Below are 56,247 nucleotides of genomic sequence, written 5' to 3'. Positions count from 1 at the left end.
GGGGCTGTCCACCCCGGCGGCGGCCTTTGCCACCCTGGGAGCTGCGCTGCTGGCCGGGGCGGCCGGCTTTGCCCTGGTCAAGACGGCCCGCACCCGGCCCCGCCTGTCACAGCCTCTGGCGGGACAGGCCTTTCCGTTGGCGATGCTGGCATTGCCCGCCCTCTGCGCCCTGCCCGCAGGCCCCCTGGAGCCAGGGGTGACGGTGCTGGCGGCGGCGGGGCTGTGGCTGGCCTATCGGGGGCGTGTGCGGGACTGCGCCGCCCTGTGCGCGGTGGGGGCGGTGATGCTGGCCGCCGCCGATCCGGACTTGGCCTTTGCCGGACTCGGGGTGACGGCGGGCTGCCTTGCCGCCGCCTTCTTCACCCCCGGCGAGCGGATGGGCAGCGGCGCGGTGTTCCTGGGCACGGCGGTGCTGTGCAGCCTGGCCGCGCCCGCACCCGCGGCGCTGCTGGGCTTTCTGGCCAGCGCGGCCCTGGCCGAGGCGGCCTTCTTCGCCCTGCCCCGCCGCTGGCTGGCGGCGCTGCCCGGCCAGGCCGAGCAGGCGGCGGAGAGCGCGGCGCGGCCCCGGGTGGCGAGCGCCGTGGGGCAGCTGGAGCATGTGGCCCGGGCCCTCACCGGCATCGCCGACACGGTGGACAGCGTTTACAAGACCCTGCCCAAAAAAGGGGAGAGCTACAACTGGGTGATGGATCATGTGGCGGAGGAACTCTGCCGGGGCTGCGGCCAGCGAGAGCGCTGCTGGGTGGAGAATTACTCCGACACGGTGGACGGCTTTCTGCGCCTCAAGCCCATTCTGGAGCAGCAGGGCCGGGCGGCGCTGGAGCAGCTGCCGGGCCAGTTCTGCCGCTGTGTGCATCCGGTGGAACTGTGCAGCGCGGCGGGGCGAGCCTATACCCTTTACCGCAGCCGGCGGGAGAGCCGGGTGAGGGCGCAGGCGATGCGCAGCGCCCTCACCGAGCAGTACACCGCCATGGCGCAGGCCCTGGGGCAGATGGCGGGCCAGCTGGGGCAGACCGTCGCCCCCGACGAGGGCAAGACCGCCCGGCTGTCGGCGCTGTTCGCCTCCCTGGGGCTGGAGCCGCTGGAGGTGCAGCTGGGCTATGATGCATCCGGACGGCTGCGGGGCACGGTGAGCGTCAACCGCACCGCCTTCTCCCACGAGGAACTGGCGGAACTTTCCAAGGAGGCCGCCGGTATCTGTCACCGGGCGCTGGCGCCCTTCGGGGTGGACCACGCCGGCCCGATCACCACCCTTACCCTCACCGAAAAAGCGGTGTATGACCCGGTGTTCGGCCTGGCGGCCTATCCCGCCCGGGAGGAGGCCTGCGGCGACGCGGTGCAGCAGTTCTGCGACGCCTTTGGCAACGCCCACCTGCTGCTCTGCGACGGCATGGGGGTGGGCAAGCCCGCCGCCATCGACGGCACTCTGGCCTGCACCCTGGCCGCAAAGCTGCTGAAAGCGGGCTTTTGCGCCGAGAGCGCCGCGCGGCTGGTGAATGTGGCGCTGTCCCTCAAGAGCGACGAGGAGAGCGCCGCCACCCTGGACCTGGTGAGTGTGGACCTCTACACCGGGCGGGCCAGCCTGTACAAGGCGGGGGCCTGCCCCACCTTCCTGGTGCGGGGCGGCAAGGCGGAACCGGTGGAGGCCGCCGGCCTGCCGGTGGGCATCCTGAGCAGCGTGGTGGGCGCGCAGCACACCCTGACCCTGCATGAGAAGGAACTGGTGGTGCTGGTGAGCGACGGGGCGCTGGTGGACGGCCCCGGCTGGATCTGCCAGCAGCTGGAACTCTGCGCCGCCATGGGCAGCACCCCCGCCGAGATCGCCCGCATTCTGGCGGACATGGCCAAAGGCCGGGCCAGCTGCAGCGCCCGCCCGGACGACATCACCGTGGCGGTGCTGGCGCTGGAAAAGGCGGTGTGACCGCGGCTTTCACAACAAAGCGCCCCTCCGGGACCCTTGCGGGCCCGGAGGGGCGCTTTGCTCTGCCCGGCGAGAGAGACCGGCTTGCCCCGCCGCCCCGTGCCTGCTCCGCCGCGCTGCCTGCCGCCCTGGCCGTGGACCGCCGGGTTGCGGCCAAGGGGCGCGGCGTGCCGTTCGCTCCGCGCCGCGCCCCTTGAAAAAACTGTGAAAAGAGCGGTCCGGGGGTTGCATTTATCTTCTACATGATGTAGTATTAAATCGTCGACAAGATGTAGAAGATGGAGGCGAAGAAAATGAAACTGTCCGACGCGGAACTGGAGATCATGGAAAAAGTCTGGGAGCTGGACGCGCCGGTCACGGCGGCGCGGCTCACCGAGCGGCTGGCGGAGAAGGGCTGGAAGCCCTCCACCCTGCTCACCTTTCTGGCCCGGATGGTGAACAAGGGGGCCCTGGCGGTGGAAAAACGGGGCAAACAGAACGTCTACCGGGCGCTGGTGAGCGCCGACGCCTACCGGGCCGAGGCGGCCCGAGAAGTGCTGGGCCGGTATTACAGCGGCAGCGTCAAAAGCATGGTTGCGGCGCTGTACGACGGCAAGGGCCTCTCTGCCGGGGAACTGGCGGAACTGCGGGCCTGGCTGGACGAGGAGGCGAAGGGCCATGAATGAACTGTTTTACGCATGGGTGCTGCCCCTCTCGGCAGCGGGGGCGCTGGCGGTGCTGGCCTGCCTGGCCCTCTCGCCGCTGCTGAACAAGCTGCGGCCCGCCGCCCGGGCCCGGGCGCTGGCGGCGGCCTTTCCCTTCTTTTTGGTGCCGGTGGGGCCGGTGCTGGCGCTGCTCTTCGCGGCGAGGCCCGCTCCGGTGGCCGCGCCCCTGGCCCCGGTGGGCCGGGCGCTGAACACGGCCGCCCGCGCCGCCCAAAGCGCCGCCCCGGCGGCGCTGAGCCCGATGCACGCGGCGGCTCCCGCGCCGGACCCGGTGGCCCTTGCACTGGCGGCGCTGCCCTGGGTGTGGGCGGCAGGCGCGGTGTTCTGCACCCTCTGGCAGTGGGGGCGGTATCTGCGCTTTGTCCGGGGGCTGGAGCGCCTCTCCACCCCCGCGGGGGAGGAACAGACGGCGCTGTGGGGGGAGGTGTGCGCCCGGTCGGGCGTGCTCCGCGCGCCCCGGCTGCGGGCCTGCCCCGGCCTTGCCGGCCCGGTGATGACCGGCCTTGTGCGTCCGGTGCTCTACCTGCCCGCCGCCATGGAACTGGGGCGGCTGGAACTGGCCCTGCGCCACGAGGCGGCCCATCTGAGCCGGGGCGATCTGTGGGTCAAGGCGCTGGTGCGCTGGTGCTGCCGGCTGCACTGGTTCGATCCTCTGTGTGCTTTCCATGCGGCCCGCTGGAGCCGGGCCTGTGAGTACGCCTGCGACGCGCAGGCCGCCGCCGGCCTGGACGAAGCCGCCCGCCGCGCCTACGGCCTTCTGTTGCTGGACGCGGCCCAAAGTTGCCCTCTACCCGCCGGCGCGGCGGGCCTGGGCGGCAGCAAAAAGGAACTGAAGGCCCGTTTGACTGCCCTGCTGCACCCGGCGACCCCCGGCCGCCGGTTCACCGCCGGGGTGGCGGCGGCGCTGGCCGCCGCCCTCTGCCTCACCGCCTGCGCGGCGGCGGGCCTTTCGGCCTCTGACGCCCCGGTGTCCGCCCCGGTGAGCAGCGCCTCGCCCCAGCCGCTGGCAGGCATGTCCTCCTCACAGGAGCAGGATGCGCCGGACTCGGCTTCGCAGCCGCCCGCCTCCCAGAGCGCGGCCGCAGCGGACAGCGCGCAGCCGCCCGTCTCTCAGAGCACTGCGCAGGCAGACGGCGCGCAGCAAACGGAGGAGTTTATCTGGCCGGTGCCGGACTACACCGGCGTTAGCCGCTGGAAGAGCGACTACCATAAGGGGGCGGATCTGATGGCCCCCAAAGGCAGCGAAGTGCTGGCCATGGCGTCGGGCACCGTGACCATGGCTCAGTTCCATTACAGCTACGGCAACGTGGTGGAGATCGACCACGGGAATGGCCTTTCCACCCTTTACGCCCACCTGGATAGCATTGACGTGGCCGAAGGGGATGTGGTGGAGCAGGGCTGGCAGATCGGCACGGTGGGCACCACCGGAGACACCACCGGCGTGCAGTGTCATACGGAGGTCCGCCAGGACGGCGCGCTGCTGGACCTGCGCGACTACTTCCCCGACGCCTGACCGCCGCCCGGAGGGAAACCGGCAAACGCGGCCCCGGCAGACACGAAAAAAGACCGCCCCGGTGGGGGCGGCCTTTTTCGGTTCAATGGCAAAGGGGAAGGGGCGCTTACGCCTTGTTCACGCTGCCGAACAGTTCCATCTTCTCCTTGACGGTGGCCTTGATGGCCTCAAAGCCGGGCAGCAGCAGCTTGCGGGGGTCGTAGCCCTTGCCCTGCTGGTCCTTGCCGGCCTCGATGTATTCGCGGGTGGCGGCGGCGAAGCTCAGCTGGCACTCGGTGTTCACGTTGATCTTGGACACGCCCAGGCTGATGGCCTTCTTGATCATGTCGGCGGGGATGCCGGTGCCGCCGTGCAGCACCAGGGGGATGCCGCCGGTGGCCTGGTGGATCTTGTCCAGCGCGTCAAAGTCCAGGCCCTTCCAGTTGGCGGGGTACTTGCCGTGGATGTTGCCGATGCCCGCGGCCAGGAAATCGATGCCCAGGTCGGCGATGCGCTTGCACTCGGCGGGGTCGGCCACCTCGCCGGCGCCGATCACGCCGTCCTCCTCGCCGCCGATGGAGCCCACCTCGGCCTCCACCGAAACACCCATGGAGTGCGCCAGCTTCACCAGCTCGGTGGTCTTGGCCACGTTCTCGTCGATGGGGTAGTGGCTGCCGTCGAACATGATGCTGGAGAACCCGGCCTCCAGGCAGGCCTTGGCGCCCTCGTAGCTGCCGTGGTCCAGATGCAGGGCCACCGGCACGGTGATGTTCAGGGTCTCCACCATGGCCTTGACCATGGCGGCCACGGTCTTGTAGCCGGTCATGTATTTGCCCGCGCCCTCGGAAACGCCCAAGATCACAGGGCTGTTCATCTCCTGCGCGGTGAGCAGGACGGCCTTGGTCCATTCCAGATTGTTGATGTTGAACTGACCCACGGCGTAGTGGCCGTCCCGGGCCTTCTGGAGCATTTCAGTGGCATTCACTAACATATTTATGACCTCCGATCGTTTGGATGGGATGAAATTCCTCAAACAGTATACCCCATCGGACGGACAAAATCAATCGTTCCGGCGGGGTTTTGTCGTTTTTTTGTCCGCTGTCTTCCGGGGGAGAACATCCCGAGCGTAGTCGAAGATGAACTGCTGGGCGATGCCCTGGTACGGCCGGCAGCACACCGGCGCGCCCCGGGGGAAAAGGCGCGCCATCGCCCGCTTCATCCACACGTCCATGGGCACCACGCTCCAGCGGGAGAGGCTGTAGAGCAGCACACAGTCCGCCACCTTGGGGCCCACCCCTTTCACGGTCATCAGCAGCGCCCGGGCCTCGGCGTCGGGCAGGCTTGTGAGCGCCGCCTCGCTCACAAGCCCCAAGGCGACCCAGCGGGCCGCGTCGATGAGATATTCCGCCCGCCAGCCCGCCCGCAGAAAGGCAAGATCCTCCGGCCGGAGGGCGGCCAGCACCTCCGGGGCGGGAAAGGCGTGCAGGCCGCCGCCCAGCGGCGCGCCCAGCCCCTCGCACAGTCGGCCGGTGATGGCGGTGATGCGGGGGATGTTGTTGTTCTGGCTGATGATAAAGCAGCACAGCGTCTCAAAAAAGGGCTGGCGCAGCACCCGGATGCCCGGGCTGTGCTCCACGCAGGCCGCCAGGCGCTTGCTGCCGGCGCAAAAGCGCCCCAGCAGGGCGGGGTAGTCCAGGTCCAGGGCGAAGTAGCGCTCCCAGAAGGCCCGGTCCGCCTCATCCGCCCCCTCCAGCACCAGCGCCTTTCCCTCCATGCGGGCGGTCACCGCCCGCCCGGCGGCCGTGCCGGCCCAGCCGCCGCCCTCCAGCGGCCGCCACAAAAAGGTCTGGCCGCAGCGCAGGGTGGCGTCCAGATCCAGCCCGCCGGTCTCTTCAAACAGCAGCATGGCGTCTCCTTTCAAAAGCGAAATCTTCTGTCTGTACAATAGCGGCCCGGGGCGGCAAAGTCAAGAGCCGCGCCGCCGCTGCGGGGCGCGTTTCGACGCAGTAAATTAAGAGAAAAAAGGGGCAAAATCCCTGTAAAAACCGTCGAAATTCCAATATTGACAGGCCGTTTATAACCCCTTGTTTACAGAAAAACTTTCAACAACGCTGTGGAAAACCGGGTTGAAAACCTGCCTCGCTGTGGAAAAAGTGCCCCGGACAGGCCGTTTTTTAACATTTTCCACAGAGTTTTCAACATGTGGAAAGCCCAAGACGCCATTACCAAGTGTATAACCGTCTTTACAAAAGCGGGGCGCGGCCGTCTACTGCCAAAGATTCGGAATAAATTTTTGCCAGAATGCCAAAAATCCCGCCGGGGAACGCCCGCCGGCGCAGGGGCGGGGTCGAAACGGGGCGAAACTTTGTGTCAAACACTGGCAAAAGCCGCGGCAGGGTGGTATACTTTTCTGTGTATATGGATACGGCAAGCAAGGCGGCGCAGGCCGCCGGTTCAAAAAAGGAGACACTATGCGCAACAGCCCCGATAAACACGAGAACGGCGGGCCCGAACAGAGCCTGGTATACGGCAAGAACCCGGTGACGGAACTGCTGAAAAGCGGCGCCGGCGTGGACACCGTGCTGCTCAGCGAGAGCCTGCCGGAGGCGGTGGCGTCCTACTACACCGCCCTGGCCAGGCAGGCGGGCGCGGTGGTCAAGCGGGTGCACCCCAACAAGCTGCGCCTCACCTGCGGCACCGACAGCCATCAGGGGGTGGCGGCCTACGCCTCCTCCATCTCCTACGCGGCCCTGGACGATCTGCTGGCCGCCGCCCGCCAGAAGGGGGAGCCTCCCTTCCTGGTGCTGGCCGACGGCGTGGAAGACCCGCACAACCTGGGGGCGATCATCCGCTCGGCGCTGCTGTGCGGCGCGCATGGGGTGGTCATTCCCAAGCGGGGCGGCGCGGCCGTGACCCCCACGGTGCTCAAAAGCAGCGCCGGCGCTGCGGCCCGCCTGCCGGTGGCCCGGGTGGCCAACATCGGCGAGAGCATCCGCCGCCTGAAGGAACAGGGAGTGTTCGTCTACTGCGCTGACCTGGACGGTCAGCCCCTGGAACAGGCGGACCTCACCGGCCCGGTGGCGCTGGTGCTGGGCAGCGAGGGAAAAGGGGTGAGCCCGCTGGTGCGCAAGCTGTGCGACGGCGCGGTGCGCCTCTCGATGGCCGGGCGCGGCACCGGGGTGGACAGCTTCAACGTCTCGGTGGCGGCGGGCATCATCCTGTACGAGATCGCCCGGCAGCGCCGCTGAACACATACGCCCATATGGCATGGAGGGATCGAAGGTGCCAGACAACAAATTTTCCAGCTCGGTGGACGAGATTTTGGAAACACTCAAGCAGCAGCGGGCGGCGGAGCCGGCCAGCGATCAGGCGGTGGATGAGATCCTGGCCGACCTGGGCCTGGGCGACCGCATCCCCCTGCCGCCCGTGAACAGGGAGGCGGCCCGCGCCAAGCCGACGGAACAGGCAGGGGCCCCCGGGGAACAAACGGCCGCGGCCCCGCCGCCGGCCCGGCAGCCCGCGGCGGGCGCTCCCGTCAACGAGCCTCCCCGCCGCCGGCCCCCCCGGGAACAGGGGGGCGCCCCGCGCCGGAGCCCGGAAAAACAGGCTCCCGCCCCCGCGCAGGAGCCCGCCCGGCAGCAGGCCCCCGAACAACAGGCCGCGCCGCAGCCGGTCCGCAGCGCCCCCGCGCCCGCGGAGAAGCCGGCCGCCGCGGAGCAGGCCCCCGCGAAGGAGGAGCGGCGCGCCCGGCACATCCAGCGCCCGGCGGCGCGGGGCGCCGAGGAGGCGTCCGCTGCCCGCCGGCGGGACGCGGACGGCGCGGACGAGGTGCTGCGGCAGGTGCAGCAGACGGTGGCGGAGCCCGCCGCCGTCACGGCGGACCCGGCCCATTTCACCGGCACCATCAGCGAGACGATGCAGTTCGACGCCGAGTTCCAGAAATTCTTCAGCGAGAGCGTGGCGGTCATCCCCGACGAGGAGCCGGAGCAGCACCCGGGCTTTTTCGCCCGCTTCCTGCGCCACAAGGACGACGCCGGCTTTGAAGAAGAGGACGAGGAGCTGGGGGAGACCGGGGAGGTCCGGGTGGACGAGCCCACCCTGATGATCCCCAACACCCACCCCGCCCCCCGGCCGGAGGAGGAACCGGTGGCGCTGCCGGTGAACGGCGAGCCCACCCGTCCGGTGGAACCTGCCGCCAGGGGCGGCGACACCGGCGTCATCGAACTGGAGGGGCCGGAGGAGCCCACCCGCCCGCTGGACGATCTGGAGGCGGCCGCCGGCAGCATCCGCTTTGAGGAGGAGCCGGAGGAAGCCCCCGCCGAGGAGGAGGAGGAACCCGCCGCCCGCCGCGGCCTGCTGCCCAGGCTGTTCGGGGGCGAAGCGCCCGCCGACGCGGTGTTTGACGAGCCGGAGGAACCGGAATACATCGACGATTACGAGGATCCCGCCGACGCCGGCGCGGTGCAGGCGGACCTGGACGGGATGCGCCGCCGGCTGGCGCTGCGCACGGTGGTCACCGGTCTGGTGACGGCGGTGCTGCTCTATCTGGGCCTGGCGGTGGAGGGCAGTCCGCTGCCCCCCGTGGGGCCCCTTGACCCGGCCACCGCCCCCGCCGCCTGGCTGGCGGTGCAGCTGATCGGTCTGCTGGCGGTGTGCGCCGTCAACTGGCGGGTGTTCGCCGCGGGCATCCCCGGCATCTGGGCGCGGCCCAGCGCCGACACCGTCCCCGCCCTGGCGGCCCTGGGCGCGCTGGTGCAGCTGGTGGTGCTGCTGGCGGGGGCCGACCGGTTTGAATCGGACAAACTCACCCTTTTCGTGGCGCCCGCGGCCCTGCTGCTGTGCCTCAACGCTTTCGGGCGCTTTGTGATGCAGGGCGTGGTGGTGCGCAACTTCCGCATGGCCAGCGCCGGCAGCGAACACACGGCGGCGGTGCCCCTGCAGGACGCCGAGCTCACCGCCCGGCTGGCGCAGGGCCTGGGGGAACCGGAGCCCTGCCTGCTGGTGAACCGGCCCACCTCGCTGGTCAAGGGCTTTTTGCGCCAGAGCTTTTCCCGGCGCGCCAGCGACGGCCTGGCCCAGAAGCTGAGCTGGCTTTTGCTGGGCGCGGCGCTGCTGAGCGCCCTGGTGAGCCTCTTCGCCGGCCACGGCGGCCTGGCCGCCGTCAACGCCCTGGCGGGGGCGCTGTGCCTGGGCGCGCCGCTGGCGGCCACCCTGCTGAGCGCGCTGCCCAGCCTGCTGGCGCAGAAGAGCGCCGTCCAGGTGGGGGCGGTCATCCCCGGCGCGTCCGCCATGGAGCAGCTGGGCCGCGCCAACATGGTGGTGGTGGGCGCCCGGGACCTGCTGCCCAGCGCCAGCGTGCGGCTGCACGGCATCAAGACCTTCGACAAGCAGCGCATCGACCTGGCCATCCTCTACGCCGCCTCGGTGCTCATCGAAGGGTGCGACACCCTGCGGGATGTGTTCATGACCATCATCCAAGGCAAGACCGAGATGCTGTTCAAGGTGGAGAACCTGGAGAACCTGCCCGGCTACGGCTTCACCGCCTGGGTGAACAACAACCGGGTCATCGTGGGCAACCGGGCCTTCATGCAGCAGCAGGGGCTGGAGATCCCCAGCCTGGACTATGAAAACCGCTACACCAAGGGCAAGCGCCTGCCCATCTATCTGGCGGTGAGCGGGCGGCTGTTCGCCATGTTCCTGGTGAGCTACAAGGCCAACGCCCAGGTGGCGGCCACCCTGGCCGACCTGCGGCGCCAGGGCGTCTCGCTGCTGGTGCAGAGCGACGACTTCAACCTCACGGGCGAGGGGCTGGCGGTGCTCTACGGCCTGCCGGCCGACAGCGTCAAGGTGCTCACCGGCGCCGAGCGCCGGCTGCTGGCCCCCCACACCGCCTACGCCGAGACCACCGAGGGCTGCATGACCCACATGGGCAGTTTTGCCTCCTTCGTGGGCGGCCTGCGGGCCGCCGCGGGCGCGGCCTGGGGCGAGCGGGTGGCAAGCCTGGTGCAGGCGGCGGGGGTGGCCATCAGCTGCCTGCTGGCGCTGCTGCTGGCCTTCACCGGCGGCATCGGCGCGCTGGGCCTGCCGGCGCTGGTGCTCTACCAGGCCGCCTGGGCGGTGCTGACGCTGGCCATGCCGCTGCTGAAAAAATATTGATTTCTTGTTCCCCCGCCGGGCAGCCCCCGGCGGGGATTTTTGTCGCTTTTGCGGCGCGTTTACCGCCCGTCAATAGGCAAAATAGACAAAGCTTTCGGCGGATTTTGTGCGGCGCTTCCCCCGCTTTTACAGGGAATTGTTCTTTAAAAAATGTATAAACTATGCTAAAATTTTGTATAGGTTGCTACCGCCGCATTACCTTTGCAAAACACGCGGTAGAAGAGAGGGTTATTTAGAATGAAGAACTACGCCAACACGAACATCCGAAACATTCTGGTGGCCGGCCACGCCGGCTGCGGCAAGACCACTCTGGTGGAAGCGCTGCTGTACACCACCGGCGCGCTGGAGCGCATGGGCCGCGTGGAAGACGGCAACACCGTGAGCGACTTTGACCCCGAAGAGGCAAAGCGCCACGCGTCGCTGAACCTGGCGGTCGTCCCCGTGGAGTACGAGGACGTCAAGCTGAATTTCCTGGACGCCCCCGGCCTGTTCGACTTTGAACTGGGCCAGTACGAGGGCATCCGGGCCGCCGGCAGCGTGCTCATCACCGTTTCGGCCCGTTCGGGTGTGACCGTTGGCGCCGAAAAGGCTTACCGCCTGGCCGAGAAGATGGGCCGCAGCAGGGTGGTGTTCGTCAGCAAGACGGACCTGGAGAACGCCAACTTCTACAAGATCCTGGAGGAACTCAAGACCAAGTTCGGCCCCTCGGTGTGCCCCTGCGTGGTGCCCACCCGCCAGGAGGACGGCACGGTGATCTATGTGAACCTGTTCAGCCAGAAAGCCTTCAAGTATGAGGGCGGCAAGCAGGTCCAGGTGCCCCTGCCCGACATGGGTCACCGGCTGGACGGCCTGGTGGAGGCCATGAGCGAGGCCGTGGCCGAGACCGACGACGCCCTGATGGAGAAGTTCTTCTCCGGCGAGGCGTTCACCACCGAGGAGATCGTGGAGGGCCTGGCCAAGGGCTGCAAGAGCGGCATGATCACCCCCGTGTTCTGTGGCAGCGCCGTCAACCTGCAGGCGCTGGACATGTTGCTGTATAACCTCAAGGTGCTGCTGCCCAGCCCCGCCGAGGTGCCCGCCCCCGTGGCCCGCACCGCCGCCGGCGACGAGGTGGAACTGGCATGCGACCCCGCGGCCCCGGTGGCGGCCTACGTCTTCCGCACGGTGGCCGACCCCTTCGTGGGCAAGCTGAGTTATGTGAAGGTGCTCTCCGGCACCCTCACCGGCACGTCCAGCCTGGTGAACGCCCGCACCGGCGAGGCCGAGCGCTTCGGCAAGCTGCTGAACATGCGGGGCAAAAAACAGACCGATGTGGATTCCATCACCGCCGGCGATATCGGCGCGGTGACCAAGCTCTCCGCCGCCCAGACCGGCGACACCCTGTGCGATCCCGCCCGGGTGGCGGCGCTGCCCGACCCCGTCTTCCCCAACCCCACCCTGTCCATGGCGGTTCGGGTGACCAAGAAGGGCGACGAGGGCAAGATCGGCGCGGCGCTGGCCCGCCTGATGGAGGAGGACCGCACCCTGGCCTACCGTGTGGACGCCGAGACCGGCCAGCAGATCATCTCCGGCCTGGGCGAGCAGCATCTGGACGCCGTGGTGGCCAAGCTGAAGGCCAAGTTCGGCGTGGATGTGGAGCTCACGCCGCCCCGGGTGGCCTACCGGGAGTCGGTGCGCAAGAAGTGCAAGGCCCAGGGCCGCCACAAGAAGCAGACCGGCGGCCACGGCCAGTTCGGCGACGTGTGGATCGAGTTTGAACCCTGCGACAGCGAGGAACTGGTGTTCGAGGAGAAGGTGTTCGGCGGCAGCGTGCCCAAAAACTACTTCCCCGCGGTGGAAAAGGGCCTGCGCCAGGCCGCCAAGCACGGCGTGCTGGCCGGCTATCCGGTGGTGGGCCTGAAGGCCACCCTGCTGGACGGCAGCTATCACCCGGTGGACTCCAGTGAGATGGCCTTCATCATGGCCGCGAAACTGGCCTACAAGGCCGCCCTGCCCGAGGCCGGCCCGGTGATTTTGGAGCCCTTCGGCACCCTGCGCGCCCATGTGCCCGGCGACAACACCGGCGACATCATGGGCGAGGTGACCAAGCGCCGGGGCCGCGTGCTGGGCATGACCCCCGACGAGGATGGCCTGCAGGTGGTGGAGGCGGAGGTGCCGCTGGCCGAGATGCAGGATTTCACCACCTTCATGCGGCAGCTCACCCAGGGCCGGGGCCACTTCACCCTGGATTTCGTGCGCTATGAGCCGCTGCCCTCCAACCTGGAGGACAAGGTCATCGAGGAGGCGAAGAAGCTGGGCAATGGCGCCGAGGACGAGGAGTGACCTTCCGCTTTCGCCCGGCCGCAAACAAAAGCAAAGCGAGCACACGGCCCTGCCGGCGGCGGGGCCGTGTGCCTTTGTGCCGCGGGCGGCATAAAACGCCCGGCAGCCGCATACACTGAACAAAGCAGGCGCCAAAGGGCCCATCGACGGCCGGCGGGGCGTTTTCGCGGCACAAAAAAGAAGCGCCCTTTTTGGCGAAATAGCTGAAAACAATCGCCCAATCTTGACAGTCGCGGTGAAATCAGCTATACTTTCAAAATTAGGATGCGCGCATTGCAGCGCCCTTTTTTTTGGGCCTGCGGCGTGGTGGCGCGCTGCCATCCTGAGACTCAAAACGCACGTCGGTGCGAAAACATTATCGTTAGGGAGCAATCAAAGCCATGAGCATGAAGGAAATTGTGATGACCCGCGCCGGTCTGGAGGCGCTGGAAAGCGAGCTGGAGGAACTGAAGACGGTCCGCCGCAAGGACGTTGCCGAGAAGATCAAGGTGGCCCGCGGCTTCGGCGATCTGTCGGAAAACAGCGAGTACGACGAGGCGAAGAACGAGCAGGGCTTCATCGAGAGCCGCATCGCCCAGCTGGAGGCGATGCTCAAACACGCCCGGGTCATCGACAACGACGAGCTCTCGCTGGAGCAGGTGTCGGTGGGCACCCATGTGAAGATCGAGGACGAGGACGGCGAGGTGGAGGAGTACGACATCACCGGCTCCACCGAGGCGGACCCGCTGAACGGCAAGATCAGCGACGAGAGCCCGGTGGGCGCGGGCCTGCTGGGCAAAAAGGCGGGCGAGACCGCCGAGATCACCCTGCCCAATGGGGCCACGGTGGCCTTCAAGGTGGTGGAGATCACCCGCTCCGCCCTGTAAACGTGGTTTTTGGCCGCAAAACACAAGGAAATTCTGCAAAAACAGGTGCCACGGCACCTGTTTTTGTGTTATAATAAGCCTTACTGTAGACAAGGGCCGCACCGGCGGCCGTTTTATACCGCAAAGGAGAGAATAGAATGGCACAGACGAACCAGACCCCCGCGGACGCCGGGGAGATGACCCAGCAGGAGTACAGCGAACTGGTGGCGATCCGCCGGCAGAAGCTGGCGGAACTGCAGCAGGCGGGCAAGGACCCCTTCCAGATCACCAAGTGGCCCCAGGCGGACTTTGCCGCCGAGGTGAAGGCCAGCTTCCAGGACCTGCCGGAGGACGCCGCGCCGGAGCAGCACCGCCAGGTGTGCATGGCGGGCCGCATCATGAGCAAGCGGGTGATGGGCAAGGCCAGCTTTGCCGATCTGCGGGACACCACCGGCAACATCCAGATGTATGTCAAGCGGGACGACGTGGGCGCCGATGCCTACCAGGAGTTCAAAAAGTATGACATCGGTGACATCGTGGGCGTGCGGGGCTATGTGTTCCGCACCAAGATGGGGGAGATCAGCGTCCATGCTACCCAGGTGGTGCTGCTCTCCAAGAGCCTTCTGCCCCTGCCGGAGAAGTTCCACGGCCTGAAGGACCAGGAGACCCGCTATCGCCAGCGGTATGTGGACTTGATCGTCAACCCCGAGGTGCGCCGTACCTTTGAGGTGCGCAGCCGGTTCATCCGCTTCATGCGCAGCTATCTGGACCAGCGGGATTATATGGAAGTGGAGACCCCGGTGCTGAACACCATCGCCGGCGGCGCGGCGGCCCGCCCCTTCATCACCCATCACAACACCCTGGACATCGACATGTACATGCGCATTGCCACCGAGCTGCCCCTCAAGCGGCTCATCATCGGCGGCATCGACCGGGTGTACGAGATCGGGCGCATCTTCCGCAACGAGGGCATGGACCCCAAGCACAACCCCGAGTTCACCACCGTGGAACTCTACCAGGCCTACGCCGACTTCCACACCATGATGGACATCGCCGAGGACATCCTCTCCGGCGCGGCCAAGGAGATCCTGGGCACCTACCAGGTGGAATGGCTGGGCGAGAAGGTGGACCTGACCCCCGGCTGGCGCCGCCTGACCATGGTGGACGCGGTGCGGGAGTACGCCGGTGTGGACTTTGGCGCCATCACCAACGACGCCGAGGCGGTGGCCGCCGCGAAGGCCATCGGCGTGGAACTGGCGGACGCCGCCGAAAAGACCTGGGGCAACGCGCTGTACGCCTGCTTCGATCAGAAGGTGGAAGGCCAGCTGGTGCAGCCCACCTTTATCACCATGTATCCGGTGGAGGTCTCGCCGCTCACCAAGCGCAGCCCGGCGGACCCCCGCCTCACCGAGCGGTTCGAGCTGTTCATCTGCCGCAGCGAGCTGGCAAACGCCTACTCCGAGCTCAACGATCCCATCGACCAGCGCCAGCGCTTCGAAAAGCAGGTGGAGCAGCGGGAGCGGGGCGACGAGGAGACCGAGATGATGGATGAGGATTTCCTCACCGCCATGGAGTACGGCATGCCTCCCACGGGCGGCATGGGCATGGGCATCGACCGGTGCGTCATGCTGCTCACCGGCAGCGCCTCGGTGCGGGACGTCATCCTCTTCCCCACCATGAAGCCGCTGGACAAGCCCCAGAGCGCCCCGAAGGCGGACGCGCCTGCCGCAGCGGCCCCCGCCGCGGCGCCCGCTGCCGAGAGCGCGCCCATCGACTTCTCCAAGGTGGAGATCGAGCCGCTGTTCACCGAGTTCGTGGATTTTGAAACCTTCTCCAAGTCCGACTTCCGGGCGGTGAAGATCAAGGAGTGCACCGCGGTGCCTAAGAGCAAGAAGCTGCTCAAGTTCGTGCTGGACGACGGCACCGGCACCGACCGGGTCATCCTCAGCGGCATCCATGAGTACTACGAGCCGGAGGAACTGGTGGGCAAGACGGCCATCGCCATCGTCAACCTGTCCCCCCGCAAGATGATGGGCATCGACTCCTGTGGCATGCTGATCAGCGCCGTCCACCAGGAGGAAGGGGAGGAGAAGCTCCACCTGTTGATGGTGGATCCCCACATCCCCGCGGGCGCGAAGCTCTACTAAAACACAAAGGGCGCCTCACGGGGCGCCCTTTTCACGCGGGCCGCGGCACCGGGCCGCGGCCAAAGGAGGAGGAGAGCCATGAAGACCGGCCTTGTGCTGGAGGGCGGCGCCATGCGCGGCATGTTCACCGCCGGCGTGCTGGACGTGTTCCTGGCTGCCGGCGTGCACGCCGACGGGGTGGTGGGCGTCTCCGCCGGGGCGCTGTTCGGGGTGAACTATCTCTCCGGCCAGGCGGGGCGGGCGATCCGCTACAACAAGCGCTATAACCGGGACAAAAACTACATGGGCCTGCGGCCGCTGCTGAGGGAGGGCAACCTGTTCAGCACCCGCTACGCCTACGACCTGGTGCCCCGCAAGCTGGACCCCTTCGACGACGACGCTTTTCAAAAAAGCGGCGTGCCCTTTTACGCGGTGGTCACCGACGTGGACACCGGCCTGCCGCGGTACATCCGGGTGACAAGCGTTTTTGAGCAGATGGACGCGCTGCGGGCCTCCGGTTCCATGCCCTTCGTCTCCCGGCCGGTGCTGCTGGACGGGCGGCGATACCTGGACGGCGGCGTCTCCGACAGCATTCCCTTCCGATGGATGTCCGCCCAGGGGTACGACAAACTCATCGTGGTGCTCACCCGGGAAGAGGGCTACCGGAAAACGCCCATGAACCCGGCGCTGCTGCGGCTGCTGGGGATGCGCAGCCCCGCCCTGGCCCGGCGGCTGGCCCGCCGCCACGACGATTACAACCGGGCGCTGGAGGAACTGGAGCGCTGGCAGGCTGAAGGGCGTGCCTTTGTGGTGCGCCCCTCCCGCAAAACGCCCATCAGCCGCATCGAGACCGACCCGGACAAATTGCAGCAGGTCTACGACCTGGGCCTTGCGGACGGAAAGGCCTGCCTGCCGGCGCTGCGGGCGTATCTCGCCCGGCGGTGAGCGCCCTCCCGCAGGAGGCGGGCCAACGGGCCGCGATGGGATCAGGCGGCAGATCTGCCGCGGAAAAGAGAGGAATGGACCGAGCATGAAAATCATGGCAGTGGACTACGGCGACGCCCGCACCGGCCTCGCGGTGTGCGACCGCACGGAATTTTTGTCCAGCCCCATTGGGCAGATCGAGGAGAAGAGCATGGCCAAGGTGGCGGAAAAGATCATCTATGCCAGCCGGGAATACGACGTGGGGATGATCGTCATCGGCCTGCCCAAAAATATGGACGGCACCGAGGGCGCCCGGGCGGAAAAGACCCGCAAGATGGCGGCCCTGGTGGAGCTGGGGGCGAAGGTGCCCATCGTCTTTTGGGACGAGCGCCGCACCACCGTCACCGCCGCGGCCCAGCTTTCCGAGGCGGGCACCTTTGGCAAAAAGCGCAAGGGCAAGCTGGACGCGGTGAGCGCCGCCGTCATCCTGGACAGTTTCCTTGCCTGGCGAAAGAACCACCCGGACAGCGCCGCGGGCGCGCCGACCGCGGAGAGGTGACACGGTGCAAAAACAGAGCCTTTGGGGCCGGCTGCTGAAGCTGCGGGTCTCGGAAAAAACAGCCTGCATCCTGCTGGGCGCGGCGCTGGCGGTACTGGTGGCGCCGTTGCTCTGGCTGGGCCGTTACGATGTGCCCTGTTACGATGACTTCAACTTCGCCCTGGATATCACCGCCGCCTGGAAGGACACCCACTCGCTGCTGGCGGTGCTGGGCGCGGCGTTCGCCCAGGTCGCCCGCCTGTACCGCGTGGCCCAGGGCACCTTTTCCGGGCTGTTGCTCATGAGCCTGGGCCCCTTGACCTTTGGCGAGGGCTGGTATGCCCTTGTGCCCTGGATCATGCTGTCCGCCCTGTGCGCCGGCACCGCCTTTTTTTTCTGTACCCTGTTTGAAAAGGTGTTCGGTGTGAGCCGGCCCGCCGCCCTGATCGCGGCCTTTCTCACGCTGATGCTCCAGATCGAACTGGTCCCCGACGCGGCCCAGTCCTTTTACTGGTACAACGGTTCGGTGTATTACACATTTATGTACGCGTTGAGCCTGGCGCTGTACGGCCTGCTCATCCGGCTGGTGCTGGCGCGCACGTCCGCCCGCCGCGGGGCGCTGACGGCCGTCTGCACGTTGCTGGCCGTGGTGCAGGGCGGCGGCAATTTCGTGTCCGGGCTGGTGAGCGCGCTGGTGCTGGCCGGGCTGCTGGCGGGGCTCGCGCTCAAAAAGCATCCCGCCCTGCGGTGGATGCTGCTGCCCGCGGCGGCGTTTGCCGCAAGCTTCGCCGCCTGCCTGCTGGCGCCGGGCAACAACGCGCGGCTGGACAATTACGCCTGGCAGCCGGACGCGCTGCTGGCGCTGCGGCTGGCCCTTCGGTTTATGTTCTCCGAGGCGAGCCGCTGGCTGGGGCTTCCGGTACTGCTGGTGATGGCGCTGCTGGCCCCCGTGTGCTGGCACGCGGCGCGCAGGAGCCGCTTTTCCTTTCCGCTGCCCGGCCTCGTCTGGATCGGCTCGGCGGCGCTGTATGGCGCGATGTATTGCCCCAGCGCGTACACCGAGCTGTCCTTCGGGCCCAAGCGGATGTACGACATCATCTTTTACGGTTTTATCCTGCTGTGGATGGTGGACTGGTGCTACCTTGTGGGCTGGCTGGCGGCCCGGGACCGCCGTTCCCGGACAGAGCAAGACGTCGGCGTGCCGACCAAAACGGTGCCGGTACTGTACTCGGTCTGCATTGCGGGCGTGTTCGCCCTGATGGCGTTGATGGTCGGCAACACCCACCTGAGCGACCAGGAACCGGTCTACTCCTTCACCAGCCTGGAGGCGGTGTTCTCGCTGCGCAGCGGCGAGGCCGCGGCTTATCACGCCGCGTTCCAGCGCAGGCTGGAACTGTTGAAGGACCCCGCGGTGGAGCAGGTCCGGCTGGAAGAGTATCCCACCAGGCCCGCCCTTTTGTATGTGGATGACCGCCAGCAGGAGATGGCGCGGTACTACGGAAAAGAACTGATCCAGGATTAAGACCCGGAGAAAATCGGAGAAAAACACGGGGACCGGTACCGGCCCCCGTGTTTTTGCGCATCTGCGCGCAAAAAACGGCGGAATTTGATCTTTGACTTACCCAAAGCCCTCCAAACGTGCTATAATAATAGCATAGTATTCACGGTGAGACCTCGAGCGGATCGGGTCAGCGAAAGAAGTTCGGTTTGACGGATACAGACGGCAGCGGCGCGGCGGCGCCTGGGCGAAAGATGGAGGACAGAGATGTTTGAAACGGGAAGTCTGATCGTGTACGGAAATTCCGGCATCTGCCGGGTGGAGGGGGTCTCCATGAAACCCCAGCTGGAGGGCGGCGGGCAGGCCATGTACTATACGCTGACGCCGGTGTTCGGCAGTGGCACGGTGTACACCCCTGTGGACACCAAGGTGTTCATGCGCCCTGTCATCAGCGGAGAAGAGGCGCGGGACCTGATCCGCCGCATGCCTGAGATCGAACCGGGCTGCTGCGACGGCACCGACCAGCGCACCCTGGCGGAACACTACCGGGGCCTTTTGCACACCTATCAGTGCGAATCGCTGGTGAAGATCATCAAGGCCGTCTACCAGAAGGGCAGACAGGCCGCCGCCCGGGGCAAAAAACTGGGCAAGACCGACCAGCAGTTTATGAAGCGGGCGGAGGAACTGCTCTACGAGGAACTTTCCCTGGCGCTGGAAATGCCCAAGGATAAGGTAAAGGATCACATCCTGCAAACGCTGGAGCCCGCCGCGCAATAAGAAAGGGGAAACGATGGGTCTGAAAAAAGCAATGCAGGTCCTGTGGGCCTGCGCGGCCGTGACGCTGTTGCTGCTGGTGCTGTTCCTGCGCTTTGAAAACACCGTGCTGCTGGCCCTGCTTTTGGGGGCTGGCTGTGTGACCGCGGTCATCTGGGTCGTGTTCATCCGCTGCCCCCACTGCGGGGCGCACCTGGGCCGGGACGTGGGCAAGTATTGCCCCCACTGCGGCAAGGAGACCGGCCTGTGAAGCAGGCAAAAAAAGAGCCTTCCCTGTGCGGGGAAGGCTCTTTTCGATTTCAGTGGCAGAAGGATTCCACCGGCATTTCCGGCGGGGGATTGGTGAGTTTGGAACCCAGGGTCATCTGGCTGGAGTAGAGGCTGTAGTTGCCGCTGAGCAGGTAACTCACCGCGCACACCAGCAGATAAAGCAGCAGCGGTTCGGCGCCGAACAGCTCCACCCCCAGCAGGATGCTGGCGATGGGGCAGTTGGTCACCGCGCAGAAGGTGGCCACCAGCGCCAGCGCCGCGGCAAGGCCCGGGTCCAGCCCCAGCAGCGGGCCCACCAGGCACCCGAAGGTGGAACCCACAAAGAAGGTGGGCACGATCTCGCCGCCCCGGAAGCCGCAGCCCAGGGTGATGGCGGTGAGGATCAGTTTGAACAGGAAGGCCGCCGGATGCACCAGCTGCCCCTCGGTGATGGCGGCCTCCACCACGTCCATGCCCGCGCCGTTGTAGGCCCGGCTGCCCACCGCCAGGGTGAACAGGATGATGAGGGCGCTGCCCACCAGGATGCGCAGATACTGGTTCTTCAGCTTTGTCTGATAGAGATGGCTGGCGGTGTGCATGGCCACGCAGAACAGGATGCCCAGCGCCCCGCAGCCCACCCCCAGCAGCAGCGCCCGCCAGGAATTGTCAAAGCTCAAGGCCGCCGCGCCGCGCACCGCAAAATGCTCGGGCACCGTGCCCAGCGCCACGGCGGTGCCGTAGGAGACGAGGCTGGCCAGGGCGCAGGGCAGCAGCGCCGAGTGGTACACCACCCCCACGCAGATCACCTCGATGCTGAACACCGCCGCCGTGAGCGGGGTGCCAAACAGGGCGCTGAACACCGCGCTCATGCCCGCCAGCACCATCACCCGCTGGCTGCGGCTGTCCAGCCGCAGCTTTTCGCCCAGCCAGCCGCCCATGCTGCCGCCGATCTGCAGCGCCGCGCCCTCACGGCCCGCGCTGCCGCCCAAAAGATGGGTGATGAAGGTGGCCATGATGATGAGCGGCGTCAGCCGCAGCGGCGCGCGCCTGCCCTGCTGGGCGCTCTCCAGCACCGCGTTGGTGCCCCGCTCGGTGCCCATGCGGCAGGCCCGGTAGACGAACACGATCACAAGGCCGCCCACCGGCAGCAGGTACAAAAGCCAGGGGTTCGCCTGGCGCATGCCGGTGGCCCAGCGCACCAGGTGGAAAAAGGCCGCGCCCACCGCGCCGCAGGCCACGCCGGCGATGCCCGCGCACACCAGCCACATCAAAAATGTTTTTGAATAGGGCTCGAGCCCCAGTTCCCACTGCCGCAGCAGCCGTTCTTTTACACGCATAAATCCCTCTCCTCCATAAAAAAGACCTTTCTTATCATAACACAGCCCGTCAAGCCGTCAAGCCCGGCCTTTCAAAACCGGGAAAATGTGCTATAATGTAGACGTCGTATAAAAAACCAACAGGAGAGGAACTGACACGATGAAACAGGGCTTTCAAAACAGCGAGCAGGCGGCGCAGATGATGCAGTTCCGCTGCCCCCGGTGGGAGCAGCTGCCCGGTATCGCGCTGTATATGGACCAGGTCACCGGGTATCTGAATGAGGTGTTTGCCCCGCTGTGCCCGCCGGGGGAGGAAAAGGTGCTCACCAAGGCCATGGTGAACAACTATGTCAAGCAGAAGGTGATGGCTCCGCCGGCCAACAAAAAGTACGGCCGCACCCATGTGGCGCAGCTGCTGGTGATCTGCGCCCTCAAACAGGTGCTGAGCATTCAGGAGGTGGCCCGGATGATCCGGATGCAGGCCGAGGTGTGCGAGATGCAGCGGGCCTACGATTATTTCTGCGACCAGCTGGAGACCGCGCTGCAGCAGGCGGCCGCCGGCGAGGCCCCCGCGCCGGTGAACGATGACGACCGGCTGGTGGTGATCCATGCGGCCCGGGCCTTTGCCAGCAAGGTGTACCTGCAAAAGCGGCTGGTGTTCGAAGACCGGGCGGAGTGAGGCGGCGTCCCGCGGCGGAGGAAAAAGGAATGCTGGAATACAGAGTGGACGACAAAGCGCTTTGCGCGCAGCGGTTCATCGAACTTGCACAGCAGGTCTGGCCAGGGGAGTACGATGTGGAAAAGACCCGCCGCGCCCTCGAACGCACCATCAACATCACTGCCTGGGACGGCACGAAACTGGTGGGCTGCCTGCGCATCCTCACAGACGGCTGCTTTTTCGGCACCATCCCCGAGGTACTGGTGCTGCCCCGGTATCAGGGGCAGGGCATCGGCTCGGCGTTGCTCCGGCTTGCTAAGCGGACCACGCCCACCCTGCTCTACTTTGGGGCGCAGCCGCAGGCGGAGAAGTTCTATGAAAAGAACGGATGCACCGCAAGCCTGCGCGCTTTTGAGATACGCCCTGAAGGATGAGACAAAGCGAAAAAGAAGGCCCCCGGCCGCGCTTAAACGCACGGCCGGGGGCCTTTTGCTATGGAGAGAACGTTTTCAGGCCAGTTCGCTGCGCACCAGTTCGGCCAGCTCCGTGGCGATGGCCTGGATGAGGGCCTCGTCCTGGCCCTCCACCATCACCCGGATCAGCGGCTCGGTGCCGCTCACCCGCACCAGCACTCGGCCGGTATCGCCCAGCTGCTCCTTCTTTGCGCGGATGGCGGCCTTGATGGCGTCGTTGTTGTAGAATTCCAGCTTGCCGGCAGCGCTCACCTTCACGTTTTCCATCACCTGCGGCAGCCGGGTCATCACCTGTGCCAGTTCCGACAGGGGCTTTTGGCAGCGCTTGAGCAGGCACAGCAGCTGCAGCGCCGTGAGCTGGCCGTCGCCGGTGGTGGCGTAGTCCCGGAAGATGATGTGGCCGCTCTGCTCGCCGCCCAGGGTGTAGCCCTCCTGTTCCATCTCCTCCAGCACATACCGGTCGCCCACCTTGGTGGCGGCGAAGTGCATGCCGTTCGCCTCGCAGAAGCGGGCAAAGCCCAGGTTGGTGAGCACGGTGCCCACGATGGTGTTCCGCCGCAGTTTGCCCCGCTCCAGCATATCCAGCCCGCAGATGGCCATGATGAAGTCGCCGTCCACCACTTCGCCCTTTTCGTCCACGAACAGGCAGCGGTCGGCGTCGCCGTCAAAGGCCACGCCCGCCACAGCGCCGGGGGTGGCGCGCACCTTTTCGCACAGCGCCTCCATGTGGGTGGAGCCGCAGTTCTCGTTGATGTTCACCCCGTCCGGCGCGGCGGACAGGATCTCGGCGTCCGCCCCCAGCTGGGCGAACAGCTGCCCGGCGGTGGCCGAGGCGGAGCCGTTGGCGCAGTCCACCAGGATCTTCATCCCCTCCAGCGAGGTGGGGATGCTGCTCTTCAGGTGCTCCACATAGTCCCGCACGGCGGTGGTGCAGTGGCTGATCTGACCCAGGCTGTCGCCGGTGGCCAGGGAAAAGCGGTTCTTCTCGATCAGGGTCTCGATCTGGTCCTCCAGATCGTCCGGCAGCTTGAAGCCCTCGCCGCCGAAGATTTTGATGCCGTTGAAGGGGAAGGGGTTGTGGCTGGCGCTGATCATCACGCCCGCATCCGCCTTGTACTTCATCACAAGGTAGGCCACGGCGGGGGTGGGCACCACCCCCAGGTCGATCACGTCCGCCCCCACGCTGCACAGGCCGGCGGCCAGCGCGGCGCCCAGCATATCGCTGGAGATGCGGGTGTCCTTGCCCAGCACCACCAGCGGGCGGCGCCGTCGCCCGTAGGTGAGCACGGTGGCCGCCGCGCGGCCGATGTTCATGGCGAGCTCGCAGGTCATGTCCTCGCCGGCAATGCCCCGCACGCCGTCGGTGCCAAATAATCTGCCCATGTGAAATGTCTCCTTTCAGCGGGTCAAACCCGTTTGGCCAGCTTGCCCGGCCCTTTGTAGATATACCCGGCGGGCACGGTGCCCCGCACGCAGCTGGTGGGATACACCTGGCAGCCGCGCCCCAGCACCGCGCCCGGGCACAGCACGCTGTTGCAGCCCACCTCGGCGCCGTCGCCCACCAGGGCCCCCAGCTTTTTGCGGCCGGTGGCCACCTGTTCGTCGCCGTTCTTCACCACCACCAGGCTCTTGTCGCTCTTCAGGTTGCTGGTCACCGCGCCGGCCCCCAGATGGGCCTTGCAGCCCAGGATGGAGTCGCCCACATAGTTGAAATGGGGCACCTGCGCCCCGTCGAACAGGATGCAGTTTTTCAGCTCCACGCTGTTGCCCACCACGGCGCCCGCGCCCACCAGCGCGCTGCCCCGGATAAAGGCGCAGTGGCGCACCTCCGCCCCGGGGCCGATGATGCAGGGCGCGCCCAGCAGGGCGGTGGGGGCCACCTTGGCGGTCTTTGCCACCCACACCCCCGGCTGGGGCTGGTCGTATTCAGCGGCGGGCAGGCTCTCGCCCAGCCTGGTGATAAAATCCTTCAGCTCGTCCAGCACCTGCCAGGGCCACTCCTTGCCCTCAAACAGGGGGGCGGCCAGGGTGCGGGAGAGATCGAACAGTTCTTCGGTGCGGCAAAATTGCATAGCGCACGCTCCCTTCCAATGATTCTGCTATCCATCATTATATGAGACCGGCGGCAAAATAACAACCCAAAAATACAAAAACTGCGGACGAAATGGCAATATATGGCGGTATTCACGAAATTCATCCGCAAAAACCGCGAAGCGGTTGTGGTGTTTTTGGGAGAATTTGCACGATCGGTGCGCACAAAAGGTCTCACAGGGAGGAAAAAGAGCGACAAAAAAGGCGGGCCGCCCGTTCGGGACGGCCCGCCTTGCGGAAGTTATGGGTTCCGGTCCGGCTGTTTGAGCCCCACCACATAGCGGATGCGCCGCCAGTAGACCAGCGAGGAGACCACCGGGGCCACAAAGTCGGAGATGGGCTCGGCCACGAAGGCGGCCATGGCGCCGAACCAGATGGGCAGCAGGAACAGGGGCAGAAAATAGATGCCCTTGCGGAAGAAGGAGAGGGGCAGGGAATACTGCATCATGCCCATGCCGGTGAAGCCGTCCACAATGGTGTACTGCACCGCCAGCGGGATGATGCCCAGGGTGTAGATGCGGATGGCCTGCACCGCCAGCCGGGCCACCTGTCCGTCGCCGGAGAAGATGGACACAAAGAGGCCGGGCGCCCCCTGCCCGATGAGGAACAAGAGGGCAGTGTAGCCAAGGCAGAGCAGAAGGATGAATTTCTGGGCCTGAAGGATGCGCCCGGGCTGGCCCGCACCGTAGTTGTAGCCCAGGATGGCCCCGGTGCCGCCGGTGATGCCGCCCAGGGGCATGGTGACCACCAGCATGAAACTCTGGGCGATGGTGGCCGCCGCCACCAGCAGGTCGCCCTGGGCCGCGCCGCCGTATTTTTGCAGCAGGGAGTTGAGGGCGATGATCATCACGTTGTCGAAGGCGATGATGACGAAGGGGGTGAAGCCGGTGGCCAGCACCCGGCCCATGATGCGGGCGCTGTAACCGCCGAAGGTGATGCGGATGGGCGGCCGGCGGCTGAACAGGAACAGCAGCACGAAAACGCAGCTGGCCAGCTGGCTGAGCACGGTGGCCAGCGCCGCGCCGGCCACACCCATCTTCAGCAGAAAGATGAACACCGGGTCCAGCAAAATGTTCAGCACCGCGCCCAGCAGCACCGAGAGCATGCCCTTTTTGGCAAAGCCCTGGCAGATGATGAACTGGTTCATGCCGGTGGAGAGCAGCGCGAACAGAGTGCCCGTCAGGTACACCGTGTAATAGCTTTCGGCGTAGGGCAGGCTGGCCTCGCTGGCGCCGAAGAGCAGCAGCACCGGCCTGCGGGTGGCCAGGGCCAGCGCCATCAGCCCCGCCGCCAGGCCCGTCAGCAGCACAAAACAGTTGGCCAGGATGCGCGCCGCGCCCCCGTTGTCGCCCGCGCCCATGCGGATGCTCACCAGGGGCGAGCCGCCCACCCCCACCAGAAAGGCCACCGAGCCGATCATGGTCACGATGGGACCGCACACCCCCGCCCCCGCCAGGGCCAGGTTCCCCACCTCGGGGATGTTGCCGATGTACATCCGGTCCACCACGCTGTACAAAACGCTCACGAACTGCGCCAGCATGCTGGGCAGTGCGATGCGCAGCACCAGCCGCCGGATGGGGTCGCGCCCCAGATCGTTTTCCATTCTCACACAAAACACCGCCTTGCGGGCGCAGAGAGCGCCGGACGCGTTTCCCCGCCCGGCGCGGCGCCGCTTATTTGTAGATCTTCTGGAGGGTGAAGCCCCGGCCGTGCACCTCGTTCACCGAACTGATGACGATGAAGGCCTGGGGGTCGGTCTCCAGCACCAGATGGTTCAGCTTGGCCAGTTCCCGGTTGGTCACCACCGTCAGCAGCATATCCCGCTCGGTGCCGGTGTAGCCGGTCTGGGCGTGCAGCACGGTGCAGCCCCGGTCCAGCACCCGCAGGATGATGCGGCGGATCTCGTCGTTCTTTTCGCTGAGGATCTTCACCTGGATCTTGGAGTGGCCCAGCACCGCCACCTTCTCCAGGATGACGGTGTACAGCAGCACCAGCAGGATGCCGTAGAGGATCTGCTCCTTGTCGGCAAAGACCATCTGGCCGATGAGGATGACAAAATCCAGCAGATACATCACCACGCCCACCGGCAGGCCGAAGTACTTGTTCAGCACGATGGGGGGGATGTCCATGCCGCCGCTGGACGCCCCCGCGCCGATCACCAGGCCGATGGCCACCCCGATCAGCACCCCGGCGAACACGGTGCCCAGCATGGGGTCCCGGGTGAAGCCGTCGATGCCGGGGATGCGAGCGAACAGGTCCAGAAACAGCGGGTAGCAGAAGGTGGACAGCGCCGTGTTGAAGGCGAACCACCGCCCCATGGCCAGCGCCCCCACCGCGAACATGATGACGTTGGAGACCAGCACGAAGCCGGCCACCGGCACGTCCAGCCAGTAGCGGGCGGCCAGCGCGAGGCCGGTGGTCCCGCCGGTGATCAGCCCGCAGGGCAGCACGAACATATCCACCGCCAGGGCGTACAGGGCGTTGCCCAGCAGCACCATCAACAGATTTTTGACCCGTGTGGGCACCAGCGGACCCTTCACAGGCGATCCCTCCCCTCGACGCACTGCACAACAGTGCTATAATAAAGCGAAGAGCGGCAGGCGTTTCGCCTGCCGCTCTGTCTGTTCGATTTCGTTTGGCCGCAGCCCATCCGTCCCACCTGCCCCGGGGCCGCGAAAAGCGGCCCGCTTTTGTTACTCAGTATTGCACAGCGGCGCGGCGATTGCAAGCCCCGGCAAAAAAAGTTCGGCGTTTTGCCCCGAAACCCCGCGGGGCACAACACCGAACTTTGGCAAATCGCATACGCCGTCAGCGCAGCATGGCGCTCTGGTTTACAATATAAGTGCTGTACAAAAACAGCACGTCCTGGTCGGCGAACTCCAGATACTGCGGCACCAGGCCGCTGACCATATAGCGGATGTCCACCAGCGTCACCCGGCAGTACTGCCCCAGCAGCAGCGGCACAAGGCTGCTGGCGTAGGAGTCCCGGAACACCACCAGCTCCCGGTCGGTGGCGGCCAGCGGGCTTTCGATGGTGATCAGGGGGCTGGCCCCGCTGAGAAACACGTCGTAGGGCACATCGGTGGAAAGGCGCGCGGTGTCGTAGACGGCGGTGAAGTCCGGGTACTGATAGTTGTCGCACACGGCCGCGTCGGTGACGCCGCTCACCAGATAGGTGAGGGATTCCGGTTCGTTTGCGCCGTACTTGCCGTAGGCGCCGATGAAGCCTTCCACCGTCACCGGGTCGAAGTCGTCCAGGTCCACCGAAAAGCCCATCGCCCCGCCCAGCGCCTCCAGCACGGCGGAAAGGCGCTCCTGCCGCCAGTGGCTGTCGGTGCGATAATAGTCCTCCAGGGCGAGGGCCCCGGTCAGGTCGATCTTTTCGATGCCGCTGCCCGCCAGCCCCCCGTCCGCCGCGGCAAAGAGCGCGGCGTAGTCGGTGGCGGGCTTCACCTCGCCGGGCAGGTAATAGCCCTTGTCCGGCACGATGGCGTAAAAGGCGCGGTTTTGCCCGGTGAGCAGGTCGGCCTTCAGCGCCTTCAGCTTTTCGGCAAAGCGGGAGGCGCTGTCCGTGTCGGCCCGGCCCAGCGCCTCCACCCAGTGCCCTTTGGCGGTGTAGATGCCGTTTTCATCCGGGCGCACGCCGGGCGCGAACAGTCCCCCCGCCGCCGCCAGGCCCAGCAGCGCGGCGGCCGCGAGGCAGAGCCCCGCAGCCGCGAGCCCAACTTTGCGGTTCACGGCTTACTGCGCCAGGGCGGTGAAGGCCGCGTGCAGCTGGTTTGCCAGATCGGTGCTGGCCATGATCAGGATGACCTTGTCGCCCGACCGGTCCACGATCTTGCTCTCGGCCTCCACACAGACCCACTTGCGGGGGTTGGCGTTGGCCTCGATGTCGGCGGCCAGCTGCTCGGCTTCGTCGGCGCTGTTTGCCTGCACCAGGCAGACGGAGAAGGGCACCGAGCTCATGGCCGCCTCGGCGTCGATGCCGTCGGCGTAGCGGTCGCGGGCCACGCCCAGGTTGTACTCGGAGTTCTCCTCGGTGAGCGGGGCGTACTTCTCGCCGCCGTTCAGGTCGGCGGGCAGCAGCATGGGCAGCTGGTCGGCGGGCGCGCCGGCCAGCACCGCGTCCATGATCTCGGTCAGGCTGCTGGCCATGGTCACGCCGGCGGCGGTGGAGCCGGAGGCGGCCTGCGAGGCGGGCGCGGAAGAGGGCGCGGAGGAAGAGGGAACGGAGGAGGGCGCCGACGAAGAGGAGGGCGCGGAGGTGCAGCCGGCGAGGGCGGCCGCGGCCAGGATAGCGGTGATGGTCAAAGCAAACTTTTTCATCTGTATAACTCCTTGTTTTTGAAAATATGCGGCCTGCTTGGGGGTAGTGTTCCCGGGCCGGCTTAGAATAAACAGCCCAAGGGGCCGGATTATTGCACCGCATATAAAAATTATCCAGCTTTTCTTAAAAATCTCCCCTTGATTCTCCGGGCTTTTTATCGTTATAATAATAACGAATAGGGCGATCTGCCCGCAGATCTCTTTGTTTGACCGGAAAAGGAGAGGATACCAATGGCCAATCGCATCGTGTTGAACACCATTTCCTACCATGGAAAGGGCGCCATCCAGAACATTCTGCCGGAGCTCACCGGCCGGGGCTACAAAAAGGCTTTCGTCTGCTCCGACCCGGACCTCTTGAAGTTCGGCGTGACCAAAAAGGTCACCGACCTGCTGGACGCCGCGGGCTTTGCCTACGAGGTGTACAGCGACATCAAACCCAACCCCACCATCGAGAACGTGCAGACCGGCGTGAAGGCCTTTAAGGCCAGCGGGGCGGACTGCATCGTGGCCATCGGCGGCGGCTCCTCCATGGACACCGCCAAGGCCATCGGCATCATCGCCAACAACCCCGAGTTCGCCGACGTGCGCAGCCTGGAGGGGGTGGCCCCCACCAAGAAACACGCGGCGTTCACCATCGCGGTGCCCACCACCGCCGGCACCGCCGCGGAGGTGACCATCAACTACGTCATCACCGACGTGGAGAAGAAGCGCAAGTTCGTCTGCGTGGACACCAACGACATCCCCGAGGTGGCCGTGGTGGATCCGGACATGATGTCCACCATGCCCAAGGGGCTCACCGCCGCCACCGGCATGGACGCGCTGACCCACGCCATCGAGGGCTACATCACCAGGGCCGCCTGGGAGATGACCGACATGTTCCATCTGGAGGCCATCCGGCTGATCTCCAAATACCTGCGGGCCGCCGTGGCCGGCACCCCCGAGGGCCGGGAGGGAATGGCGCTGGCCCAGTACATCGCCGGCCAGGGCTTCTCCAACGTGGGCCTGGGCATCGTGCACTCCATGGCGCACAGCCTGGGCGCCGTCTACGACACTCCTCACGGTGTGGCCAACGCCATCCTGCTGCCCACCGTGATGGAGTACAACGCCCCCGCCACCGGTGAGAAATACCGGGACATCGCCAAGGCCATGGGCGTGGAGGGCGTGGACGCCATGACCCTGGACCAGGCCCGCAAGGCCGCCTGCGCCGCGGTGAAGCAGCTGAGTCAGGACGTGGGCATCCCCGCCGACCTGAAGGCCATCGTGAAGGAGGAGGACGTGCCCTTCCTCGCCGAGTCGGCCTATGCCGACGCCTGCCGCCCCGGCAATCCCCGGGACACCAGCGTGGAGGAGATCGCCGCGCTCTACCGCAGCCTGATGTGAACCGGCATTCACAACGCGAACAAGCGCCCGGAGGCATTGCCTCCGGGCGCTTCTCTGTAAAAAAGTTCAGTGCTTGTCCAGATACTCCGCGGCGGAAAGGCCCGCGATGAGCCCCTCGCCCACCGCCTTGGCCACCTGCAGCGGCGCGCCGGTGACGTCTCCGGCGGCAAAGGCGCCCTCGATGTTGGTGGCCATGCGCCGGTCCACCTTCACAAAGCCGTCCTCGATGGCAAGACCCGGCAGCAGGGTGTCGGGGGCGATGGCGCTGCGCAGGATGAACACCCCCTGCACCGGCAGCCGCCGGCCGGCCACCTGCACCCACTCCACCGTGTCGCCGCCGCCCACCGCCTGCACCGCGCCGGCCAGATGCTCCACGGCGTCGCTCAGCTCCGCGGGGCGCCTGCCGGAGACGAAGCGCACCTTGCAGCCGATGGAGGAGAGGAAGTTCGCCTCGCCGGCGGCCTCGGGGGAGAGGCCCCACACCACCACCTCGCGGCCCCGGTAGAGCATGCCGTCGCAGGTGGCGCAGTAGGACACGCCCCGGCCCAAAAATTCGCTCTCGCCCTCCACGGGCTTGGCTTTGGCCACGCCCCCGGCCAGGATCACCGTGCGGGCCTCCAGGATGTTGCCGTCAAAATTCAAAAGGAAGCGGTCGCCCATGGCCAGCACGTTTGCCACCCGGCCCGGCTCGGCCTCGATGCCCATGGCCTTCGCGTGGTCGGCAAAGGCGGCCAGCATCTCCTCGCCCGAAAGCCCCGGCAGGCCCAGGTAGTTGTCCACCCGCTCGGCCTTGGCCAGCAGGCCCGCCCCCGCGCCCAGCACCCGGACGCCCTTGCCCCGCTGGTGCAGGTTGATGGCCGCCGAAAGCCCGGCGGGCCCGCCGCCCACCACCGCGCAGTCCAGCATCTTTTCGCTCATAAAAAACGCGCCTCCTTTGCCCGTTGCCTTTTGTTTCAGTATAGGGCGCCGCGGCGCCGTTCACCGTAATTTTATCACAAAGGGGGGCGCATTGCCAACAGGTACAACTGCAGGTATAATAAAGATAACAAAGAAAAAAGGGGGAGTGCCGTGTGTTTGGCGCACCGGACAAAAAACTTGGCTTTGGGTTCATGCGGCTGCCCATGCGGGGGGATCAGGTGGACGTCGAGACCACCTGCCGCATGGTGGACGAATTTCTGGCGGCGGGCTTTTGCTACTTCGACACCGCCCATGGCTACCACGACGGGCAGAGCGAGGCGGCGCTGAAGGAGGCGCTGACCAGCCGCTACCCCCGGGAGAAGTACATCCTGGCGGACAAACTCTCGCCGCCTTTTTTTAAGACGGAGGCGGATATCCTGCCCCTGTTCGAGAGCCAGCTGGCTGCCTGCGGGGTGGAGTATTTCGACATGTACCTGATGCACGCCCAGAGCGCCGGGCGCTTTGAGTTCTACAAGAGCTGCCGCGCCTATGAGACCGCCTTCCGTTTGAAGGAGGAGGGACGGGTGCGCCATGTGGGCATCTCCTTCCACGACACCGCCGAGGTGCTGGAGCGCATCCTCACCGAATACCCCCAGCTGGACTTTGTGCAGCTGCAGTTCAACTATCTGGACTACGAGGACCCCCAGGTGCAGAGCCGCGCCTGCTACGAGGTCTGCCGCCGCCACGGCAAGCCGGTGATCGTGATGGAGCCGGTGAAGGGCGGGCGGCTGGCGCAGCTGCCCGACGAGGCCCGGGCGCTGCTGGCCGGTGTGAGCGACAGCAGCCCGGCAGCCTTCGCCCTGCGCTTCGCTGCCGATTTTGAAGGGGTGAAGATGGTGCTCTCCGGCATGAGCAGCCCCGAACAGATGGAGGAGAACCTGCGGGTGATGGGCAGCCTCGCGCCCCTCACCGACCGGGAGCGGGCGGCGGTGGAGCCGCTGCGGCGCATCCTGACCGCGGAGCAGCTGGTGCAGTGCACCGGCTGCGGCTACTGCGTCTCCGGCTGCCCGGCCTCCATCCGCATCCCGGATCGCCTGGCCGCCTACAACGCCCGCCTGCGGGGCGCGCCGGACGCCGCCGCCCGCAACGCGGCGGTGCAGGGCGGCGAGCCGTCGGCCTGCGTGGGGTGCGGCGAGTGTGAGAAAAGCTGCCCCCAGAAACTGCCCATCCGCCGGCTGCTGGCCCTGGCCGCCCGGGAATTTGCGTGAGCGGCCCCGCAAACGGCAAAACGCGCCGGCCCGGTCAGATCCACCGGGCCGGCGCGTTTCCATGATGCCGCCTCACTTGCGGGAATACTTCAGCCGGGTGGCGGCCCCGCCCCGCAGGTGCCGCTCGGCCTTGTTGGCCCCCAGCACCTGCTGCACCTGCCGGTACAGCTGGGGATTCAGCCGCTTGAGCCGGGTGGTCACATCCTTGTGCACCGTGGATTTGCTGACGCCGAAGGCGCCGGCGGCGCTGCGCACGGTGGCACGGTGTTCGGTGATGTACAGCGCCAGCTGCAAGGCTCGCTCGTCGATGTTCCCTTTCACACAGCGTCACTCCCCGTGATGATTCTCACGGGGAATATATATGCGCTTTTTGGCCGGGATATGAAGGGGCGGCCGGAGGGTGGGGCAAGGGCAAAACGATGAAAAAAAGCAAAACCGGTTGACAGCCGCCGCCCGGGGTGGTATCCTAAGCATGTGAAAAAGGGCATACAGCAGTGCCGGATCTCACGATCCGCACTGCTGTATCTTTTTTTGTGTAAAAACTAATAAGCGTCGAAAAGGGGAAACAGTCATGTTGACAGCGATCACTGGCGTAAACTGGGGCGACGAGGGCAAGGGCCGCATGGTGGACCTGCTCAGCCGCGACTATGACATCGTGGCCCGGTATCAGGGCGGCAACAACGCGGGGCACACCGTGAAGAACGAGCGGGGCAAGTTCGTGCTGAACCTGCTGCCCTCCGGCATCCTGCGGCCCAACGTGGTCTGTGTGATGGGCGGCGGCATGGTCATCGACCCGGCCCATCTGGAAAAGGAGATCGCCGCTCTGCGGGAAAAGGGCGTGCAGATCAGCCCGGCCAACCTGAAGATCAGCGACCGGGCCACCGTGTGCATGCCCTGGCATGTGGCCGAGGACGGCCTGGAAGAGGATCGCCTGTCCGCCACCGGCAGCCAGTTCGGCTCCACCCGGCGGGGCATCGCCTACGCCTACGGCGACAAGTACATGAAAAAGACCCTGCGCATGGGCGACCTTGTGCACCTGGACGAGGGCCGCAAACGCCACCTGGCCACCATCGTGGAGTGGAAGAACCTGACGCTGGAGCGGGTGTATGGCGCGAAGCCCATCGACCTGGAGGAGGCCTGGGCCTGGTGCCAGAAGTACGGCGAGTTCTTCCGGGAGTACATCTGCGACGCGGGCGCCTACCTGGCCGAGGCGGACGACGCGGGCAAGAAGATCATGTTCGAGGCCCAGCTGGGCGCGCTGCGGGACATCGACTTCGGCATCTACCCCTACACCAGTTCCTCCAATGTGATCGGCGCCTACGCCCCCATCGGCGCGGGGCTGCCCGGGCACAAGCTGGACAAGAGCATCGGCATCATGAAGGCCTATTCCTCCTGCGTGGGCGAGGGCCCCTTCACCGCCGAGCGGGCCATGACCGAGGAGGACAAGCACCTGTTGCGGGAGGCGGGCCACGAGTACGGCGCGGCCACCGGCCGGCCCCGGCGGGTGGGCCCCTTCGACGTGGTGGCCAGCCGCTACGGCGCAAACTGCCAGGGCGCGGACGAGCTGGCCCTGACCCTGCTGGACGTGCTGGACTACATGGAGCAGGTGCCGGTGGTGGAAAAGTACCTGGTGGACGGCGTGGAGACCGACCGCTTCCCCATGGGCACCGCCCTGGATAACGCGCAGCCGGTGGTGAAAATACTGCCCGGCTGGCACTGCGACATCAGCGGCTGCCGCCGCTGGGAGGAACTGCCCGAGGCGGCGAAGGACTATGTGCGCTACATCGAGAAGGCGGTGGGCCGGCCCATCCGCTACATCTCGGTGGGCCCCGACCGGGACGCCTGCATCCTCAAGGACGGCGAATAAAACAAAAGGAACGCCCCGCAGGGCGTTCCTTTTTTTGTGTGCTCAGGGCTGCGGGCCGTACTGGGGCGGCTGTTTTGCCTCGCCGGGGCCGGCGGGCACCGCGGCATCTTCCGGCACGTCCAGGGGCAGGCAGGGCAGGGGCCGCTTCCAGACGCGGCTGGCCAGGCTGGGCAGGTAGAGGGCGGCCATCAGCACGCAGCTCACGATCACATCCGTCCAGCCGATGACCTGGTTCTCGATCACGTTGGCGCTGCCGGCAAACACCGCGATGAGGTTGTTGTTCAGAAAATGCACCACCACCGGCACCCACACGGTGCGGGTCTTGTGCTGGGCATAGCCCAAAAAGGAGGCCAGGCAGACGCACAGCAGCACCTGGTTCACCAGGCTCTGCACCCAGGTGGCGGGGCTGTAATAAAACACGTTCAGCGGCAGGTGCCAAAAGCCCCACAAAACGCCCAGCAGCAGCACGCCCCGCCGGGGGCCGAAGCGCTTTTGCAGCAGCGGCTGCAAAAAGGCACGCCAGCCGTATTCCTCACCAAAGAAGGGCGTGAAGGCCAGCACAAAACTCAGCGGCAGCGACGCGAACAGCAGCAGGCTGTACACCCAGTTGGAGGAAAAACCCATTTCCTCCATGGTGGCGGTGGGGTCCACCAGCTTTGTGAACAGGATGAGGATGACAAAGCGCCCCAGATACAGCGCCAGGAACAGCAGCACCGTGGTCACGAGACCCTTGCCGCCGGTGCCGGTCAGACGCAGGCCGCCGGCGGTGCGGCGGGCTTTGCCGTCCACAAAATAGAGCACCCAGCACACCAGGCTGCCGACGACCATGATCCAGGTGGAGACTGTCACCGCCAGAGCCGGCACCGTCACAGTGCCCAAGGCGGTGACGCCCATCAGCGCGGTGAGGACGAGAAAGCCGAAGTAGAACCGGCGGGGCAGGGTCTGGTCGCCCCGGCGGGTGACAAGCAGCGCCAGCATCGCGCCGGCGGCGGGGTAAAACATCTGGGCGTTGGCAAACGCCGAGGTGTCGGCCCCCGCCCGCTGCGCGAAGGCCATGGCGATGCCCATCAGGTAGGGCACGCCGAAGGCAATGGCAAAGAAGATGGCAAGCTGCCGTTTTTCCGTTTTGGTCCATTCCATCGTTGGTTCCTCCATTCATTCCGGCCTGCGGCCGTGTTCCAGTTTGTAGGCGCGCAGCAGATAGGTCAGGGTCTGGACGAGCCACAGCCCGCCCAGCACCACCGCCCACAGCACGCTGGTTCCGCCGCTCATTGCCGCCAGCAGCGCCGCCAGCATGGCAAAGGGATAGATCTTGTTCATGGTGAGGTAGACGTGGTAGCCGCATTCGCCGATGCGCTGGCGCTCGGCTTCGTCGCAGCTGGCGTACCAGTCCTTTTGAAAGCGGAGGTCGAACACATTGCCCCGCTTTTCCGGCGCCAGGCGCTGCATCGCGCGCACCACCGCCGCCTGCAGCCCGTAGCTCCAGGCGATCTCTGTCAGCATCAGCGGGACGATGCCCACCACAAAGAAATTGCTTTTCAGCACGCTTACCGCGGGCAGCGCCAGGCAGACGGTGAGCATCATCCAGGGCATCACCACCGCCGAAAAGGTCATGGAAAGGCTCAGCCGCCGGTTGGCCGCCTCAAAGGCGTCGTCGTCCTTGTCCGCCCGGGCGGCGGCCTTTTTGCCGGTGAGGTACAGCCAATGGGCCACGGCGCAGGGCACAAGGCCTGCCGCCAGCAGCCAGGGCCCGGCCAGGATAAGGCAGTCGCTCACCTGCTGGAGCAGCTGCCGAAGCCCGTCTTCGCGGCCGAACAACAAAGCGCCGATGGCCGCCCCCGCCAGGGCGCTGGCCACCATCAGGATGGCAAATTTCACATAAATGCCCGTATTTCTTTTGGGCCCTTGGGGTTGCTTGTTCATTCCAGTTCCTCCCCGGTCAGATAAAAGACCTCGTCCACAGATTTGCCGAACACCCGGGCGATGCGCAGGGCCAGCGTCACCGAGGGGTTGTAGTCTCCCCGCTCGATCAGGCTTACCGTCTGGCGGGACGCCCCCACCATCTGCCCCAGCTCCTGCTGATTCAGCCCCTTGGCGGCCCGCAGTTCCTTCACGCGGTTTACCAGTGGCATAGGCGGCCTCCCTTCTGTACTTGCAAAATATTTTTGTCAAATTGACAATGATCGTTGTCAATATCAGTATAGCATGACAATAATCTTTGTCAATAGGGTTTGACAACTTTTTTTGTCAAACGGCCGGGGCTGCCCGGATGAGCGGCAGGCGACGGAAAAGACGCAGGAGGAAGGGGCGGAGGCGCGGAAACAAAAAAGCGCCGGTCAGCGGGGCGGCCGGGCACAAAAAATCCCCCGCCAAAGGGCGGGGGAAGGGTGGTGTGGATGGGGCGCGGCGAACGGCGGCTCAGGTGATGTGCAGCGCCCGCTGGGCGCGGTAGAGAAAGTAGCGGAAGGTGTCCGCCGTCAGCCACAGCTGGATGAGGACGTAGTGGGGCAGGTTTTTCAAGCGGAACCTGGGTTTTTCCAGTTTGCCCATCACCTTGAGCGCCTCTTTGAAGCCCTGGAAGTAGGCCGGGCCGTAGCCCCGCAGACGGAACATCACCGCCTTCATCAGGTAGCCCAGCGCCAGGAAGGGAAGGTTGAGCAGAAACATCAGGATGGGCATGTTTTTGTAGGGCAGCAGGATGCTGTTGCGCCCGCTCTGCACGCTTTTGAAGGGGTTGTAGCGCACCGCCCCGGTGGTGGCGCCGCAGATGTGGTAGCAGCGGGCGGTGGGACAGTAGACGTTTTTGTAGCCCAGGCTGTTGGCCCGCCAGCTGATGTCCACATCCTCGAAATAGGCGAAAAAGTGCTCGTCGAACAGGCCGATCTCGTCCAGGATGCGCTTGCGGTAGAGCGCCGCGCCGCCGCAGGCGGAGAACACCCGGCCCGGCTTCTGGTAGCGGCCGACCTTCATGCCGTCGCCCCGCTTGCAGGCGAAGCCCAGCAGGGTGACATAATCCCCGGCGTCGTCGGCCAGGTCCCGCTCAAAGTGGCGGATCATCAAACTGCTCACCGCGAAGATGCGCTGGTCGGTTTGGGCGGCGGCCAGCAGGTTTTCCAGCCACTCCGGCTCGGCGAAGGCGTCGTTGTTGAACAGGGCCACGAACTCGCCTTTGGCGATGCGGATGCCCTGGTTCACGGCGTGGGAGAAGCCGGTGTTGCGGTCGTTTTCAATGAGGGTGTAGTTCGGCCGGCCCACATAGCTGCGGGCGATGGCAAGGCTCTCGTCGGTGGAGGCGTTGTCCACCACGATCAGCTCAAAATCCTGCTCGGTCTGGGCCCAGACGGACTCGATGGAATCCCGCAGCCAGCCGGCGCCGTTCAGGTTGGGGATCACAACGGTGGCTTTCATGGCGCGCCGCCTTTCCTCGTTGGATTGTGGCCGGGGCGACCCGGCCACGCTATTATACCATAAATCGGCCGTGAAAGGGCATGGCCCGCCCTCTTTTCCGGCCGCCCCGTAAAGGGCGGGGAAAAGGGCGTTTGCAAAAGGCATCACAGCCGCGCTGCGGCTATTATACCAAAAAACGCCGCCCGGGGCAACGCCCGGGCGGCGGCGGAAGCGGATCAGGCCAGCGCGTCCTTGATGGAGGAGAAGACGGTATCCTGCTCGGGGCACATCACCAGCACCACCTCGCCGGACTTCACCGTCTCCAGTTTCGCGGCCTTGGCGATGGCGTACTGGTCCGCCAGATAGTTCTCCTGGGCGGCCTTCTGGCCGTCGATGAAGGTCTGGAGGCCGTCGGTCACGGCGGCTTCTTTGCCGTCGGCGGGCTTGACGATGGCAAGCCCGTAGGACTGCACGTTCATCAGGCTCACGCTGAACACCGCCTCCTGCACGTCCTCGGCGGCAAGGCCCAGCATCTGCAGGCACATGGCGCCCTGGCTGGCCACGTCCTCGTCGGTCAGATCGCCGGCGTAACCGCCGCTGGCGGTGTAGGCGCCGTCCTTCAGGTGGAAGATCACATAGTTCTCGTTGTCCTCGGCCGGGCGGGCGGCGGCGAGGATGGCGGCATAGTCCTTCGGCTCGCCCGAGGAGGCGGGGGAGGAGCCGCAGGCCGCGAGGCCCAGGGCCAGCACACAGGCGGCCAGCAGACTGAAAATGCGTTTCATGGGAAAAGACTCCTTTTTTGATTACTGTGCCCCGCACAAGGGGCGTCGATACCTATACGCGCCGCAAGGCGAAATTATTGCGCCGCCGGGTCCATCGGGTCAAGCTGGCGGTCCACCGGAGTGGACAGGATGATCTGGGTGCTGGTGGGCCCCGAGCGCTGGCAGCGGGTGATGAGGTGCTCCAGCGCGCGCATACTCTCGCAGGCCACCTTGACGATGTAGCTGTGGCTGCCGGTGACGTGGAAGCACTGGGTCACCTGCCGCTCGGCGTGCACCGCCGCCAGAAAGTCGTCCCGGTCGGCGGGGGCCACCGACACGCTGATGAGCGCGTTCACCGTCTGCTGGTTCTCAGGCGCCTTCAGCACCACCGTGTACCCGTCGATGATGCCCTCCCGCTCCATCCGGTGGATCCGGCTGGACACCGCCGGGCTGGTGAGGGACACCTGCTCCGCGATGTCCTTCACTGACATCCTTGCGTTTTGCGCTAAAAGGCCCAGGATTTTTTTGTCCAGTTTGTCCATTGTGTATTTCCTCCGACGACAGATGGCAATTGTGATAAAAAACTGATAATTTAAAGGGATTTGGCTGTAAAAATTTACAAAACAAAAAATGACTCGCAGATTTTGTGGACAACTTAATTATATAAATAAAATATCAAATTGTAAAGAAATTCCAAAAAGAAAATCCGCGATTTTTTATTTGACATATAAAGCAAAACCCGTATAATAATAACCGTAGCACCCCGCAGGGTGCCTCATGAATTGCTTTCTCACCTTATTTATACTTTCCCACCCCTCTATGCAGCAAGACCCGCCGCAAGGCGGGTCTTGCTGCGTTGTGGGGGCGTTGGCGCAAAAGGGCGCGGCCGCCGGCCGCGCCCTTTTGTTTATTTTACAAGATAAGGCAGATAGAGGTGCAGATCGGTGCTCTTGACAAATCCCTCGAAGTACACCCCGTCCTCCCGGTAGTCCTCCGACGTGACGCTGCCCCGGCTGCGCATGGCCTCCGCCAGGGACAGCTTGTCGTAGGGCAGCAGCAGCTTCACCGCCCGCACCCGGTCGGCCAGGGCCTCGTCCAGCTTTTGCAGCAAAGCGTCCAGCCCGCGGCCGGTGCGGGCGCTGGTGAGCAGCACCCCCGGCTGGAAGGCCACCGCCCCCGCCTTGTCGCACTTGTTGTAGACGGTGATCTGGGGGATGTCGCCGCAGCCCAGCTCCGCCAGCACCTGATCGGTCACCTCCAGCTGGGCCTCCCGCTCGTCGTCGGCGGCGTCCGCCACCTTGACGATCACGTCGGAATAGGCGGCCTCCTCCAGGGTGCTCTTGAAGGCCTCCACCAGCTTGTGGGGCAGCCGGCTCACAAAACCCACCGTGTCCACCGCGATGACGTTGAGCCCGCTGGGCAGGGTCAGCTTGCGGGCGGTGGGGTCCAGGGTGGCAAAGAGCATGTCCGCCTCCAGGGCGTCCGCGCCGCACAGGGCGTTCAGCAGGCTGGATTTGCCCACGTTGGTGTAGCCCACCAGGCTCACCACCGGGGTGCCGGCCCGCTGGCGGGCCCGGCGGTTTTCGTCCCGGCGCTTTTCCAGTTCGGCCAGCTTCTGCTCCAGCGCCTCGATGCGCCGGCGCACATGGCGGCGGTCATATTCCAGCTTGCTCTCGCCGGCGCCGCGCCGGGCGCCGCCGCCGCCCCCGCCGCCGCCGCCCTGGCGGCTCAAACTTTCGCCCAGGCCCGCCAGCCGGGGCAGCCGGTAGCGCAGCAGGGCCAGTTCGGTCTGCACCTTGCCCTCGTTCGTGACCGCCCGGCTACGGAAGATCTCCAGGATCAGCATGGTGCGGTCGATGACCTCCACCCCCAGCGCGTCGGAGATGTTGCGCAGCTGGCTGCCGGTGAGTTCGCCGTCGAACACGGCGGTCTCCACCGCCAGGTTTTCACAATAGAGCCGCGCCTCCGCCAGCTTGCCCTCGCCCAGCACGGTGCCCGCCTCGGGGGCGCCCTTTTTCTGCACCAGGCTGGCCACCGCCTCCATGTTGTTGGCCTCGCACAGGGCCGTCAGTTCGTCCATGCTGCGGTCGGCGTCAAATTCGCCCATGTCCAGCCCCAGCAGCAGCACCTTCACCGGCGGCGTGTTTTGCGTGATCTGTTCGCTCATGTGTCTTTTTCAAAGGCCCCGGGGCCTTTCCTCCTTTTTGAGAACGTATGCCCGGCTGGGCACCGGCGTGCCGTCCCATCTGTGGTAAACGGCGTCGTGGTCAAAACGCCAGCCGGCCTTTTCCATCACCCGGCCGCTGGCGGGGTTGGCCGCGGCATGACAGCAGCCCAGCCAGGCGCCGTCCACCCGGTCGAACCAGAAGTCCCGCACGGCCGCCAGCGCCTCGGTGGCGTAGCCCTGGCCCCAGAAGGCCCGGCCCAGGCAGTAGCCCGGTTCCCACACCCCGGCGGAAAAGTCGAGGCCCGGCGCGCGCCAGCTTTCCGGCGCCTGCTCCTCGCCCAGCACCAGGCCGATGGTGCCCAGCAGCGCGCCGTCCGATGCGCGGCGCACCGCCCAGTTGTAGTAGTCCGCGTTTTGGTACAGGCATTCCCAGCCGGCCAGCAACTCGAGGGTCTCCAGGCTGTTTTTGTGGGTGGGCCAGCGCATGAAGCGGGTCACGGCGTCGTCCCCCGCCCAGGTGGAGAACATCGCCTGGGCGTCCGCGGGATGCAGCCGGTCCAGCACAAGGCGGGAGGTGGAAAGGGTCACGGTGCCCTGGTGACGCATGGCGCGGCCTCCTTTTCAAAAGTTTTCCTTCATTATAGTGGCGGCAAAAGGGCTTGTCAATTCCGCGGGCGGTGAAGAAAGGGCAGGCGCTGCCTCGTTACAATGGGCAAGACGTCAAATTCAAACGATGCGCGCATTCCCAAGGAGAGACCCTCATGCCCTGCGTTTACATCCTGCTCACCCGCACCGACACCCTGTTTGCCCGGATGCTCCACGGCATCAGCGGCAGCCGCTACACCCACGCCAGCCTGGCGCTGGACCGGGACCTGGAACATCTTTACAGTTTTGCCCGCCGCTACGAGCCTTTTATGCTGCCCGGCGGCTTTATCCGGGAGGACATCCACGCCGGGGTGTTCGGCCGCTGCGGCGGGGCGGACAGCCTGCTGCTGGAGCTGCCGGTGAGCGAGCGGGCCTATGCGTTCATCCGGCTGCAGCTGACCTGGATGGAGCGGGCCGGCGGCCGCTGGCACTACGACGTGCTGGGGCTGGTGCTGGCGGGCCTGGGCATTCCCCACGACCGGCGGGGCAAGTGTTTTTGCAGTCAGTTTGTGGCGCGGGTGCTGGAGGAGGCGGGGGCGCTCACCCTGCCCCGCCATCCGAGCCTCATCCGCCCGGAGGATTTTGCCTCGCTGCCCGGCCTGCGCCCGGTGTACCAGGGGCCGCTGGCCTGGGCGGACGCGCCCCGGGTTGCCCCCGCGCCGGCGGCGTGAGACAAAAGGGAAAGGAGCCTGTGCCAAAGGGCACAGGCTCCTTTTTTGCGCGTTACTTGTTGAACACGTCCAGGCTGGTGGTCTTGCCCGGGTAGAGACCCATGGGCTCGTAGTGCACCACGCCCACGCTGACGATGTGGGTGCCGTTCTCGGCGTTGAAGTCATCCAGATACGGCTGATGCTGGAAGTAGTTGGCGTCCAGACTGCCGTCCTCCACGCCGGTGTTGGGCATCACATAGTCGTCAAACTCCACGATGTCCAGCGTGACGTTGTGCTCGGCCAGGATGGGGGCCACATGCTCCAGGATCTCCGCGTGGGGGCTGGGGGAGGCGCCCACCTTCAGGGTGACCGGCTCGGCGATCTCGGGATAGGGCAGGTCCTGGGCGCCCATGGGCATCACCACGCCGTTGTAGCTGTCGGCGATCCAGTTCTGGGTGTCCTCGCTCATCAGGGCGGCCAGCAGCGCCTGCACGGCGGGCTCGTTCTCCCGGCCTTCCTTGACGCACAGCACGTTGCCGTAGGTCTGGGCGGCCACACTCTCGGCGTCCTCGGTCACCAGAACGGTGTCGCCGATGCCCGCGCCGGAGGCGTAGTTGCCGTTGATGACCGCGAAGTCCAGGTCAGGCAGGCTGCTGGGCAGGTTGGCGGCCTCCATGGCCACGATCTTCACGTTGTAGGGGTTGTCCTTCACGTCCCGCTCGGTGGCCGCGAGGCCCACCCCGTCGTTCAGGGTGATGATGCCCAGGTCCTGCAAAAGCAGCAGGGCGCGGGCGCCGTTGGTGGCGTCGGCGGGGATGCCGATCTGCAGCTGCTTGCTGGAGCCGCAGGCGGCGAGGCCCAGCGCCAGGCACAGGGTCAAAGCCAGTGCGATGATCTTTTTCATGGTCGTTTCTCTCCTTATCTTCTGTTGCGATTTATCTCTTAAAGCCGCCGGCCCATTCCCTCCGTGGCGGGCGGCCTTAATGCGAACGGTTCAGCGGTTGCGCTTGTCGGACTTGCGGGCCAGAAAGCTGCACACGCTCTGGATGATGCACACCAGGATGACCACCAGCACCACGGTGGCGTACATCACGTCGGTCTGGTAGCGCTGGTAGCCGAAGCGGAAGGCGATGTTGCCCAGGCCCCCCGCGCCCACCGCGCCGGTGACGGCGGTGTAGCCGAAGATGGTGATGATGGTGATGGAAAGCCCCCGCAGCAGGCTGGGCACGCTCTCCACCAGCAGCACCCGGGTGATGATCTGCCAGTTGGTAGCGCCCATGCAGCGGGCGGCCTCCACAACGCCCTGGTCGATCTCCTCCAGGCTCTGCTCCACCATCCGGGCCACAAAGGGAGCCGCGGCGATGGCCAGGGGCACATTGGCCGCCGTGGCGCCGATGGAGGTGCCCACGATCAGGCGGGTGAGGGGCAGCACGAAGAAGATCAAGATCATGAAGGGGATGCTGCGGAAGAGGTTCACCAGCCAGCCGAACACCGCGTTGAAGGTGGGGGCGGCCATGATGCCGCCGGGCTTGGTGGTGGTGAGCAGCACGCCCAGGGGCAGGCCGATGACGTAGGCCGCCAGGGTGGGGACAAAGGTCATGTACAAGGTTTCCAGCGTGCCCTCCCAGAGCAAGTCGCCGTACTGCGCGAAAAACTGTGCCATCTCCCTCACACCTCCTCTTTGCCCAGCAGCAGCCGGGCCACTTCGCTTTGCGGGTTTTCAAAGATCTCCGCCGTCGCGCCCTGTTCCACGAACAGGCCGTTGTCGATGACCACCATCCGGTTGCAGATGGACCGCACCACCGCGAGTTCGTGGGTGATGATGATGATGGTGACCCCCAGCTTTTTGTTGATGTCCTTCAGCAGTTCCAGCACGCTCTTGGTGGTGAGGGGGTCCAGGGCGCTGGTGGGCTCGTCGCACAGCAGCACCTGGGGCTCGCTGGCCAGGGCCCGGGCCAGGGCCACCCGCTGCTTCTGCCCGCCGGACAGCTGGCTGGGGTAGCTGTGTACCCGGTCGGCCAGGCCCACCAGCTCCAAAAGCTCCTTCACCCGGGCGGCCACCGCCGCCTTGTCGTACCGGCCCAGCTTCAAAGGAAAGGCCACATTCTCGGCCACCGTCTTCTGCATCAGCAGGTTGTAGCCCTGGAACACCACCCCCATCTGCCGGCGGGCGCTGCGCAGGTCCGCGCCGGAGAGGGCCGCCAGGTCCCGCCCGTTCAGCAGGATCTGCCCCTCCGAGGGCTTTTCCAAAAGGCACAGGCAGCGCAAAAGGGTGCTCTTGCCCGCGCCGCTCATGCCGATGACGCCGAAGATGTCGCCGTCCTGGATGGTAGCGGAGGCGTTTTGCAGCGCCACCACCTTGCCGCTCTTTTCGGTGAATACTTTGCTCAGGTTTTTGATCTCGATCATGATGCTGTGTTCTCAACTCCAAACCGGTCTTGGCCCCGAAGGGCAAACAAAAAAGCCCCCGTCCTTGCACGCATGCAAGGACGAGAGCTTATAAAAAGCTTCGTGGTACCACCTTGGTTCGCCCATCCCCTCGCGGGAAAGAGCCTTTGGGGCTGCGGCGGCAAAAGCCGGTTACAGCCTGGCGCTTTAACGGGCGCGCCCGTCGCGGGTTTAAGGCTCCTGCCTCTCGCCCGCGCGACTCAGAGTCCATGTTCAGTCTCCTGTGCCTTGCCCGCTTCCACCTGCCCGGGCTCTCTGGAAAAGGCCGATGCCGAAAACCTACTCTTCTCGTCAACGTCTTTGGGAATATGCCATTATCATACCCGCGGCGGCGGGGTTTGTCAACCCCTTTTTCAGAAAAGGGCCGGCACCACGTTCCCCAGCCAGAGGCCGAGGGCATAGGAGACGGCGTTGGCGGCAAAGGCGTAGAGCACCGGATGGCCCTTGCCCGCCGCCTTTTTGAAGGCGAGGCGGAACACCACCGCCTCCACCGCGAACACCGCCAGTTCCAGCAGGGGATAGAGCAGCCACATGGCAAGGGAGCCAGAACAGTAGGCGGTGAGGTTGAGGGCCAGGTTCAGCGCCAGCTGGGTGGCCAGGTTCGCGGCCAGCAGCGCCCGCAGGTACGGCCGCTTCAGGTAGCCGAAGGGCAGGGCGATGAGCAGTTCCACCGCCAGGGTCAGCGCGAAGCGGGCGGCAAGGCCCAGCGCTTCGCCGCCGTAGTCATAGTTTCTTTGGGCGGTGACCGTCTGCACCCCGCCCGCCGCCGGGTCAACGCCGGAAAAATCCACCCGGTAGACGGCGGCGTAGGCGTAGCGGTCCAGCGCTTCGGTCACGGCGTAGCCGCCGCTCTGGGGGAACCAGAACAAGATCTTGAAGTGCTTCGGCGCCATGTAACTCCAGGTGGCGGGCGAAGCGTCGGCCACCCGAGCCTGCCATTGCAAAAAGTGGTAGCCGTCCGGGTCCCCATAGGCGGCAAAGGCCTCCCAGGCGGGCTGCTCCTCCGGCTCGAACCAGTCCGGCATGGCGGCGCCGGGCAGGTTCCAGGGACCGATGACGGTCTGCTCGGCCAGCAGGGTGACCCAGCAATCCTGGTCAAGGCCGGCGGTCTGCACCTCCACACTGGGCTTGGGGCCCATGTCCGCGAAGGCGGCAAAGGGCAGCGCCAGCGCCAGCCCAAGGCAGGCCAGCAGGGCGAGAACTCTCTTTTTCACCATGGTCACGCGCCTCCTTTTCCTGCTTTCATCATAGCAGAAACAGGGGGCAAAAGCAGCCTGCGGCGCGGTTTTGTAAGCCTTTTGTCACGGCCCGGCGCGCCGGGCGGGCAGCGCGGGGCACGGGGGAGCGGGAGGCAAAAAGATGGCGCGCGAAGGGGGAAAGGCGGGCCGGTGCAAAGGGCGCACCCCGCGGGCGGCGCAGGATGCGAGGGAGCGGGGGCGAAAAGACGGTGCGCGGCGCTAAAGGATGGCGGACTTTGACGGGTCCGCAGCGCGCTGTGCGGGCGGCAACGGGCAAAAACGGTGCCGGCGGGCGCGGCAAAGCAGTCTCCCGGCCAAACCAGCCCCCGCCGCCGTCAAAAAAAGGCGCCCCCGCAAAGGGGCGCCCGCGAAGCGCTTATTTCTCTTCCCAGATGGGTTCCTTCAGCATCCAGCGGCCGAACTCGTCCTTGTAGAAGATGTCCCGGTTGTAGAACTTGTCGATGACGGCCCAGAATTCCGCCTCGCTGTAGCCGCAGAACTCGCAGAAGTCCCGCACGCACAGGGGGTCCAGCGCGCCGTCCCGCGCCTTGATGACGGGAATGGCCTCCTCACGGGTCATCATGCCGTAGCGGATGTAGCGGGCGGTGTAGTCGGTGGCGGCGGCGTGGCCGAACTTGGGGTACTTCAGCCAGCTGTGCACAAGATACGCCCGGCTGTCGATCTGGTCGAAGTTCTCGGCGTGGTGGGTGCGGTCCCACTCGTGGGTCAGGTCGTGGAAGCCCCGGCTCTTGGCCAGCTGGTAATTCTTGTAGCTGTTCCAGGGCAGGAAGTAACTCAGGTAGAAGGGGTCGAGTTTGGCCAGCTCCTCGGCGGTGGGGGCGTTGGTCAGCGCCAGGTCGTTCTCGCTCACGCCGTAGCTGAGCAGCTCCTCGGTGGGGAAGCCCACCGCCACGCCGTTCTCGATCTGGCCCCGGGCGGAATAGGTCTCCTCGTCCGCCGCGCCGCCGTACTCAAAGCTCACGTTCTCGCCGTAGCACAGCAGAGGCGTGTTGAACTTGAGGGCCATGTGCAGCGGGAAGGTATAGATCAGCCGGTCCACATACCAGGTGGGCTTGCCGTACTTCTCAAAGAAGGCCCGCATCAGGGTCTTCTGGGCCTTGATGTTGGGCTTGCAGCTGATGATGGTGCAGCCGAAGGTCTCGGAGATGTTCTTCAGGTTGTGCTTGCCCGCCTCGGTCATGGGGAAGTTGTCCTCCACGCTGAAGAGGATGGGGTTCATCTTCATGACCTCTTTCAGGATGTACACCTGGAAGTGGCTGTCCTTGCCGCCGCTCACCGCCACGGCGCAGTCGTAGCCGCCGGGGCCGTTCATGCCGCGGTACTTGTCGCACAGGGCCTCAAACTCCTTCCAGCGGGCGTCCCAGTCCACCTTGGAGCGGCTCTCGTAGTGGCGGCAGGCGCTGCAGACACCCTCGGAATCGAAGGTGATGCCGGGGCGGGTATCGGGCATGGTGCACTTTTTGCAGTATTTCACGGGTAGGTACCTCCCTGTAAAAAAGTCGAATGGTTCCAACGGCGTTATTATACCACGGCGGCCGCGGGGATACCAGCCTTTTTGTAAAAACGGCACAGCCCTGTCCCGGGGGGGGAACGACGGCGCCCACGAGGTCCCGGCGAGGAGGCGGACAGGGGAGCGCCGCGGGCGCATATCCGCAAAAAAGGATGAAACCGGACGAAAATGCCCGGAATGGGTGTTACATGGAGCGCGCGGGCATGATACAATGGTCATGAACAAGGGGCGGGCGCGATGCGGGCGGCGACCAAAGCCGCCGCGGAACCTCAGGCGCCCGGCCGGGCCCCGGCTGGAGGAAAACGAATGATTGTATTGTACGGATGCCTTTTCTGCATCGCACTGGGAACGGCGGTGCTGATACTCTTTTTAAAACCGCGTTTTTCCCCGCGGCGGGTCTGGGGACTGGTGGCGGCGCTGGCCGGGGTGCTGGCGCTCCTCAACACGGTGGTGTTCCGGCTGGCGGGGGATACGCTCTATGTGAAACTGTTCCCGCTGCTCAATCATCCGCCCCTGTTGGCGTTGACGTTTTATATCAGCTGCCAGCGCCAGTGGCGGGTGTTCTTTCAGTTTCTGTCCGGCGTTCTGCTCTGTTTTTTTGTGCAGCACGCAAGCAACCAGTTCTATCTGGCCTCCGGGCTGCGGCCCTGGGGCCTGATCCTGGGCTACGCCCTGGTCACGCCGGGGGTGCTCTGGTTCTTCGTAAAGCGGCTGCGCCCGCTGTATTTCGAAGTGGTGGAACAGGTGGGCGGCTGGCCGCTGCTGTGCCTGCCGCTGGTGATGTATTACATCGCCATGTTCGTGCTGCTGCCCGACTTTGTGGGCCAAACGCCCGCCGCCACGGTGCTCAAGCCCTTTCTGACCTTTTTGATGGTAAGCGTTTACGGGGTGCTGATGGCGCTGTTCGACTTGGTGCGCCGCCAGGCCGGCGAACGTCAGGACAGGGAGATGGCGGCCCTGCAGCGGGACGCCTTGCGGTCACGGCTGGAGACGGCCCACGCCGCCGAGGAGCGGGCGCGCATCGAGCGCCATGATATGCGCCACCGGCTGAACACGCTGGCCGCCCTGGTGGAAGACGGGCAGACCGAAGCCGCCCTCAACTTTATAGGGGAGGCCCGGCGACGGCTGGAAAAGACAGAACAGCGGCGCTGGTGTGCCGACACGGTGCTGAACGCGGTGCTGGATTTCTACTTTTCCCAGGCGCAGGAGCGGGACGTGCGGGTGGAGTGCCGGATGGCTTTTCCCGCCGAACTCCCGGCGCCGTCGGCGGAACTCGCGATGTTGCTTGCCAACGGGCTGGAAAACGCCATAAAGGCCTGCGGGGAACTGCCCCGCGAACAGCGGGTGCTCCGCTGCCGTTCCATCGCCTCGCCCCGGTTGATGATCGAGGTGGAAAACCCCTGCGTCCGGCCGCCCCTGTGGGACGGGGAGGGCTTCCCCGTCGCCACGCAGCCGGGGCACGGGGTGGGCATGCGCTCCATCCGCAGCATTTGCCGGCAGTACGGCGCCGAGTGTCTGTGCAGTTGGGAGAAGGGATGGTTCCGGCTGCGGGTGGTGTTTTGAACGCTCCGCAAAACGCAAAAGCCCCGCGAGGGATCTTCCTTCGCGGGGCTTTTTGCGTTTTTGAAAACTCAGGCGAACTGCCTGCGGCATTTTGCCAGCAGGAAGGCCAGCAGGCACACCGCCTGCACCCCGATGCCGGCGATGGTGGCGTAGGCCGCGCCGTACACGTCGAAAGCGGCCAGCAGCGGCACGCTCACCGCCGCCGCGGCGGCGAGGCCCGCCAGGTTGCCCAGGATCAGTTCCTTCATGCCCCGGGCGATGGTGAGCAGGTGGCACAGCACCGTGGCGGCCACGGTGCAGACGGTGGCCAGCACCAGCGGCTGCAAGAGGGGCGCGTAGTCCAGAATTTCCGGGCTGGTGGGGTAGAGGATGGAGAGGCCCCACCGCCCCAGCAGCGCCACCCCGGCAGCCCCGGCGGCCCACATGGCGGCGAGGGCCGCCCCCAACAGGGCAAGGCCCCGGAAAAAGCCCGCTTTGTCTTTTTGGTTCCACAGCCGGGCGAAGGTGGTGATGAAGGGCACGAAAAGGTAAATCACCGCCACCTGCAGGATGAGCACCGGCAGGAACACGTTGTTGAAATAGCTCATCTTCACCGTGCCCAGCACCCGCTCGCAGAAGTAGCGGGGCACCGAGGGGATGGAGGTGTTCAGCGCGGCGTACACCGCCAGCGGTGCGCACTCGGCCAGCAGGGCCCACACGCTGCCGCCGCCTTTCTTGGCAAGGTCGGCCTGCCGCCGGGCCAGGGGGATGTCCACCGCCAGCACATAGACGGCGTTCAGAGCAAAGAGCGCCGCCAGGGTGAGCACAAGATCATGGGTGAGCACGAGACCCAGGGTCACGGTGCCGGCGGTGACCAGGCCCCGCACCCCGAAGCTGACGCCCACCACGTCCAGCCGCTCTCCCCTTTGCAGGTAGCCGTGCCACACGTCCGACCAGCTTTCCACCAGGCGGTAGGCGGTGTAGAGGGCGATGACCCACCGCTGGGCGGCGGAGTAGCTGTTGACAAAGGCGAACACCAGGCAGCCCGCCCCCGCCGCCGCCAGGGTGACGTAGCGACTGCGCAGATAGGTGCGGTCGGCGTATTTGCCGGAAAGGTCGGACACCTGAAAGGTGCGCATGCCGAAGCTTGCCACCGACAGGCAGACGTTTGCGATGGTCATGGCGGTGGCCAGCATGCCGTTGGCGGCAACGCCCGCCAGGGCGGTGACCAGCAGGTTCAGCGCCGCCTGGCACAGATAGAACAGCAGGCTGCCCGCCGTATTGAAAACAAGATTTTTGCGCAGCTGTGCGTTCAACGGCCCGCCTCCTTTACTTCACAAAGGGCGCGATGCGCGCCTCCATGGCTTTGGCCTGGGCCTTGGGCACATAGGCTTTTTCCACATAGCCGTAGATGCGCTGGGCGAAATCCGCCAGACCCTTGTGGAAGAAGAACACTTTTTTGGGGGACAGGCGCAGCGCGAACAGGATGTGCACCCCCCACAAAGCAAAGAACTTGAGCCAGTTGAAATGGGGGGTAAAGCCCTCGCCCATGGGATGATCCCGGGGCGGCTCCTGATACACCTGCTCCAAAAGGTCGGCCATGCGCTTGTAGGCGGGGATGGGGCTGGGGTCAAAGTAGCCCTCGATGACCTCTTTTTCAATGGGGAAGGGGGGCTCGTCCTCGTCCATGGCGGCGGAGAAATCCTCGTAATTGGTGATGTACTTCGCCCCGGCGTAGATCACCGGGTCGTACTCGTGTTCGATGGGCGCCGGGCGCAGGATGTGGCAGCTCTTGCCCGCCATGTACACCTCGGCGATGGCGGTGCTCATCCAGATGGAGATGGAGTCCGCCGCGACGATCCACTGCTTGACGCTGTCCGAGAAGATGACGTGGAAGTTCGGCCGCTTGTTCGCCAGGGCCGTCAGCGTCGGGCTGTTCCACTCGCTGGGGTGGCGGCGGTAGACCAGTTCCACCTCCGGGTGGCCGGCCAGATACCGGTCGAACCAGTCCAGCGTCTCGGCCATGCTCACCCGGTTGGTGGCGGCAAAGCCGGAAAAATCGGTGCCCGCCATCTCGCTGAGTTCCTTCACCTCCGCGTCGGTCATGCTGGCGTAGCCGAAGCTGGAGATGTACAGGTGCAGCTTTTTGGCCGGATCCAGCCCGTGCTCGGCGCACAGGGCCTCCTTGGATTTGAAATACCCCGCGAACTCCGGGCGCAGAAAGTCCATCATCACCGCCCCGGTGACGGGGGTGTTCTTCTCCTTCATGCCGTGGGCGATGAGCCGGTCTGCCGTGCGGCGGCCCCAGCAGGTCTGCACACACTTTTTGGCGTTGCCGTTCATGTTGAACCAGTCGGCGGCCTCCTGGGTGTCGCTGAGCATCTGCTCCCAGTGCAGGTTCACGATCTTGTCGCACCGGCCGATGTTGTTGTAGACGTGGCTGTTGATGGCCTCGTTGTCGTACATGCAGCTGGAAACGAGCACCTTTGGCTTTTTCCAGGTGAAGTATTTCAGCTTTTTGCGGTCCAGCAGCTGGCGGATCTCGGCGGTGTAGCCCCGGCGCTCCAGTTCCAGCTTGAGCAAAAGGTCGCTCTCATACTCCCGCACCGTGTGCTCGTACAAAATCAAAAAGTCAAGCCCCATCCCGGGCGCCTCCCTTTGGCAAAGTTATCCGATGTCGGAAAAAAGCTGGTCCACCCACAGGGGCAGGCCGTAGCGGGTGTCCAGATGAAAGCCGTCAAAAAACTGCTTGTCGTCGTCAAAGTCCGGGCGGTCAGCCCACTCATAATCCAGCACGGCAAAGCCGTATTCCTCGGCCCATTCCGCCAGCTGGGGCAAAAATTCCGTGGCCATGGCCTCGTCGATGCCAAAGGGCATGCAGGCGTCGGTGAGCACGATGTCCGCCATGGGGGGCAGCACCACCGTCAGTTTCACACCCTTCTCCCGGCAGGTTTCGGCCATCTGGCAAAAGCGGGCCAGCTGCTCGGCGTTGAGCGTCCAGCCCCTGCACCGGGGCAAAAGGGCCTCGGGGTAGGTGGCAAGGCGGGTGTGCAGGGGGTACACTGTGCCGTCGGGGCCGGTGTAGTCCTCGGGGTAGACCCAGTCGCCGGTCTCCTCCGCGCTGCCGCCCGGGATGCCCCGCAGCCGCTCGGAGAGGGCGGTGAGCATGTTCACGTTGTATTCCAGGTTGAACATGTAGGCCAGGGGGTTCGTCAGGGTGGCCTCCAGCGTGCTCATCCGGTCGGCGTCGTAGGTCTCGGTGACGGTGTAGAAGGAGAGACCGAACACCACTTCCTCAAGGTTCGGGTTTTGCTCCAGCGCCCAGTTCACCACGTCCACCCCCTCCCGCAGGGAGGCCCCGCCGAAGGCCAGGTTCTGCCAGGGCCGGCCGCTGACCTGTTCCACCTGCTCCATGTCGAAGTGGGCAAGGCGCGAATCCCCCACGATGATGCGCGCGCCGGGGTCGGCGGCGTAGGCTTTGAGGCGCGCCACCGGCGCCTCGCTGGAGGTGGAGACCTTGAGGCCGAAGTAGTTGTTGGGCTCGAAGGCGGCAAAGACGCAGAAATACGCCGCCACCGGCACTGCCAGCAGCGCCAGCTTTTTTAAGATGCCGCGCATTCCCGCGCCTCCTTTCGCTGTGTTTATGCTGCATGGCCCGATGCCATGCAGCGCCGGTCAAAAGCCGCCGTAGGCAAAGCTTGCGCCGCCAAAGCCGCCGCTGGCCATCAAAAGACCGCCGAAGATGGCCAGCACCAGCGCGTAGTAGAGCGCCCAGCGCGTCGTGCCTTTTTGCGCTTGCAGCACCAGTTCGGCGCTCTTGTTTTTAAAGCGGAAGGCCCGCTGCCAGTCAAACCACACCGCCAGCGCCAGGGTGCAGACCAGAAAGGCGCACCAGGCCGCCGCCATCAGGTTTTGGGCGTAGAAGCCGTCCAGCACCGCCTGCCAGCTCTCGGCGGCAAAGCGGGCGGGGCTCCAATCCCGGAAAAAGCCGGCCAGCACGGCAAAGGCCTGGCCCATCCCGCTGCCGCCCACCTCGGAGCCGGCGGCGAAGAACACCATGCCGAAGGCCCACAGGGCGAACACCGCCGCCCGCTTGGCCCACAGCACCCGGGCGGGGGCCTTCTTTTTTGGCTTGCCGAACTTCTGGTGGATGAGCTCCTCCCCGGCGCGGTAAACGCCCTGCAAAAAGCCCCAGACCACAAAGGGCAGGGTGCTGCCGTGCCAGAAGCCGGAGACGAAAAACACGATGAAGACGCACAGCACCGGCGAAAGGCGGCTCACCCGCCGCCCGATGAGGGGCAGTTTGGAGGCGTCTGCCCAGACGAGAGGGGTGAAGAGGTAGTCCTGCAGCCAGCCGGAAAGACTGATGTGCCAGCGGCTCCAGAAGCCGGAGAAGTTGGCGGCGAAAAAGGGCGTTTTGAAGTTTTCGGGAATTTCCAGGCCCAGCAGCAGGGCGCTGGCCCGGGCCATCTCGGAGTAGCCCGCGAAATCAAAATAGAGATAGAGGGTGTAGCCCACGGTGGCGGCCACGAGCGCCGGCCCGCCGTGGCCGGCGGCGTCGGAAAAGACGGGCCGGACATACATCATGAGAACGTCCGCCACCGCCACCTTTTTAAAGAGGCCCAACGCGAACAGCTGCAGCGCCCGCACGGTGGGGCCCTCGTCAAAGCGGTGCTCCTGCCGCAGCTGGGGCAGCACCAGCCGCGCGCGGCAGATGGGCCCGGCGGTGATGGTGCCGAAAAAGCAGAGGAAGGCCGCCAGGTTCACAAAATTTTGCTCCGGCTCCATGTCGCCCCGGGCCACGTCCACCAGATAGCTCACCGCGGCGAAGGTGTAAAAGCTGATGCCCAGGGGAAAGGGCAGGGCGTGGAGAAGGCCGGGGGCCAGGGGCAGCACCGGCACAAGGAAGTTGAAGTACTTGAACACCGCCAGCACCGCCAGCAGGGCGACGACGGCGGCGGCCAGCAGCCGGCCCTTGCTCTCTTTGCGGGCAAGGGCAAGCCCCATCCGCCAGACGAACAGGCACACCGCCGCCAGCACCGCCAGCGGCACCAGCGGCCAGGCGCCGGGCCAGGCATCCCCCGCGGGGCGGTTCGCCCAGTAGAACACGGCGCTCGCCGCCAGCAGCAGGCCGCTCTGAAAGCGGGCCGGGCACACCTTCAGGTACAGAAAAGCCACCACGGGCAGGAACGCAAAGTAGGAAAAACTCTGAAAACTCACCCCGGCGGCCTCCTTCCAAACCCGTGAAAAGGGCAGTATCTAAGTTATTATATCTGTTTTGTACTGCGGTGTAAAGGGCGCAGGCGGTTGAAATCCGGCCGTAAATAGGGTATACTGTTTTCGAATAATTTTTCGAAAAACCGGGCCCGCCGCCCGTTGTCAAAAGGAGCGCAAGTATGGCACACACCGTCATGGTCACCGGCGCCGACGGCTTTATCGGCAGCCATCTCACCGAGGAACTGGTCAAAAAGGGCGAAAAGGTCAAGGCATTCTGCCTGTACAACTCCTTCGGCACCTGGGGCTGGCTGGACACCCTGCCCCCTGAGATCAAAAACGAGATCGAGGTGTTCATGGGCGATATCCGCGACCCCAACGGCGTGCGCTGCGCCATGGAGGGCCAGGAGATCGTCTATCATCTGGCGGCCCTCATTGCCATCCCCTTCAGCTACCACAGCCCCGACAGCTATGTGGACACCAACATCAAGGGCACCCTGAACGTGCTGAACGCGGCGCGGCAGGTGGGCACAAAGCGCCTGCTGGTCACCTCCACCAGCGAGGTGTACGGCACCGCCCGGTATGTGCCCATCGACGAAAACCACCCCTTCCAGGGCCAGAGCCCCTACTCCGCCACCAAGATCGGCGCCGACCGGCTGGCCGAGAGTTTCTGGCGCAGCTTTGAGCTGCCGGTCACCATCGTGCGGCCCTTCAACACCTACGGCCCCCGCCAGAGCGCCCGGGCGGTGATCCCCACCATCATCACCCAGCTGCTGGCGGGCCGCACCGAGATAAAACTGGGCAGCCTGGAGCCCACCCGCGACTTCAACTATGTGAAGGACACCGTCGCCGGTTTCATGGCCCTGGGCGGCTGCGAGGCGGCCATCGGCCAGGAGGTGAACATCGCCACCGGGGTGGAGCACTCCATCGGCGATCTGGCCAACGAACTCATCCGCCAGATCAACCCCGAGGCGAAGATCGTCTGCGACAGCCAGCGCCTGCGCCCGAAGGACAGCGAGGTGGAGCGCCTTTTGGGCGACGCCACCAAGATGCACAAGCTCACCGGCTGGAAGCCCGCCTACACCTTCGAGCAGGGGCTGGCCGCCACCATCGAGTTTCTGCGGGGCAACATGGAGCGCTACAAGCCCGACGTGTACAATCTGTAAACAAGGCCCGGCTGCCGCCGGGCCGTTCCGGCTGCCGGGAGGCCCTCTGCGGAGAGGCCGGCCCGGCATATGCCGTTTTTAAAGGCCCTTGGCCGCAACACAAAACGAACGAGGTTTTTTGGTGCAAAAGTTATCTTTCAAACACTTTAAACGCCCGCCCCGCCCGGCGCTTGCCGCCCTGGGCCTTGCGGCCGCGCTGGCCGGCGCTTTGGCCTTCATGTACTACTGGCGGGTGGTGTATTATCTCGACGACCGGGGCGTACCCGCCCTTTTGCTCTACGGCGCGGCGGCGGTGTTTGTGCTGGCCGCGGCGCTGGCGGTGTGGGCCGGCGGGAAACTGCGCGGTTTCGACGCCAAGGCGGCCCTTGCCATCTTCCTCTGCGGGGCGCTGTTCTGCTTTGCGAATCCGCCGCTGCAGGTGCCGGACGAGACGGCCCACTTCCTGCGCAGCTACTCTTTGAGCCAGGGCCGTCTCACCTTCGACCACGACCGCATCTATCCTGACGACGTGGCAAAGCTGGTGGAGAGCTTCCCCGGCGCGTGGGTGGCCAGCCACACCAGCCAGGGCCTCTCCTACACCGAGGACGGGGAGGAGCGCAGCTATACCACCGCGGGCTATGCCCTCAAACAGCGGGGGGAGGACGGCCGGGTGGAGAGCATTGCCGACGGCTTTGCCGCCTACTTTGACGGCCAGCCCGCCGAAGAATCGGTGGGCGAGCCCTATTTCTTCATGACCCTCTCCATGCTGCCGCAGGCGCTGGGCATCCTGGTGGCCCGCCTTGTGGGCCTGGGGGCACTGGGCTGCCTGTACGCCGCGCGGCTGGCGAATCTGGCGGCCTACACGGCCCTGTGCTGGCTGGCGCTGAAAAACTGCAAACGCTACAAGCCGGTGTTCACCGCCTTCATGCTGCTGCCTTTGAGCCTTTACATGGCGGCCTCGGTGAGCTACGACGCCACCCTGCTGGGCTTTTATTATCTTGTGGCCAGCTTCTACTGCAAGGACGAGATCCTGAATAAGGACATCGCCGTGTTCATCGCGGCGTTCCTGATGATGAATCTGGCCAAGCCCTACATCAGCCTCTTGTGGGTGGTGCTGCCGCTGGTGCTGCCCCGCTCCGCCTGGAAGACCCGGGTGAAAAAGTGGCAGCTGGCGGCGGGCTGCCTCGTGGGCGGCCTTGCGCTGGGCAAGCTGTTCGACTGGTACGGCACCGCCTTCCGCTTCAACTACCCCTATGTGGGCCGGCAGATCGAGGGCGCGGCGGAACTGCCTCAGCTGCTGGGCATCCTGGCAAACCCCTTCCGCTACGCGGCGGTGCTGCTGGGCAGCTTTTACGAAAACAACTTCTTCCTGGGGCAGCTGGGCCTGTTCGGCGCCCTCGACCTGGAAGTGCCCTTCATCAGCTTTGTCAGCCCGCTGGTGCTGCTCTTCGCGGCGGCCCTCTCGGTGCATGAAAAAAGCAGTCTCAAGCCCATGCCCGCCTTTGGCCTGGGGGCCTTGAGCGTCGTCTACATGGCGGGTGCTGCCACCGCCATGTACATCACCAGCACCCCGGTGGGCATGATCCGCATCATCGGCCTGCAGGCGCGGTATTTCCTGCCCGCCTTCCTGATGCTCTTCGTGCTGGTGGCGGCGCTGCTCAGTCATGTGCTGGAACCCCGCCTCGCTTCCGGGC

At 65.5% G+C, this 56,247-nt stretch carries 50 protein-coding genes (2 of these 50 cut by a window edge); 22 read left to right on the top strand and 28 right to left on the bottom strand.

Annotated features, from left to right (window positions below; all coding sequences use genetic code 11):
• The 3 genes from ACH2A7_RS04290 to ACH2A7_RS04280 form a co-directional block, all read left to right on the top strand.
• Positions 1 to 1,921: the 3' portion of a SpoIIE family protein phosphatase gene (locus ACH2A7_RS04290; protein ID WP_394960423.1), read on the top strand. Its footprint begins 359 nt before the window's first position; the window shows 1,921 of its 2,280 coding nt (coding positions 360-2,280); its start codon lies off the left edge, out of view; it ends in the stop codon at positions 1,919 to 1,921.
• A gap of 293 nt (positions 1,922 to 2,214) precedes the next feature.
• Positions 2,215 to 2,586, top strand: coding sequence for a BlaI/MecI/CopY family transcriptional regulator (locus ACH2A7_RS04285; protein ID WP_394960421.1), 372 nt, complete (start codon positions 2,215 to 2,217; stop codon positions 2,584 to 2,586).
• Entirely contained in the window at positions 2,579 to 4,138 is a 1,560-nt protein-coding gene (locus ACH2A7_RS04280; RefSeq protein WP_394960419.1) for a M56 family metallopeptidase, read from the top strand. The genes ACH2A7_RS04285 and ACH2A7_RS04280 overlap by 8 nt, the downstream gene beginning before the upstream one ends.
• Before the next feature lie 106 nt (positions 4,139 to 4,244).
• Here ACH2A7_RS04280 and fba read toward each other — a convergent pair whose 3' ends face one another.
• Both fba and ACH2A7_RS04270 read right to left on the bottom strand, forming a co-directional pair.
• A complete protein-coding gene (gene fba, locus ACH2A7_RS04275) occupies positions 4,245 to 5,108 on the bottom strand; it encodes a class II fructose-1,6-bisphosphate aldolase (protein ID WP_394960418.1) in 864 nt (287 codons plus the stop codon).
• A 69-nt stretch (positions 5,109 to 5,177) separates the two neighbouring features.
• Complete coding sequence (locus ACH2A7_RS04270; RefSeq protein ID WP_394960416.1) at positions 5,178 to 6,023, bottom strand: DNA-3-methyladenine glycosylase family protein; 846 nt, start codon at positions 6,021 to 6,023, stop codon at positions 5,178 to 5,180.
• A 565-nt stretch (positions 6,024 to 6,588) separates the two neighbouring features.
• On the opposite strand from ACH2A7_RS04270, the gene rlmB reads away from it, so the two are divergent.
• The 10 genes from rlmB (at position 6,589) to ACH2A7_RS04220 (ending at position 19,550) form a co-directional block, all read left to right on the top strand.
• The gene (gene rlmB / locus ACH2A7_RS04265) at positions 6,589 to 7,365 is read left to right on the top strand and encodes a 23S rRNA (guanosine(2251)-2'-O)-methyltransferase RlmB (RefSeq protein WP_394960414.1); all 777 of its coding nucleotides are present in this window, start codon (positions 6,589 to 6,591) and stop codon (positions 7,363 to 7,365) included.
• Positions 7,366 to 7,399: 34 nt separating this feature from the next.
• Positions 7,400 to 10,273: a hypothetical protein gene (locus ACH2A7_RS04260; protein WP_394960412.1), complete on the top strand. Its 2,874-nt coding sequence runs from the start codon at positions 7,400 to 7,402 to the stop codon at positions 10,271 to 10,273.
• Positions 10,274 to 10,510: 237 nt separating this feature from the next.
• Complete coding sequence (locus tag ACH2A7_RS04255; RefSeq protein WP_394960410.1) at positions 10,511 to 12,595, top strand: elongation factor G; 2,085 nt, start codon at positions 10,511 to 10,513, stop codon at positions 12,593 to 12,595.
• Positions 12,596 to 12,975: 380 nt separating this feature from the next.
• Positions 12,976 to 13,461, top strand: coding sequence for a transcription elongation factor GreA (gene greA / locus ACH2A7_RS04250; RefSeq protein WP_394960408.1), 486 nt, complete (start codon positions 12,976 to 12,978; stop codon positions 13,459 to 13,461).
• 137 nt (positions 13,462 to 13,598) lie between these two features.
• The gene (lysS, locus tag ACH2A7_RS04245) at positions 13,599 to 15,587 is read left to right on the top strand and encodes a lysine--tRNA ligase (RefSeq protein WP_394960406.1); all 1,989 of its coding nucleotides are present in this window, start codon (positions 13,599 to 13,601) and stop codon (positions 15,585 to 15,587) included.
• A gap of 78 nt (positions 15,588 to 15,665) precedes the next feature.
• Positions 15,666 to 16,511 (top strand): patatin family protein, encoded by an 846-nt coding sequence (locus ACH2A7_RS04240; protein WP_394960404.1) that lies wholly within the window; start codon positions 15,666 to 15,668, stop codon positions 16,509 to 16,511.
• Positions 16,512 to 16,596: 85 nt separating this feature from the next.
• Positions 16,597 to 17,049 carry a Holliday junction resolvase RuvX gene (gene ruvX / locus ACH2A7_RS04235; protein WP_394960402.1) on the top strand — a complete coding sequence of 151 codons (453 nt, stop codon included), beginning with the start codon at positions 16,597 to 16,599 and terminating at the stop codon, positions 17,047 to 17,049.
• Between the two features lie 4 nt (positions 17,050 to 17,053).
• Positions 17,054 to 18,550 (top strand): DUF6056 family protein, encoded by a 1,497-nt coding sequence (locus ACH2A7_RS04230; RefSeq protein ID WP_394960400.1) that lies wholly within the window; start codon positions 17,054 to 17,056, stop codon positions 18,548 to 18,550.
• A gap of 243 nt (positions 18,551 to 18,793) precedes the next feature.
• Positions 18,794 to 19,303 carry a CarD family transcriptional regulator gene (locus tag ACH2A7_RS04225; protein ID WP_394960398.1) on the top strand — a complete coding sequence of 170 codons (510 nt, stop codon included), beginning with the start codon at positions 18,794 to 18,796 and terminating at the stop codon, positions 19,301 to 19,303.
• A gap of 13 nt (positions 19,304 to 19,316) precedes the next feature.
• Positions 19,317 to 19,550, top strand: coding sequence for a hypothetical protein (locus ACH2A7_RS04220; protein WP_394960396.1), 234 nt, complete (start codon positions 19,317 to 19,319; stop codon positions 19,548 to 19,550).
• A 49-nt stretch (positions 19,551 to 19,599) separates the two neighbouring features.
• Here the strand turns inward: ACH2A7_RS04220 and ACH2A7_RS04215 are convergent, their stop codons facing one another.
• The gene (locus ACH2A7_RS04215; protein WP_394960394.1) at positions 19,600 to 20,886 is read right to left on the bottom strand and encodes a chloride channel protein; all 1,287 of its coding nucleotides are present in this window, start codon (positions 20,884 to 20,886) and stop codon (positions 19,600 to 19,602) included.
• 139 nt (positions 20,887 to 21,025) lie between these two features.
• On the opposite strand from ACH2A7_RS04215, the gene ACH2A7_RS04210 reads away from it, so the two are divergent.
• Entirely contained in the window at positions 21,026 to 21,544 is a 519-nt protein-coding gene (locus ACH2A7_RS04210) for a DUF1836 domain-containing protein (protein WP_394960392.1), read from the top strand.
• Positions 21,545 to 21,573: 29 nt separating this feature from the next.
• Positions 21,574 to 21,957: a GNAT family N-acetyltransferase gene (locus ACH2A7_RS04205; RefSeq protein ID WP_394960390.1), complete on the top strand. Its 384-nt coding sequence runs from the start codon at positions 21,574 to 21,576 to the stop codon at positions 21,955 to 21,957.
• A 75-nt stretch (positions 21,958 to 22,032) separates the two neighbouring features.
• Here ACH2A7_RS04205 and glmM read toward each other — a convergent pair whose 3' ends face one another.
• The 6 genes from glmM to ACH2A7_RS04175 all read right to left on the bottom strand — a co-directional run bounded on the left by glmM (position 22,033) and on the right by ACH2A7_RS04175 (position 28,413).
• Positions 22,033 to 23,379 (bottom strand): phosphoglucosamine mutase, encoded by a 1,347-nt coding sequence (gene glmM, locus ACH2A7_RS04200; protein ID WP_394960389.1) that lies wholly within the window; start codon positions 23,377 to 23,379, stop codon positions 22,033 to 22,035.
• Positions 23,380 to 23,402: 23 nt separating this feature from the next.
• Positions 23,403 to 24,068 carry a UDP-N-acetylglucosamine pyrophosphorylase gene (locus ACH2A7_RS04195; RefSeq protein ID WP_394960387.1) on the bottom strand — a complete coding sequence of 222 codons (666 nt, stop codon included), beginning with the start codon at positions 24,066 to 24,068 and terminating at the stop codon, positions 23,403 to 23,405.
• A 260-nt stretch (positions 24,069 to 24,328) separates the two neighbouring features.
• Positions 24,329 to 25,690 (bottom strand): MATE family efflux transporter, encoded by a 1,362-nt coding sequence (locus ACH2A7_RS04190; RefSeq protein WP_394960507.1) that lies wholly within the window; start codon positions 25,688 to 25,690, stop codon positions 24,329 to 24,331.
• A gap of 70 nt (positions 25,691 to 25,760) precedes the next feature.
• On the bottom strand, positions 25,761 to 26,627 hold the full coding sequence (locus tag ACH2A7_RS04185) for a YitT family protein (RefSeq protein WP_394960385.1): 867 nt from the start codon (positions 26,625 to 26,627) through the stop codon (positions 25,761 to 25,763).
• 268 nt (positions 26,628 to 26,895) lie between these two features.
• Complete coding sequence (locus tag ACH2A7_RS04180) at positions 26,896 to 27,825, bottom strand: DHHW family protein (RefSeq protein ID WP_394960383.1); 930 nt, start codon at positions 27,823 to 27,825, stop codon at positions 26,896 to 26,898.
• Positions 27,826 to 27,828: 3 nt separating this feature from the next.
• Positions 27,829 to 28,413: a hypothetical protein gene (locus ACH2A7_RS04175; protein WP_394960381.1), complete on the bottom strand. Its 585-nt coding sequence runs from the start codon at positions 28,411 to 28,413 to the stop codon at positions 27,829 to 27,831.
• A 231-nt stretch (positions 28,414 to 28,644) separates the two neighbouring features.
• On the opposite strand from ACH2A7_RS04175, the gene fucO reads away from it, so the two are divergent.
• Positions 28,645 to 29,793, top strand: a complete 1,149-nt coding sequence (fucO, locus tag ACH2A7_RS04170) for a lactaldehyde reductase (protein ID WP_394960379.1) — start codon at positions 28,645 to 28,647, stop codon at positions 29,791 to 29,793.
• A gap of 66 nt (positions 29,794 to 29,859) precedes the next feature.
• Here the strand turns inward: fucO and ACH2A7_RS04165 are convergent, their stop codons facing one another.
• A complete protein-coding gene (locus tag ACH2A7_RS04165) occupies positions 29,860 to 30,711 on the bottom strand; it encodes an NAD(P)/FAD-dependent oxidoreductase (RefSeq protein ID WP_394960377.1) in 852 nt (283 codons plus the stop codon).
• Between the two features lie 152 nt (positions 30,712 to 30,863).
• On the opposite strand from ACH2A7_RS04165, the gene ACH2A7_RS04160 reads away from it, so the two are divergent.
• The gene (locus tag ACH2A7_RS04160; RefSeq protein ID WP_394960375.1) at positions 30,864 to 31,958 is read left to right on the top strand and encodes an aldo/keto reductase; all 1,095 of its coding nucleotides are present in this window, start codon (positions 30,864 to 30,866) and stop codon (positions 31,956 to 31,958) included.
• A gap of 72 nt (positions 31,959 to 32,030) precedes the next feature.
• Here the strand turns inward: ACH2A7_RS04160 and spoIIID are convergent, their stop codons facing one another.
• On the bottom strand, positions 32,031 to 32,279 hold the full coding sequence (spoIIID, locus tag ACH2A7_RS04155; RefSeq protein WP_394960373.1) for a sporulation transcriptional regulator SpoIIID: 249 nt from the start codon (positions 32,277 to 32,279) through the stop codon (positions 32,031 to 32,033).
• A gap of 250 nt (positions 32,280 to 32,529) precedes the next feature.
• On the opposite strand from spoIIID, the gene ACH2A7_RS04150 reads away from it, so the two are divergent.
• On the top strand, positions 32,530 to 33,825 hold the full coding sequence (locus ACH2A7_RS04150) for an adenylosuccinate synthase (RefSeq protein WP_394960371.1): 1,296 nt from the start codon (positions 32,530 to 32,532) through the stop codon (positions 33,823 to 33,825).
• A gap of 42 nt (positions 33,826 to 33,867) precedes the next feature.
• Here ACH2A7_RS04150 and ACH2A7_RS04145 read toward each other — a convergent pair whose 3' ends face one another.
• From ACH2A7_RS04145 to ACH2A7_RS04110, 8 genes are all read right to left on the bottom strand, one after another.
• On the bottom strand, positions 33,868 to 34,965 hold the full coding sequence (locus tag ACH2A7_RS04145; RefSeq protein ID WP_394960369.1) for a CPBP family intramembrane glutamic endopeptidase: 1,098 nt from the start codon (positions 34,963 to 34,965) through the stop codon (positions 33,868 to 33,870).
• A 15-nt stretch (positions 34,966 to 34,980) separates the two neighbouring features.
• Positions 34,981 to 35,703 (bottom strand): DUF3169 family protein, encoded by a 723-nt coding sequence (locus tag ACH2A7_RS04140; protein ID WP_394960367.1) that lies wholly within the window; start codon positions 35,701 to 35,703, stop codon positions 34,981 to 34,983.
• Positions 35,704 to 35,744: 41 nt separating this feature from the next.
• A complete protein-coding gene (locus ACH2A7_RS04135) occupies positions 35,745 to 35,957 on the bottom strand; it encodes a helix-turn-helix transcriptional regulator (RefSeq protein ID WP_394960365.1) in 213 nt (70 codons plus the stop codon).
• Positions 35,958 to 36,243: 286 nt separating this feature from the next.
• Entirely contained in the window at positions 36,244 to 37,233 is a 990-nt protein-coding gene (locus tag ACH2A7_RS04130; RefSeq protein ID WP_394960363.1) for a glycosyltransferase family 2 protein, read from the bottom strand.
• Positions 37,234 to 37,448: 215 nt separating this feature from the next.
• Positions 37,449 to 37,994 carry a DUF4358 domain-containing protein gene (locus ACH2A7_RS04125; protein ID WP_394960361.1) on the bottom strand — a complete coding sequence of 182 codons (546 nt, stop codon included), beginning with the start codon at positions 37,992 to 37,994 and terminating at the stop codon, positions 37,449 to 37,451.
• Between the two features lie 74 nt (positions 37,995 to 38,068).
• Entirely contained in the window at positions 38,069 to 38,515 is a 447-nt protein-coding gene (locus tag ACH2A7_RS04120; RefSeq protein ID WP_394960359.1) for an Lrp/AsnC family transcriptional regulator, read from the bottom strand.
• 365 nt (positions 38,516 to 38,880) lie between these two features.
• Complete coding sequence (gene hflX, locus ACH2A7_RS04115) at positions 38,881 to 40,140, bottom strand: GTPase HflX (RefSeq protein ID WP_394960357.1); 1,260 nt, start codon at positions 40,138 to 40,140, stop codon at positions 38,881 to 38,883.
• A 9-nt stretch (positions 40,141 to 40,149) separates the two neighbouring features.
• Positions 40,150 to 40,746, bottom strand: coding sequence for a GNAT family N-acetyltransferase (locus tag ACH2A7_RS04110; protein ID WP_394960355.1), 597 nt, complete (start codon positions 40,744 to 40,746; stop codon positions 40,150 to 40,152).
• Positions 40,747 to 40,901: 155 nt separating this feature from the next.
• Here ACH2A7_RS04110 and ACH2A7_RS04105 point away from each other — a divergent pair, with 155 nt between their 5' ends.
• Positions 40,902 to 41,456 (top strand): hypothetical protein, encoded by a 555-nt coding sequence (locus ACH2A7_RS04105; RefSeq protein ID WP_394960353.1) that lies wholly within the window; start codon positions 40,902 to 40,904, stop codon positions 41,454 to 41,456.
• Between the two features lie 52 nt (positions 41,457 to 41,508).
• Here ACH2A7_RS04105 and ACH2A7_RS04100 read toward each other — a convergent pair whose 3' ends face one another.
• The 5 genes from ACH2A7_RS04100 to ACH2A7_RS04080 form a co-directional block, all read right to left on the bottom strand.
• Entirely contained in the window at positions 41,509 to 42,339 is an 831-nt protein-coding gene (locus ACH2A7_RS04100) for a MetQ/NlpA family ABC transporter substrate-binding protein (RefSeq protein WP_394960351.1), read from the bottom strand.
• Between the two features lie 90 nt (positions 42,340 to 42,429).
• Positions 42,430 to 43,098, bottom strand: a complete 669-nt coding sequence (locus tag ACH2A7_RS04095) for a methionine ABC transporter permease (RefSeq protein ID WP_394960349.1) — start codon at positions 43,096 to 43,098, stop codon at positions 42,430 to 42,432.
• 5 nt (positions 43,099 to 43,103) lie between these two features.
• On the bottom strand, positions 43,104 to 43,844 hold the full coding sequence (locus ACH2A7_RS04090) for a methionine ABC transporter ATP-binding protein (RefSeq protein WP_394960347.1): 741 nt from the start codon (positions 43,842 to 43,844) through the stop codon (positions 43,104 to 43,106).
• Positions 43,845 to 44,236: 392 nt separating this feature from the next.
• Positions 44,237 to 45,100 (bottom strand): hypothetical protein, encoded by an 864-nt coding sequence (locus tag ACH2A7_RS04085; RefSeq protein WP_394960345.1) that lies wholly within the window; start codon positions 45,098 to 45,100, stop codon positions 44,237 to 44,239.
• A gap of 397 nt (positions 45,101 to 45,497) precedes the next feature.
• Positions 45,498 to 46,616 carry an N-acetyl sugar amidotransferase gene (locus tag ACH2A7_RS04080; protein ID WP_394960343.1) on the bottom strand — a complete coding sequence of 373 codons (1,119 nt, stop codon included), beginning with the start codon at positions 46,614 to 46,616 and terminating at the stop codon, positions 45,498 to 45,500.
• 342 nt (positions 46,617 to 46,958) lie between these two features.
• Here ACH2A7_RS04080 and ACH2A7_RS04075 point away from each other — a divergent pair, with 342 nt between their 5' ends.
• On the top strand, positions 46,959 to 48,215 hold the full coding sequence (locus tag ACH2A7_RS04075) for a sensor histidine kinase (RefSeq protein ID WP_394960341.1): 1,257 nt from the start codon (positions 46,959 to 46,961) through the stop codon (positions 48,213 to 48,215).
• 68 nt (positions 48,216 to 48,283) lie between these two features.
• On the opposite strand, the gene ACH2A7_RS04070 is transcribed toward ACH2A7_RS04075, so the two are convergent.
• From ACH2A7_RS04070 to ACH2A7_RS04055, 4 genes are read right to left on the bottom strand one after another with little or no spacing between them, the layout of a single operon-like run.
• Positions 48,284 to 49,510 carry a lipopolysaccharide biosynthesis protein gene (locus tag ACH2A7_RS04070; protein WP_394960339.1) on the bottom strand — a complete coding sequence of 409 codons (1,227 nt, stop codon included), beginning with the start codon at positions 49,508 to 49,510 and terminating at the stop codon, positions 48,284 to 48,286.
• Between the two features lie 13 nt (positions 49,511 to 49,523).
• A complete protein-coding gene (locus ACH2A7_RS04065) occupies positions 49,524 to 50,837 on the bottom strand; it encodes a surface carbohydrate biosynthesis protein (RefSeq protein WP_394960337.1) in 1,314 nt (437 codons plus the stop codon).
• Positions 50,838 to 50,861: 24 nt separating this feature from the next.
• A complete protein-coding gene (locus tag ACH2A7_RS04060; protein WP_394960335.1) occupies positions 50,862 to 51,812 on the bottom strand; it encodes a hypothetical protein in 951 nt (316 codons plus the stop codon).
• A gap of 57 nt (positions 51,813 to 51,869) precedes the next feature.
• Positions 51,870 to 53,414: an MBOAT family O-acyltransferase gene (locus tag ACH2A7_RS04055; protein ID WP_394960333.1), complete on the bottom strand. Its 1,545-nt coding sequence runs from the start codon at positions 53,412 to 53,414 to the stop codon at positions 51,870 to 51,872.
• Between the two features lie 176 nt (positions 53,415 to 53,590).
• On the opposite strand from ACH2A7_RS04055, the gene ACH2A7_RS04050 reads away from it, so the two are divergent.
• Together ACH2A7_RS04050 and ACH2A7_RS04045 are read left to right on the top strand one after the other, a co-directional pair.
• A complete protein-coding gene (locus ACH2A7_RS04050; RefSeq protein ID WP_394960331.1) occupies positions 53,591 to 54,574 on the top strand; it encodes an NAD-dependent 4,6-dehydratase LegB in 984 nt (327 codons plus the stop codon).
• Positions 54,575 to 54,695: 121 nt separating this feature from the next.
• Positions 54,696 to 56,247 carry the 5' portion of a DUF2142 domain-containing protein gene (locus ACH2A7_RS04045; protein ID WP_394960329.1) on the top strand. It continues 110 nt past the right edge of the window, so the window shows 1,552 of its 1,662 coding nt (coding positions 1-1,552); it begins with the start codon at positions 54,696 to 54,698; the stop codon falls past the right edge of the window.

This window comes from Candidatus Allofournierella merdavium (genome assembly GCF_944382735.1).
GTDB classification, from domain to species: Bacteria; Bacillota; Clostridia; order Oscillospirales; family Ruminococcaceae; genus Allofournierella_A; species Allofournierella_A merdavium.
Note: the sequence above shows the minus strand (reverse complement) of the source record. Positions and strands in the feature narration are given on the sequence as shown.

What these genes read in the sequence shown, in the direction of transcription:
- rlmB (WP_394960414.1), top strand. Translation starts at nt 6,589, where the DNA reads ATGCGCAACAGCCCCGATAAACACGAGAACGGCGGGCCCGAACAGAGC.
- ACH2A7_RS04095 (WP_394960349.1), bottom strand. Translation starts at nt 43,098, where the DNA reads ATGGCACAGTTTTTCGCGCAGTACGGCGACTTGCTCTGGGAGGGCACG.
- ACH2A7_RS04135 (WP_394960365.1), bottom strand. Translation starts at nt 35,957, where the DNA reads ATGCCACTGGTAAACCGCGTGAAGGAACTGCGGGCCGCCAAGGGGCTG.
- ACH2A7_RS04225 (WP_394960398.1), top strand. Translation starts at nt 18,794, where the DNA reads ATGTTTGAAACGGGAAGTCTGATCGTGTACGGAAATTCCGGCATCTGC.
- ACH2A7_RS04195 (WP_394960387.1), bottom strand. Translation starts at nt 24,068, where the DNA reads ATGCAATTTTGCCGCACCGAAGAACTGTTCGATCTCTCCCGCACCCTG.
- ACH2A7_RS04150 (WP_394960371.1), top strand. Translation starts at nt 32,530, where the DNA reads ATGTTGACAGCGATCACTGGCGTAAACTGGGGCGACGAGGGCAAGGGC.
- ACH2A7_RS04205 (WP_394960390.1), top strand. Translation starts at nt 21,574, where the DNA reads ATGCTGGAATACAGAGTGGACGACAAAGCGCTTTGCGCGCAGCGGTTC.
- ACH2A7_RS04050 (WP_394960331.1), top strand. Translation starts at nt 53,591, where the DNA reads ATGGCACACACCGTCATGGTCACCGGCGCCGACGGCTTTATCGGCAGC.
- ACH2A7_RS04085 (WP_394960345.1), bottom strand. Translation starts at nt 45,100, where the DNA reads ATGGTGAAAAAGAGAGTTCTCGCCCTGCTGGCCTGCCTTGGGCTGGCG.
- ACH2A7_RS04090 (WP_394960347.1), bottom strand. Translation starts at nt 43,844, where the DNA reads ATGATCGAGATCAAAAACCTGAGCAAAGTATTCACCGAAAAGAGCGGC.
- hflX (WP_394960357.1), bottom strand. Translation starts at nt 40,140, where the DNA reads ATGAGCGAACAGATCACGCAAAACACGCCGCCGGTGAAGGTGCTGCTG.
- ACH2A7_RS04255 (WP_394960410.1), top strand. Translation starts at nt 10,511, where the DNA reads ATGAAGAACTACGCCAACACGAACATCCGAAACATTCTGGTGGCCGGC.
- ACH2A7_RS04075 (WP_394960341.1), top strand. Translation starts at nt 46,959, where the DNA reads ATGATTGTATTGTACGGATGCCTTTTCTGCATCGCACTGGGAACGGCG.
- greA (WP_394960408.1), top strand. Translation starts at nt 12,976, where the DNA reads ATGAGCATGAAGGAAATTGTGATGACCCGCGCCGGTCTGGAGGCGCTG.
- lysS (WP_394960406.1), top strand. Translation starts at nt 13,599, where the DNA reads ATGGCACAGACGAACCAGACCCCCGCGGACGCCGGGGAGATGACCCAG.
- ACH2A7_RS04120 (WP_394960359.1), bottom strand. Translation starts at nt 38,515, where the DNA reads ATGGACAAACTGGACAAAAAAATCCTGGGCCTTTTAGCGCAAAACGCA.
- ACH2A7_RS04280 (WP_394960419.1), top strand. Translation starts at nt 2,579, where the DNA reads ATGAATGAACTGTTTTACGCATGGGTGCTGCCCCTCTCGGCAGCGGGG.
- ACH2A7_RS04285 (WP_394960421.1), top strand. Translation starts at nt 2,215, where the DNA reads ATGAAACTGTCCGACGCGGAACTGGAGATCATGGAAAAAGTCTGGGAG.
- fba (WP_394960418.1), bottom strand. Translation starts at nt 5,108, where the DNA reads ATGTTAGTGAATGCCACTGAAATGCTCCAGAAGGCCCGGGACGGCCAC.
- ACH2A7_RS04190 (WP_394960507.1), bottom strand. Translation starts at nt 25,690, where the DNA reads ATGGAAAACGATCTGGGGCGCGACCCCATCCGGCGGCTGGTGCTGCGC.
- ACH2A7_RS04110 (WP_394960355.1), bottom strand. Translation starts at nt 40,746, where the DNA reads ATGCGTCACCAGGGCACCGTGACCCTTTCCACCTCCCGCCTTGTGCTG.
- ACH2A7_RS04240 (WP_394960404.1), top strand. Translation starts at nt 15,666, where the DNA reads ATGAAGACCGGCCTTGTGCTGGAGGGCGGCGCCATGCGCGGCATGTTC.
- ACH2A7_RS04210 (WP_394960392.1), top strand. Translation starts at nt 21,026, where the DNA reads ATGAAACAGGGCTTTCAAAACAGCGAGCAGGCGGCGCAGATGATGCAG.
- ACH2A7_RS04220 (WP_394960396.1), top strand. Translation starts at nt 19,317, where the DNA reads ATGGGTCTGAAAAAAGCAATGCAGGTCCTGTGGGCCTGCGCGGCCGTG.
- ACH2A7_RS04215 (WP_394960394.1), bottom strand. Translation starts at nt 20,886, where the DNA reads ATGCGTGTAAAAGAACGGCTGCTGCGGCAGTGGGAACTGGGGCTCGAG.
- fucO (WP_394960379.1), top strand. Translation starts at nt 28,645, where the DNA reads ATGGCCAATCGCATCGTGTTGAACACCATTTCCTACCATGGAAAGGGC.
- glmM (WP_394960389.1), bottom strand. Translation starts at nt 23,379, where the DNA reads ATGGGCAGATTATTTGGCACCGACGGCGTGCGGGGCATTGCCGGCGAG.
- ACH2A7_RS04175 (WP_394960381.1), bottom strand. Translation starts at nt 28,413, where the DNA reads ATGAAAAAGTTTGCTTTGACCATCACCGCTATCCTGGCCGCGGCCGCC.
- ACH2A7_RS04065 (WP_394960337.1), bottom strand. Translation starts at nt 50,837, where the DNA reads ATGGGGCTTGACTTTTTGATTTTGTACGAGCACACGGTGCGGGAGTAT.
- ruvX (WP_394960402.1), top strand. Translation starts at nt 16,597, where the DNA reads ATGAAAATCATGGCAGTGGACTACGGCGACGCCCGCACCGGCCTCGCG.
- ACH2A7_RS04105 (WP_394960353.1), top strand. Translation starts at nt 40,902, where the DNA reads ATGCCCTGCGTTTACATCCTGCTCACCCGCACCGACACCCTGTTTGCC.
- ACH2A7_RS04270 (WP_394960416.1), bottom strand. Translation starts at nt 6,023, where the DNA reads ATGCTGCTGTTTGAAGAGACCGGCGGGCTGGATCTGGACGCCACCCTG.
- ACH2A7_RS04145 (WP_394960369.1), bottom strand. Translation starts at nt 34,965, where the DNA reads ATGGAATGGACCAAAACGGAAAAACGGCAGCTTGCCATCTTCTTTGCC.
- ACH2A7_RS04100 (WP_394960351.1), bottom strand. Translation starts at nt 42,339, where the DNA reads ATGAAAAAGATCATCGCACTGGCTTTGACCCTGTGCCTGGCGCTGGGC.
- ACH2A7_RS04060 (WP_394960335.1), bottom strand. Translation starts at nt 51,812, where the DNA reads ATGCGCGGCATCTTAAAAAAGCTGGCGCTGCTGGCAGTGCCGGTGGCG.
- ACH2A7_RS04165 (WP_394960377.1), bottom strand. Translation starts at nt 30,711, where the DNA reads ATGAGCGAAAAGATGCTGGACTGCGCGGTGGTGGGCGGCGGGCCCGCC.
- ACH2A7_RS04130 (WP_394960363.1), bottom strand. Translation starts at nt 37,233, where the DNA reads ATGAAAGCCACCGTTGTGATCCCCAACCTGAACGGCGCCGGCTGGCTG.
- ACH2A7_RS04125 (WP_394960361.1), bottom strand. Translation starts at nt 37,994, where the DNA reads ATGAAACGCATTTTCAGTCTGCTGGCCGCCTGTGTGCTGGCCCTGGGC.